The organism is Dickeya sp. NCPPB 3274, assembly GCF_000406205.1.
Lineage (GTDB): Bacteria > Pseudomonadota > Gammaproteobacteria > Enterobacterales > Enterobacteriaceae > Dickeya > Dickeya fangzhongdai.
Genome location: NZ_CM001979.1, coordinates 3,850,163 through 3,906,688 on the forward strand (window position 1 = coordinate 3,850,163; position 56,526 = coordinate 3,906,688).

Consider the following 56,526-nt stretch of genomic DNA (forward strand, 5'->3'; position numbering starts at 1 on the left):
CGTCAACACGTCACCGATGGTGCTCTGAACCAGCCCCTGATGAGAATAGGTATGTTCGCTTGCACCAGCAGAAGTCACAACCAGCAATTCCTTATCTTTTAGCGCAGTTCCTCCGGGCCCGAATGCCCAGCCATAAGCCCAGACTTCATTAAGATAGGCTTTCAGCATCGGAGTAAGGTTGAACCAGTGGATGGGATAAATAAAAACGACTCTGTCAACGCCATGATAGGATGCCTGCTCGCGGGGAATATCAAACCCGGAAATATTATCCCCATAGAGAGTTTCCAGATTTCTCACTTCAACATTATCCTGCGCCTCGGCCGCCTGTTGCAGCGCTTTAATAATAGTTGACCGCTCTTGATAAGGATGGGAAACAATAATTAACGTTTTCATTTTATTCCTTGCAGCGGGATAGCGAATAATATGATTCGCCATCCCTGATAGGGTGATATTAAATACCTTCGACTAACCAGGCTTGCGTTTTTGCAGCCGCGAGGCGGTAATCGATAATCGCCTGATATTCAGGAGAGCGGTGCCAGGCAAGGGCCTGTTCAGTATTGTCAAATTGCAGAATAATAATCCGCCCTTCTGGTGCAATACCTTCAACCGATACCGCATTGGCTACCTGGACAATCAATTTTCCGCCATAAGCCTTTACTGTCTCGCCCACCTTTTCCTGATAAGGTTTTAGCCCTTCCGAATTAGTGACGTTAACGCTAAAAATAAAATAAGCAGGTTTGCTGTTCTTCATCATGGTTTCTCAAATTATTTCAGTTCTCATCGACACAGGAGAACAACCGGGTAATTTTCAGAAAGCAAACGCAGTATAAGCGGCATCATTCATAACCAAAATGGCACCTATTGTTGAACTTCCTTCAACCTTAGGTTGATAATGACCGGGTTTGGCATTGGCCCATCCACCGTTTAAGGGACAGTTATGGAAGTGTCACGGCATGTACGATCCATCATGACATTCGTCGAAGCGGCAGATAATGGAAGCTTTGCGGCTACCGCCCGGCAGCTTGGCATCAGTGCGGCGGCAGTCAGCAAAAATATAGCCGGGCTGGAGCAGGTGTTGGGGGTGCGTCTGTTGAATCGCACGACGCGCCGGGTCACGCTGACGGAAGAAGGGGCCGCTTTTCTCGGTCAGGCTCGGGTCGCGCTGAACGCGCTGGAAAGCGCAGTAGACACCATCGCAGCGGGAAAACAGGAAACCAGCGGCCATGTGCGGATTTCAACCAGCGCCTCATTTGGGCGCGAACATGTTATTCCTACCCTGCCGGGCCTCATGGCGCGTTATCCCGCCCTGACTCTGGAAGTGGATTTCGACGACAGGATCACCGATCTGATTCACGACGGATATGACCTAACGATCCGAGGGGGGCGAATAGTTGATTCCTCGCTGATTTCCCGCCCGGTATGCCGCATGAATATGATACTGGTCGCCTCACCGGATTACCTCTCATCGCACGGCGAGCCCAAACATCCGGAAGCGCTGAAAAATCATAAACTGATAGCCAGACGTTTTCTGGGAGGACGGGTGTCCCCCTGGGGATTTCGGGACCACGACGGCAGTTTTTCAACCTTCGACCCCGAGCCTGCCGCGCTCACCTTGTCCGCCCCTGAAGCCCTGGTCGAGGCAGCCTGCATGGGAGTAGGGATTGCTCAGGTGGGGGTTCACACCGCGTTAAAAAAACTGATTTCGGGAGAACTGAAAATCGTCATGTTCGAACAGCACGATCCCGGAAATTACGAAATGGTGATCCAGTACCCCCACAGAGCATTAATCGCCCCGCGCGTGAGGGTTACCATCGAATATTTACTGGAGGCGTTCAGTAAGGATAGCGCCCTCACCTTTCCGTATGGCGATCTGGCCTCGTTCACATATTGAACCCTGCACCCGGCATTGCCAATTCCGGTAAAACACCGGGGTTTATCGCGGTTAACATCGTGTGACCGGGGTCATCAGATGTCGGTAAAGCCATCGCGGCGGGACAGCCTTTATTATCCACCGCTCCTGAAACAAAAAGACCCTGAATGAATGCATCCAGGGTCTTGAAAGCGCGAAAGCCATTCGCCGTTTAAGGATTAGCCGCGATTCTCTTCAATGTAACGAGCCAAATCCGCCGGGGTCTTCAGCACATTGGCGACTTCGGTCGGTGGGATCATGCAGCCGTAAACGTCTTGCACTTCCAGCACCAGATCTACCGCCAGAATAGAGTCGAGAATATCGGACTCAATCAGCTCATCGTTAAAGCCCACTTTGCGGGATAAGACCTTTTCAAACAGGGCGAGTATTTCTTGTTCCATCAGTTTTTCCTGGTGTAATCAGTTGGTGCGGGCATGGGTATCCAGCAGCTTACGGTCGATTTTGCCGTTAGGATTAAGCGGCAACGCATCTTTAATTATAATTTGAGAAGGCACCATATAGGGTGGAATCACCTTCGAAAGTGAAGTTTTAATCGCTTCAGGGGCTAAGTTCGTCACGCAGAACGCCGCAATACGCAGAACGCCGCCGCCCGATTTCATCAGCGGCAGCACCACCGCTTCACTGATATCGGACATCGCCAGCAGGCGATTTTCAATCTCGTTGATTTCGATGCGGTAGCCATTCAGTTTGATCTGGCTGTCATTTCGGCCCTGGCAGTACAGGATACCCTCATCCTCGTAGCCCAGATCGCCGGTTCTGTAGCCCCGGAACGCTTCACTCTCCCGATGCAGCAATTTCTCCGCGTTCTCCTTAGAGAGCCCGAGGTAGCCGCGCATCACGTTTTTACCCCAAATAATCAGCTCGCCTTCAGCGGTAATTTCCATTCTGGAGTCCGGCATCATCGCGCCGATCGGCAGCAGGTCGTTTTCGCTGTGCAGGATTTCATCGGTGATTTCGATGACGGTTGTCGCGATGGTTGCTTCCGTTGGGCCATAGGAGTTGAGAATTTTGGCGTGCGGGAAGCGGCGGCGTAACTGTTTTACCAGCGCTTTGTTTAACACTTCGCCGATGAACACGAAGACGCTGAGTTCGGGTAAATATTCACTGTTGAACTGCGCAGAGAGCAGTCTCTGGTAGGCAAAAGAAGGCGTTGAAACCCAGACGGAAACGCCGTTGCGTTTCAGCCGCTCAAGCCAGTTTTCTGCGGCGATATCCTCTTTCGCGTTCAGAACGATGTGCCCCCCGGTTGCCAGATTCGCCAGCAGCGGGATCAACGAGAGATCGAAGCTGAATACCGCATGGTTCATCAGCACCGGCACTTCAGGCAGTGAAAAGTCCTGGCGCACCCACTTCATGAAGTGCCACAGGCTTTCACGCCCGATCTGCACCCCTTTGGGCTTTCCGGTGCTTCCGGAGGTGAACATGATATAAGCGAGATCCTGCTCGGCCAGCACCTGACCCGCCTCACCGGTTGCAACGAACTGCTTTGTCGCCACATCGTAATAGTAAGGCGCACTCGCCAACTGGCAAATTTCTTTAAGCCGCTCCTGAGGATAGATGCAGTCCACCGGGATATACGGAATGTTATGCAATAGGCAGCTATAGATAGCCACGGCAAATTCAGCCTGCTGATGTCCGTATAAAACTACCGGTGTGCCGGCAGGCTGTCGGCACTGCTGATAGCGCTGCGACCAGTCGGTAACGGCTACGGATAGCTGTTGCCAGGTCATGGCGTCGTCGCTGCCGCTAATCGCCAGCTGATGTGGGTTCGCGGGCTCAAGTAATGCCGTACGCAAGAAATCTTGCAGTTCCTGAAGCTCGGAGTGAGGGTTCATAGAGGTGACATTCCGCTAAAGATGTAAAGGGAGACAGCGGCGCTTGCCAGCGTCAGAATTCGTCCCAAAAACACAATAACTGGATAATGTAACCAGTTGCTGAGCGTCGGACTGCGTTTGGCTGACCACTGCAACATGTTGTGAGCAACGGAAATGGCGCCAAACAGCGCGCCGCTGATGATATAGTGTCGCTCAAGTCCGTTCCACGCACCCATGCAAAACAGGGTGCAAAATATACCAATGTTTTGTGCCAGCGTTTTATTCTGTCGGAAAAAATCGATCTTCATCAGATTCATATAAATCGGCATAAAAACCACATCCCTTAGCCATTCAGACAAACTAATGTGGAAGCGGCGCCAAAAATCCTGTGGGTTCTTCGCCAGAATGGGCATATTGAAGTTCGCTGGGATATTCAGGCCAAATAAACGCCCGGCCCCAATCGCCATGTTACTGTAACCAGCAAAGTCAAAATAAAGATAAGCGCTATAGGCCAACGACATAACGACGCCGACGCTTAGCGTAAACGGGCGATGGCTCCATGACTGAATAACCAGGTTGTCGATAAGCATTGCTAATAAGAATTTCTGGATAATACCGACAAAAATTTGCTCCATGGCAGGTAAAAACTGCTCACGGGTGATAGTAAAAACCTGTTTATTAATATCATTAGTCCATGTCCGCCAGCGATACATCGGACCGGCCGTGATAATAAATGGCAGGAAAAGATAGCAAAAGTAATGCAGAAAGTTTTGACCATCTTTTTTGGTACGATAAAGCAAGACATCAATAGCGCGGAAAGTCATAAAGGACAAGCCGAGCATGCCCAGATGGTGGTTGAGGTGCAATTTCACCAAAAACAACGGGAGCAGAGTCAGGCAGACCGCCTGCCAGGTTTTTAACCAGCCTTTCTCTTTCAGCGTGACCAGAATATAAAATCCCAGGAAAACTGCCACGGGCACAATATAATCACCCTGGAAAATATATCCCCAGCCTAGTATTGTCAGCACCGAAAAAGCGGATAAATAAGTCAGTCGGTAATTAAATAGCCGATTAACCAACGCAAACAGCAATGCTGATAAAAACAGAAAGAAAAAAAATGTTCCGGAGCTATACATCATTCATCCTTCAGAACTTTTGATATTCAAAATGCACTTTTAAACTCATGCTGTCATCAACAGAGGTCCACGCGACGATGGTAACCGCCAGAAAGAGATAAAGAAAAAAAAGGCGAATAGCGTATTTCATCGTTTAAAACTCTCAGCAATAAAACGGTCCATCACAACCCATGCCGGGTCTGTCGGGTGCAGGCGATCCCAATTCCAGCCGTTCTGATAAGGTTGCGCGTACATATCCAGATAAGACACCTGATTCGCCTCCAGCACCGACCGGATCTGTTTATCAATAGACTGGAATTTCTCAGAGTTTTTAATCGCCCACGGATTAATCGCATCGACAATCACCACAAACTGGACGTGGCGCTCTTTCAGAAGTTTGATGGTCGCCTGGAAGGCTTCCATTTGTGTGGGATATAGCGGTGCGTCATCCCACACATCCGGCGTGGGATCATCATCGAATACAGACTTATCCATCCACAATGTCTCCGCGCTTTGCTGGCGAGACTTATTCAGTTCATGGGCATGAGCCAGTTCGTTATCCCAATCGGGAACGATTTCAGTCGCAGGCTGAGTGGGCCAAGGTTGTGAAGGCTGCGGGACAATTCCCAACATTGCCAGCCAGTCGTTCTTTACCATCTCGCAGAAGATCGCAAACTGATAACTTATTTCCTGCCAGATAATATTCAGGTTCCAGCCATAGATGCCCATTTGAGCAAAAGTTAAATGGCTGATCTCTTCTTCATTAATATGATGTTGCAAATAATCAACCAGAAAATTTCGTGCCTGAGCATCTTCCATCAGGGGATTAAAAACCGATGCCGGAAAATTGTCGGCAAAAACTGCCGGGGGGATACCATCGCCGTAAAAACTATCCGGCGCCAGTTGTAAAACAACCTTGCTGTTCGCATTCAGGTCATTTTTAAAACGTGAGAGCAGTAAAAAATGCGCGACGTTATCGATATAAGCATCACCATAGGCGACTAGCGGTCGCTTTAACTGATTATTAAAGTAATTATATACCGCGTAATGTTCATCTTCAGATGTGGATACTTCCGAAGCACCGATGAAAAAAATCGCATTTCCCTGCAATGCATAGGAGATCGTGGCCATTTTCTCCTTCAGTTCTTTTGACGTTCCTTCCAGGGTTTTAATCAGCGGCTGGAATGTTAGCGGCGGATCAAAGCTCGTCACCAGCGGGGGAACGCTCAGAAACAGGATGGCCAGGGTCGCCATCAGGATATGTAGGCAGATAGTATTTTTGATTTTTATCATAAAAGTAAAACTACATGGCATCAAATTGTTTAAAAATTGTTAACTTCTTATCTTCACAGTGAATCAACCACTGTTTTTTTCGACACTATATACCAAGCTAATATTCGATGATGAGTACTGCTGTGTAACGGTATGTACAGGGTTTAGCCCGCCTTAAGTATAAGCGACATACCCGGCACAGGGATGAGGGAAAAGGGGGAATGCAGGGGCTGATGTCATTGCCATCAGCGACCCCGTTATACACTTTCCGTGTGGTACGCCGGTTTCAGGGCCTGAAGGGGCTTTGGTGGATAAATCGAACTTTTGGCAGATTACAGGATCGGATCACGCATCATCCTGATAAAACCGGGTATGCCGAGGCAAAGCAGGCGTTCAACATCACCGACTGACGAGTCTACAACAAAGCGCTTATCACTCGTGGCTCTCTTCCTTCCTGGTTCGGTGAGTCAACCATCCAGACCCGGTTAGGATTGCCGGGAGACTGACATAATCCTGAACGGTTGAAAAGCGAAGTCGCGCAGGCATCATCACCCTGTGGTGTTAACCCACTCACTAGAGTTGCACTACGAGCCTCTCCGTTACCTAAAAATATTTATGGTACGCGGGTAATTTTCGTTGTTCCTTTTATGGTGGAAAGCTCGTGATACTGACCATTCGAGTAAATAAACATAACTCTAACCGTGCCGGCATAAGCACCAAATCCATTTTTAGCATTGACCGATACAGGGATAATCCAGCCAAACATTAACTGTTCTTTATCGGCTGGAACATTCATAACCCACGAATAACCTTTATAAGGTTCAAAAAATTTATAATGGGCACTGTAGGGATCTTTTAAACGATAATAAAAATGATTTTTAATACTTTGTTTATAGTCGCCGGGTAGCGTTCCATAATTAGCAAGTTGAACCTGTAACGGATCGGGTGCCTGTGATTTTGCTATACATCCTGTCAACAGGATTGTCATGGCAAAAAAAAGAATACATTTTCGCATGGATTGCATCTCAGCCTGAGTGAAGCCTTTCTTGTCGCAAGATACGCTAGCATCGCACGCTACGTGTGGTCTATATACCATTGATAAACGGATTGTTTATCAATGAGTGAACGGGTGGTGAGTGGCTCATCACCTTTTGGTTTCGCGTTATCGTTTCGTGTAACGACAGCCACAGCCGCTCTATCGGATTCAGCCACGGCGAATAGGTCGGCAAAAACAGCAGCCGGAACTTCCTGTTCTCCGACAGCCAGCGCTCCACTTTGCGGCTTTTATGGATGATGTCGTTATCAACCACCAACGTAATGGTTTTGGCTCGCCGGTATGTGCGTCGTAATGCTCGTCGGCGCGGCTCTGCGCCAGACCATACCCTCCTGTTTGAAGTATCGGTGCAAAGTGGAGCGGTGAAGTGTCACGTCAAAAAGCCGGTTGACGATACGGGTCAGTAACTCCGTGCTCCAGCATATTGATAGAGCCTGACTATGCTACGGCTACTCGTGAGTACGTGAGTCACAGCTAATTTGCCGCTGCACCGCCTTACGCTCGACATAACCACTAGCCGGCTTCCTTCACTCGCTGCGGAAATATTTCCAGCAGCCATTCGATAAACACGCGTAGCCGGTGTGTGACATGACGATTTTGCGGATAAACAACGTGGAAAGGATACGGGGCTGGACGCCATTCCTGAAGAATTTCTGTCAAAACGCCTTCCTCAATAGCCTTACCAGCAGAATAGCTGAATGTCTGAACAATACCGATCCCCGCCAGTGCAGCGGCCAGATGGGCATTGCTTTCGTTGATCCCGATACGGTGATCAATTTTAATTTCTTTTTTTTCCCCTTGACGTTCAAAGCGAAAAGGAGAGGCTTTGCCGTTCTGTGGCGAGATAAAGCTAACCAGACGATGCCCGTTTTTAAGCTCTTCTGGATAGGAAGGTGTCCCGTAGCATTTCAGGTAAGACGGCGTGGCGCAGGTTACAAACGTTGCCGAGCCAATATAGCGCGCAATAAGGGACGAATTTTCCAGCGGACCGCCGCGAATGACACAATCCACATTATCGCTTATCAGATCAACGGTACGGTCCGAGACACCTAAATCGATGTGGATATCGGGATAACGCGTCAGGAAATCAGGCAGCGCAGGGATCAGTACATCGCAGGCAGTGGAACCGCCGATATCAATGCGCAGTTGTCCACGCGGTTTGCTTCGCGCGGCGTTGAATGCGCCGTCAATATCTTCCAGATCGCGCAGTATCCGTGTGCTCTTTTCATAATATTCCCGACCTTCGGGAGTCACAGTAACGCGGCGAGTCGTGCGGTGCAATAAACGGACGCCGAGATGCGCTTCCAGCTCCTGAATCAGTTTACTCATTGTGGCATTGGGCATCGCCAGTGAGTCCGCCGCGCGGGTGAAATTACCCGCTTCCACTACCCGGGAAAACGCCCGCATTGCCATCAGTTGATCCATCCTAATCCTCCGTACAATAGCCCATCAAATTATACACATCAGTGAATAGTTATTTTCATTTTTCACTATTTCTCAATAAAAACGACAGCGCTACTGTAGCGCCATAGGCAGCACATCAAGCGTACCCATTAATCTGAATTTGATACTGAGGAGATGAAAATGAGCAAACAACTGAACGGAAAAATCGCCCTGATCACCGGGGGTACAAGTGGAATTGGTCTGGCAACGGCCAAAGAGCTGGCGGCACAGGGCGCACGCGTATTCATAACCGGTCGTCGTCAGGCAGAACTCGACTCGGCGGTCGCTGATATCGGCGGCAGTGCAACCGGTATTCGCGCCGATGCGTCAGTACTGGCGGATCTGGACAAGGTGTATGCGCAAATTGCGAAAAGTGCCGGACAACTGGATATTCTCTTCGCCAATGCCGGCGGTGGCGACATGTTGCCGCTGGGAGCGATTACCGAAGAACATTTTGACCGTATCTTCGGCACCAACGTTCGCGGGGTGTTATTCACCGTGCAAAAAGCACTGCCGCTACTGACCAATGGCGCATCCATCATCCTCACTGGCTCAACGACCTCGGTCCAGGGTACGGCCAGTTTTAGTGTTTACAGCGCCAGCAAAGCGGCGGTGCGTAACTTTGCGCGCTCATGGTTGCTGGATCTCAAAGAACGCGGCATTCGGGTTAATGTCGTCAGCCCCGGCCCAATACGTACGCCAGGCTTGGGCGGGCTGGTCGCCGACGAGCATCGTCAGGGATTATACGACGCGCTGGCAGCTCAGGTACCACTCGGACGTCTGGGGGAGGCGGAAGAAATTGGCAAAGCGGTAGCTTTTCTCGCTTCCGGTTCAGCCAGCTTTATTAACGGCATCGAACTGTTTGTCGATGGCGGTATGGCGCAGATTTAAGAGTCAAAACAATCGGGCTGCTGCTGATAGCGCTCTGCGCCCTGCCAGCAGCCCGGGCACAGGAGGAGCCCATAGCACCACAAGAACTTACCGGCGCGCAACAACTGAATCGCCCGCCATTTTTTCATCTGGAACAGCCCTACCTGGAACAACAGCAACGCTGGCGTACAAGCCATAATCCTTCATTGCCGAAATCAAGAATGGCGAGCGCAGGCTTGATGTGGTGGAGTTTATGCAACTGGCCCGTTGGCTGGCGCTGGACCCAGTCCACGAACTTAACAGCATTCCCTCCAGGCTCAAGCCACTAAATTACGCCCCACACACCGGCTGTGGATAAATACACGCTGCCCGCCGGCGCAATAGCGATTCGAGCCAATCAACAGCAGCCTGTAAACGGCTCAATGTACCGAGAACCGTAACCCCGGCGTAGCTCAGAGTAAAAACCAGCGCAGGAAATTCAGGTAATCGATTGATTTATATGGTTCGGTAATAGGAATAGAACATGTGTCTTATTTTATTGATAATATTAAAAAATAACTCACTCCATCTTTGTAGATACCCGAGTATAAGGAAAAAACCGCAGCGAAGGCGACGTGCAATACCCACCTCGCTTTCATCCGCGCGCTGTTGAATCTTGCCGTCACGTGGAAGTGGCTCGGCCAGGCACCAAAGATCTCCACACCGCGGATTAAAACGGACGGATACGCTGGCTGACAGAGGAAGAATCAAAGCGGTTATTTGCCAACATCGCGCCGCATTTCTTCCCACTGGTTGTGTTTGCAATTACAACCAGGCTGCGACGATCAAAAGTTACCGATCTCGAATGGTCGCAAGTGGACCTCGGAAAACGGATCGCCTAGATGCAGCCGAATGAAACCAAAGCAGGTAACACGATAGGCGTTCCGCTTAATGAGACCGCTCTGCAAATACTGAAGGCTCAGCAGGGCAGGCATTAGCAACTTCCGATGCCACGACTTAAGACACACATGGGCAAACTGGCTTGTCCAGTCGGGCGTGTCTCTGCTCGCATTAAAAGAACTGGGCGGGTGGGAAACGCTGGAAATGGTACAGCGGTACGCTCATTTGTCGGCGGGGCATCTGAGTGAACACGCCTGCAAAATCGATGCGATTTTAGAACGAAATGGCACAAATATGTCACAAGGAGGGAATGTGATTTATATGAAATCGGGATAATAGGAATGGAATATGAATGTTAATTAATTGATAATAATACAAAATAATACATTACATCTTTACTGATACCCCCAAATATACCCCCAGCGACTTTTGCGCCCCGGTCATTCGAGTGTTTTTTGAACAATTCAATACTTCATTCTGAATGCTTCGGCCATCATGCCTATCTTGTACATGTGGTTATTATTTCGCGCCATCTTATGCGCTTCGGGTTTCAGAATGATAATCAGCAGGTAGGCATCTGGATCACTGGCACCCGGCAGTACACCAAGTGAGCCTGATCGCGGGTTCGTTTGAACTGACGTAAAAACTTCGGGAAAGGGGCATCCGCATCAGCAAGATGAATGTGCGCTACCTGCTCTTCTTTCACCAGGGGATAGGTGCGGTCATCATCATAAGGGGCGTCACGGCCAAAGGTATCCGGCAACACGCCGTCTTTTTTATAGGACAGAAAATCCGCCACCAAATCATCCAGCTCTTGCGGGCTTAATTGCTGGCGGATCAGTGTTGATTTGAAAATCCTTATGCTCATTCCGTGAACTCGGTCAGATCCTTGTCAGAGGCGTTTTGCAGCAGTGTCTGCCCGTTCTGCGCAATCTCGCTTAACCGTTCAGCGCTTGGACGAAAACGCGCAGCGGTATGCACCCTACCCTGCTTCTCTTCCAACAGATCGATCAGTTCTTCAAAGACCTTTGCGCTGACCATGTAGCCAGCCGGGCGATTGTTGGATAGAACGGCAACCGGTTCATCAATAAAATATTTCGCTGGGTTTTTTCTTAACTCTGTGATGTTGATAGATTTTTCAGCAAGAATGCGTTCCATAAATCACCTGTAAAATGTCTGTTATAGTGATCATTTTAATGTACATCATAATAAACATCCAGTTACACGCTCAAAAAACAGACAACGCTAATACCACGGCCCGGTGTTTAACAGGCTGCTTTTCTGGCTTCCCACTCTGCCTTTTCTACCTTCCTAATCAGCCGTCCGGTCATTCTTGTCATTTTCGCATCTGACACCCGCCAATATGCGGCCTCGGTTTTTATCAGCCTGGCTAACTTTCTTTCAAAGGTTTCCCAGCGCATACGGGTTGGCTTTGCAAGCCACCGAGCGGGGTTAAACAGGTTGTCTGCGGGTGGGAAATCATCGCCCCAAATCGCCCGGAGCTGCTTGCGCACACTCAGCAATAAACGGTCATCCTCATCCACTAAGAGTTCCCGTGTTAGCCAATATCTTTGTCACTGTTGTTGCCGTCATACATCTCTACATTCTTATTCTCGAAATGTTTTCGTGGGATACGAAAATAGGTCGAAAAACATTTAATCTCAGTGCTGATTTTGCGCACGAGACCCGTACGTTGGCTGCGAATCAGGGACTGTATAACGGCTTTCTGGCGGCAGGTTTACTTTGGGGGGGTATAGCTGGGTGAAAACGGAATTCAGATCACTGACTTTTTTCTGGTCTGCGTGTTGATTGCCCTGCTGCTTCGCTAATTATTAAAGGTTTTTAGCTGATGACTCCCTTCACCATCCCTTCTCTCTAACAAAGGGATAAAGAGATCGGTGCAGTGAAGGGTTTAGCATGTGTAACCCGTTAATAAGTGACTTCCACATCGGTGAAAGTAAAGCGTTTCGTCTGATCTTTGTCCTGAAAACCGATGCGAACAAAGACTTTCAACGCTTCAAAATAAGCATAATCGCTACTGGCTTCTCTCCCGTCACCAAGATCTTCCTTACAGATAAATTCCAGATAACGTCCTGGAAATTTGGGATTGAGATCTGCGGCGCTACGCCATTCTCTACCGACAACGCAGCTTTGACTCAGCAATTTTTCTTTTCCTGGTTTATCTCTGTTTGCAATCTGGCTATGCGAGGTATATGCCTCTCCCTGGCGCAAAGGGAGTGCAATTGTATTATCCAGGGTTTTGCTGACCCACGGCGCGTCAGACATGGTTTCCCATTTCTTCACATCCACCAGATTAAATAAACGCTGGTATTGCGAATAGAACACAATATTGGCTATCGCCATCTTCACGATAGTTAGCGTCGTACCGTCCGGCTGGGCATCAATTCTGGCCATCAGCCCTACACCATCGCCTTGCGAACCACTTTGAGTATAACGGAGCGAACGGAAGGCTGGTCTTTGCTGAGAATCGGATAAAGTTTTATCAATGACGCTTGCCACCTCAGTTGGAAGCGTAAAGCGTTGCAACGCTGCCGGGGTATTGTGCTCAAGATCCGGCAGAGCGGGCATATCATCACTCATCTCTTTTTTACGCCACGTGAGCGTTCCATTACCAGTATAATGAGTGAAGTCTTTGATAGCGCAAAGCTCTTTTGCCACACTGGTCATGTTGGGCGACAGCGCTGCGAACGTAGCATCTTTCGCGGAAACGCTGTCAGAAACAACACCCTGATTATCCAGTGAGAAAGTGATTAATGCCATGCTTTCAGCTTTTTCACAGTTGAGTATGACATCCTGGATTTTTACTGAATAAGGAGCACCATATTTTTCGTCATGATGGATGCTGTCGTAATCCGTCGCCAGACGTGCTTTCAGCATTTCTCCTTTTCTCAGGCTATTGTTCACATCTACAAACAGCTTCTCACCGGGTTGCTCCCATGAAGAAAAGCCCCGCCACATCGATTCGGGAATATTCTGATTACAAAGGTTCAGCTCAGGCTTTGTCATCAGCAAGCTGTCTGCATCTGGTTCAAACGGTGTGCCCGGTGTATAGCGGTCAATAGAGTCCAGACTGTAAACACGTAGCCCTTTATCCAGTTGGGCGTTCATAAATAGTAGCGTTTTCTTCCCGCTATGGCAGTCGGTGTGAAGCCATATTTCATGCGTCTGGTTAGTCTGGGTGATGACGCGATATGCCGCGTTTATCCCTTGCCCAATTCTGACGGTACTATCGGGTAACCAGTCGATGCTTTTGATAGGGACAGGGGGAGGAATATCAATGGCAAGTACCGGAGCAGCAAGGATGAATCCCAAGTAAAGTGCGGCGATGCGTTTCATTTCTAGTCCATGGCTGGAAAACTGAAAATAAAGAGCGATTATAATATTGCAAAAAGCAAAGCATTATAATGCTGAACATGAAGGTTTTAAGGTATGGCCATATTCGTTTGCTAATCGCTGTCCCTGAGCCAAAGCCAGTGGCGCAGGCCACGAAAAACACGCACCTGGCCTTTATCAGGGCGTTGTTGCGAGCAGCCGAACATGATTGGAAGTTGCTGGAGCGAGCGCCGAACGTCAAGACGCCAACACCGAAAAACAAACGCATACGGTGGCTGGAGCCTCATGAAGCGCAGCGTTTAATCAATGAGTGTTCCGATCCGCTGAAATCAGTTGTTGAGTTCGCCCTCTCAACCGGGTTGCGCAGGTCGAACATTATCAATTTGGAGTGGTCGCAGATAGACATGCAGGGCGGGTTGCCTGGGTAAACCCGTAGGACTCAAAAAACGGCAGGGCTATCGGCGTTGCGCTGAATGATGTGGCGTGTCAGGTTCTACGCCGGCAAATAGGGCGCAGTAGCCAACATGTTTTTGTGTATGTCACTGCGTCAACCCGACCGGACGGGTCGGAAACGAAACGCATCAGGAAAATGCGGTACGATGCAAACACGGGGTGGAGGGCGGCGCTACGCCGGGCTGGTATAACAAATTTCCGGTTTCACGATCTGCGGCATACGTGGCCAGCTGGCTGGTACAGGCGGGAGTACCATTATCTGTACTGCAAGAAATGGGCGGCTGGGAGAGCATAGAAATGGTGCGCAGATATGCACATCTGGCACCAAATCACCTGGCCCAGCACGCCAGCCAGACAAGATTTTAAGGAGTGATGACACAAATACGGCACAGACCAGTAAGTTACGAGCGTGATAAATCGTATAACTTATTGATTTATATGGTGCCGATAATAGGAGTCGAACCTACGACCTTCGCATTACGAATGCGCTGCTCTACCAACTGAGCTATATCGGCGTGGGAATCGTCCTGCGAATGCGTGACGATGAACTACGGGGTGACAAACTAGTAAAATCGTTCTGGCAAGTCAAGACTTCAAGATACCGTCTGACGATTTTCTAAACGACTGGCCCGGCAGGCGTGAAAACACGGCCGCCGGGCATTGATGTAGATCAAGCACGCACCAAATCGTCGCCGTAACCGATCCATTTGTACGTGGTCAGCGCTTCCAGCCCCATCGGGCCGCGCGCGTGCAGTTTCTGGGTGCTGACCGCCACTTCCGCGCCTAAACCGAACTGACCGCCGTCGGTAAAACGGGTGGTGGCGTTGACGTACACCGCCGAGGAATCCACTTCGCGCACGAACTGCTCGGCACGGCTCAGAGAACGGGTCAGGATAGCATCGGAGTGCTGGGTGCCGTGCTCACGGATGTGATCGATAGCGTCGTCAATATCTGCGACCAGCTTCACGTTCAGATCCAGCGACAACCACTCGTCGTCATAATTCGCGGCTGCTACCGCGGTGACGTTCGCCGGGCCGTCGGCCAGCAACGGCAACGATGCCGGGCAGGCATGCAAACTGACGCCCACCTGTTTCATACGCTCGCTCAGCGCCGGCAGGAAAGCGTCGGCAATACCCTGGTGTACCAGCAGCGTTTCCACCGTGTTGCAGGTGCTGGGACGCTGGGTTTTAGCGTTGACAATCACCTTCAGCGCCGGTTCGAACTCCATCGACTCGTCGACATAGATATGGCACACGCCAATGCCGCCGGTGATTACCGGAATGGTGGACTGCTCGCGGCACAGCTTGTGCAAGCCGGCGCCGCCGCGAGGGATCAGCATGTCGACGTAGCGATCAAGTTTCAGCAGTTGGTTAACCAGTTCACGATCCGGGCTTTCAATCGCCTGAATCGCCGCGGCGGGCAGACCACACTCGGTCAGCGCCTGTTGGATGACCTTCACGGTAGCCGCGTTGGTGCGATACGTCTCTTTGCCGCCGCGCAGAATCACCGCATTGCCGGTTTTCAGGCACAGGCTAGCGACATCCACCGTGACATTCGGACGGGCCTCATAGATTACGCCGACCACGCCCAGCGGCACGCGGCGTCGTTCCAGTTTCAGACCGTTATCCAGAATGCGGCCGTCGATAATTTCGCCTACCGGATCGTTCAAACGGCAAACCTGACGCACATCATCGGCAATCGCCTTCAGGCGCGCCGGAGTCAGTTGCAGACGGTCCAGCAGCGCTTCGCTCATGCCGCTTGCTCTGGCTTGCGCCAGATCCTGCTCGTTAGCGGCCAGAATGACGTCATGCTGCGCTTCCAGCAGATCCGCTATCGTCATCAGCGCCTGATTTTTCTGGCTGGTGCTGAGCGCCGCCAGCTGATAAGAGGCTTTTTTGGCCGCTTTACCCATTTGCTCAAGCATCGCCTGCTCCTTAAATAATGATCATGTCGTCGCGGTGGACGGCCACCGGGCCGTATTCGTAACCCAGAATCTCCGCAATCTGCTGAGAGTGATGCCCGGCGATCATACGCAGCGCATCGCTGTTATAACGGGTGACGGCATGTGCCAGGTCACGCCCGTTCAGGCTGCGGATGCGAATCACCTCGCCGCGGGAGAAATTGCCCGCCACGTCGCGGATGCCTTTCGGCAGCAACGAACTGCCGCGTTCCAGCATGGCGGCCAGCGCGCCGTCGTCAACGGTGATTTCACCGGCGGGCGGCGCGCCAAAAATCCAGCGTTTACGGCTTTCCAGCGGGGTTTCCAGCGCGTGAAAACGGGTACCGACCGATATATCGTTAATCACATCGGCAATCACGCCGACTCGGTTGCCGGCGGCGATGATCACATCGATGCCGGAACGACAGGCGACATCCGCCGCCTGCAGTTTGGTGGACATCCCGCCCGTACCGAGGCCGGACACGCTGCCGCCGGCAATCTGGCGCAGTTCGTCGGTCACGCCCTGCACTTCACGAATCAGTTCTGCATCGGGATTGGAACGCGGGTCGGCGGTGAACAACCCGGCCTGATCGGTCAGCAGCAGCAGTTTGTCGGCATCCGCCAGCATAGCGGCCAGCGCCGACAGGTTATCGTTGTCGCCGACTTTGATTTCAGCGGTGGCAACCGCATCATTCTCGTTAATGACCGGTACGATATGGTTGTCGAGCAAGGCGCGCATGGTGTCGCGGGCGTTGAGGAAGCGTTCGCGGTCCTCCAGATCGGCGCGGGTCAGCAGCATCTGACCGACGTGAATACCGTAAATGGAAAACAGCTGTTCCCACAGTTGAATCAACCGGCTCTGCCCTACAGCGGCCAGCAACTGCTTGGTGGCGATGGTCGGTGGCAGTTCCGGGTACCCCAGATGCTCGCGGCCGGCGGCAATCGCCCCGGAAGTCACAATCACGATGCGATGCCCTGCGGCATGCTGCTGGGCGCACTGGCGCACCAGTTCGACAATATGGGCACGGTTAAGACGGCGCGAACCGCCGGTCAGCACGCTGGTGCCCAGTTTTACAACCAAGGTCTGGCTGCCACTCATAATTTTTCTGCCGTTGCGTTGAACAATAAACAATTAAGGATGAAAAAACGTTGTAACAGGAGAGACGCGCTATGCCAACCGGCACAACGCGAAAACCCCAGGCTCCGGCGCGATGCCGGACAGTATCACGGTCGTGCGGAGAGGGAAAAAGGTGGGTCGAGTTGTTCTACCAGCGCCTGCAGGCGGGTGTGGAAATCTTCACGGGTAGCCAGCACTTTCTCATGTACCTCAGTATCTTTGATGTTTTCTTCGCGCCAGTTGCCAGCCTTGTCAAACAGACCGATACGGTAGGCATAGAACAGAGTTTGCTCCTGCCACTCCAGATTAAGCCACCAGCCCCAAAACTCTCGCTTTTCCGGCGCAGGTTTTACATTGACACAAACCGCCAGGCAATCAAAGAAAAAACGGTTTTCTTCGCACTGACTTTCACGTAAATAAGGCCCTAACGAAGCAAAGCGCTTCATAAGCCTGCTTTTCACTGCCATGACACCCTCCTTAAATCAGAAGACTTCCAAGCATTCACAGCGATCGAAGATGGGTCAACCCTGCCGGACTTCCAACATGGGTTCAAGTTTTTTCGCATCCGACATTTCAGGGCGCGAGCCGTGTCACACCAATGCGCATCATATTGATAAGCAACGCTACTGATTCACCGTCGCATCTTCATCAAAGTAGCGTAAAACACGTTCGAAATCATGACGACGCTGACGCTGTTTATCCTGATACATCGCCTTGTCGGCCAGTTCGATCAGCATTTCCGGCGTCATCGACGGCAACGCCTGCGCTACGCCGATGCTGAGCGACATCACGACTTCCTGCCCGTCCGGCAGAATAACCGGCTCAAGCATGACCTGCCGGATCGCCTCCGCCCGTTGCTGCGCATCCTGCATGTCGTGTACCCCCACCAGAATCAACGCGAACTCGTCGCCCGCCAACCGGGCCGGTAAATCCTGGTTGCACGCGCAGTGCGTCAGCCGGTTTGCTACCGCCAGCAGCACCTGATCGCCCGCGCCATGCCCATAGGTATCATTAATTTTCTTGAAACGGTAGCCATCCATAAACAGCAGTGCGGTGTTGGTTTGGTATTGCGGATCCTGCAGAACGCCGGCAAGCGCGCTGAGAAAAGCGGTGCGATTCGCCAGCCCGGTCAGCGGGTCGCGCAGCGAATGTCTGAGCAGCGAATCGTTCTCATGCTGCATCTGGCGCTGCCAGCACTCAACCTCATCCAGCAAGCTGTTCAGGTCGCGTCCAAACCCATCCAGCTCAGCGAGTTTGACCGTCGGCACCCGGCGGGAAAAATGGCGGTTTTCGCGGATATCATGCACCACTTCGGCAATATGATGCAGCGACAGGATCAAGCCGCGGTGCAAGCGGCGGGAAATCACGATGGCGAGCAGCGACGCCAGCAACATGCATAAGGTCAACGACCCCAGCGAGAAGAACACGAAATTTCTGGCGGGCGTGTCCACACCGCTGATCTCCAGATATCCGATCCGCTGACCGCGGTGGATGATGGGCTGTATCACGCTGCCGGGAAACAGCCACTGTGACGTCAGATGACTGAGCCAATCCGGCGTCGCCGCGTCCCCCGCGCTCCATTGCGCCAGCGGCTTGCCTTTAGCATCCGTCAGCAGCGCGCTGCTGAACTGCCCCTGCAGCCCCAAACTACTCAGCGTTTCGTTTGCCGCCGTCACATCGCGAAACACCACCGCCGCTTCGACGTTGCGACTCAGGGTATAACTCAGCAGTTGCAGGTTTTTCTCAGCATATTGCTTGAAGCAGAACATGGAGGCGACGGTAATCAACAGCCATGAAAACACCATAGCGATCACCACCCCCAGCGTATTGATGCGGGTCAGCGCCTGCCTGAAGGTCTTCTGCCGATAAGCGATCGCCATCGGTTTAGTTCCGGACCCGGGCCAGCATTAACGCATCCGGATTCACCCTGACCCCGGTACGCGACAGCGCCTCCATGTTGATGGAGAACCCGACGGTCTTCCCGGCAAACACCAGGCAAAACGCGCTGCCTTCATGGCAGTCGGGCGACTGCTCGGCAATGGTCATCAGCGGATGGCCGACGGCGTAACCGGCGATATCCACCTGCTCAGAGACCGTTTCTTCACCGAAGTACACCGCGTCACAATCAGACGCAAACAGCTCCTGAGTATCTTTGACGGTCACCGTGTTAAAGAGCCGCTTTTCCTGCGAATCCGCCGGCATGGTCAACCCCGACAAAAAATGCGCGGAAGAGAACACGCACAGCGTGGGAAGCCGGGTCAGGCGCGGCCAGTGGGAGTAACTGATGATACCGGATACCGTGCGGCGCACATCGACATCCGAAACCTGCGTCAGGTCATCATGCGGCGCCTGCGCCCTTAACGAAGGGCAAATAAGCATGGATGCCAGCACCATCACGGCAAATAACGTCGCTTTTCCTACCATGTCAGTTCTGGTCGTCCGTTGAAACGAAATTGCCATACAGTAGCTGACACCGCGACGGCGAACCAGACGCCACAGCATAATTTTTTCACATGATGCGAGGGCTACCGCAACTGGCGGCGCAACCAGTCGGTCATCTGTTGCAGCGCCAGATGAAACGACTGATACACCGGCGAAAAATTCAGCGACAGCAATTTGCCCTGCTGCGACGAATTGACGATCAGCATCGACTCCTCTTTAGGGCTGATCAGGTCGTCTTTCCAGTAGCCGGAGAACATCGGCGTTGGGCAGCGTCGCCCCAGCAATCCCTGCGTTTTCAGGGAATAGCGCCCCACTTCCACCAGCAACGCGGCATCCGAGGAATAGGTCATGCCGAGGCGACTCGCCAGTACATCCATAAACATGTCCGGCACCTGCTGCTGACGCCGGGCGTCCGAGAGCAGATGATGGACGATCGGCCCCAGACAGGCGGCCGCCCGCAACCGGTTGGCCTCCAGATAAGCCAGCCGCACCGCGATATTGGCGCCGAAACGGAAACCGAAAGCGCCGACGCGGGTGTGATCAACCCACGGCACATCCGGCAAAGCCCGCAACACCTGCTGATGCAGAAAACTGGAATCCTGATCCAGTTTCCAGCGCGAAGAAAATCCCACCGACGGCATATCCACCGTCAGCATCGCGAACCCCGCCGGGGCCAGATAGTCCTGAAACAAGCGATGATAATCGCATTGCAGCGTATCCAGGCTGCCGCACATCAATACGGTCGGGAACGGCGCCTGCCCCTGAGCCGGCAGATGCAGAAACGCCGTCACCTGCCCCCCGCCTTCCACCGGCAGAGTCAGAATTTTCAGTTCGTAAGACAAGTGACCGGCGGCTTCTTCATAAGCGCGATTGGCCAGTGTTTGGGCCTGTTCCGCCAGTTCGTCGCCTTTGAGATGAGGATAGGCGGCGATACTGTACAGGTTAGCGGCGTTCAGCCAGCACTGCCCGGCCTGCTCGCCTTGCGGATACTGCCCAGCCTGCTGTTGCCAGCGCATGCCTTGCGACACCCATTCGTATATCCAGTTGCCGCCCCGGTAGCCAATGACCGTATCCAGTAATTGATCGTCGCTGCGTTCCGCCTCGCTGGCGGCAATCCGCGCCAATACTTCTTCAATCTCCCACGGATGCACGCCACGCCAAATCCATAACAACCGGTTGATCATCCGATACCAGTTGCGGGTGTTTTCCCCCTCCAGCGCCGACTGCATGGCAGCTACGCCGGCCGCATTGCGCGAGCGCTGGATCAGCGTAGAAGTTTCCTGATGTTTTACCGACGGTTTAAACAACGTTTCGGACAGGTTGGCCTTAATCACAGCAGCCTCCGTGGTCGAATCAAAACAAGAAAGATAATGGCATGTGGGAAAAGTGTACCGAACCGCGGCAGTGAAAAACAAATACGGCGCGCAATCCCGCTCACAGAAACAAACACGCCCGGCATAACCGGGCGCGTCAACAGCGATGTGGCGGGATTAGCGGCCGACCAAAGGCGGCACGAACACCACGCCCATGTCCCACGGCTGTTCAATCCACGTATCCTGCGGGATATCCACTTCGTAGTCATCTACCAGCGGTTTGCCGGCCGGTTTGGCGAAGATGGTGATAAAGTGGGCTTTCGGATACATGTCGCGGATAGCTTTGGCGGTGCCGCCGGTATCCACCAGGTCATCGATCACGATGTAGCCTTCACCATCGCCTTCAGCCCGTTTCAGCACTTTCAGCTCGCGCTGGTTGTCATGATCGTAGCTGGAGATGCATACGGTATCCACATTGCGAATACCCAGCTCGCGAGCCAGCAGGGCCCCCGGCACCAGACCACCACGGCTCACGGCAATAATGCCTTTCCACTGTTCGGCTGGCAGCAAACGCTGAGCCAGTTTACGGGCATGGATTTGCAACATATCCCAGGTGACGATGTACTTTTCACTCATAAAACATATCCCAGCCAACGGTGCAGTCGGCTTAATCAGAGTCGGAAGGGGAAAATAAGGTTGCGCGAGATTATAGATAGCTGATCGGACAAAAACCAGTATTTATACAATATGTGCGCCATACGTTGATCAAATGGTAACGCTACGTAATCAATGAAGTCGCCATAATGTAAAAAAGTTATTAGATTCGATGTTACCAATACGTTACAAGCAGATTGAATGACCCACAGCCAGGAGAACACTCATGACTATTTTCGACAGCTTCCTCCTTGCACAACTGGACGTGTTCATCCCCGTATCCGGCCTCGCGTTGATGATACTGTTTTGTTTTGAGCTGAGCATCAGCTTGCGTCTGTTAATGCGGCGACAGCCCGCCATGATCCCCGTCGAGATTCGCCGGGACGACCAGCCCTCCAGCGCACGCCGTCGCAACGGCTACGATTAAGGCCGAATCATGGGAAGAGAGCGCTTTCTCTTCCCCCGCCTCCCTCAGCCAGCCCCGTGACACTCGTTCATCGTTTATCTTCTCTTGCTATTCATAATCCTTATGCCGCGGACATTCTCCCCGATCGCGGGAAAGTGTTATTCTGTAGTAGGCTGTGTCCCGTAATTATGTGCGACAGCTGCTGGAGGTCATTTCACTGCGAGACCAGGCGCGAGCTGTAAGATTTGGTGAATCCAAATAAGCGACGAGTAACGCAGAATCGCAGTGAAATGCCCCCAGCCCTTCGGGGTGCGCCCCACCCTGCCACTTTCTGTATTGTCGGACTCGCACATAGACCCACTATCGTTCGTCGTTTCTCTTCTCCTTGCTATTGGCATAGTGGTTCTGCCGCAGCGACATTCTCCTCGATCGCGGGAAAGTGTTATTCTGCCTAACGAGCCTGCGTTTTCAGGCGATCAATAACGGTTTTTCGGCATCGCACGCCATCCGTCGCGTGGATGCTTAACTGGAGAGGTTAAATAGTGTCTGCCTTGTCTCAACTCTCCCCACAGCCGCTGTGGGACATTTTTGCCAAAATCTGTTCTATTCCGCACCCGTCTTATCATGAAGAAGCGCTGGCCGCTTACATTCTGTCCTGGGCGCAGGAGCGCGGCCTTCATACGGAGCGCGATCAGGTGGGCAATATTCTGCTGCGCAAACCGGCGACGCCCGGCATGGAAAACCGCAAACCGGTGGTGATTCAGGCGCATCTGGACATGGTGCCGCAAAAAAACAACGACACAGTACACGACTTCACCACAGACCCAATCCAACCTTATATCGATGGCGAATGGATCAAGGCCCGCGGTACTACGCTGGGCGCTGACAACGGCATCGGCATGGCCTCGGCGCTGGCAGTGCTGTCTGACGACAGCGTGGAGCACGGGCCGCTGGAAGTGCTGCTGACCATGACGGAAGAAGCCGGTATGGACGGCGCGTTCGGCTTGCAGCCCAACTGGCTGCAGGGCGACATCCTGATCAATACCGATTCCGAAGAGGAAGGCGAAATTTACATGGGTTGCGCCGGCGGTATTGATTTTCTGACCCGTCTGCCGCTGCAACGCGAGGCTGTTCCGGCTGGTTATCAGACGCTGAAACTGGTCATCAAAGGGCTGAAAGGCGGCCACTCCGGTTGCGACATCCACCTGGGGCTGGGCAACGTCAACAAACTGCTGGCTCGTTTTCTGGCCCAGCACGCCGCAGAACTGGGCCTGCGGGTCATCGACCTGCACGGCGGCACGCTGCGCAACGCCATTCCGCGTGAAGGCGCCGTCACTCTGGCGGTATCAGCCGACAAAGCGGACGCGCTGAACGCCGCGGCGCAAGCCTATCTGGCCGTGTTGAAGCACGAACTCGCAGCGGTGGAAAAGAACATCACCCTGCTGCTGGAAGCGACAGACAGCACGGCGGCAGCGCTGACCACCGCCAGCCGTGATCGTTTCATCGCCCTGCTGAACAGCACGCCGAACGGCGTGATCCGCATGAGCGACGACGTGAAAGGCGTGGTGGAAACCTCGCTGAACGTTGGCGTGGTCGGCATGACCGACACGCAGGCGGAAATTCACTGCCTGATTCGTTCGCTGGTCGACAGCGGTAAAGACTACGTGGTGAGCGTGCTCACTTCACTGGGTCAACTGGCGGGCGCCGACACCCGGGCCAAGGGTGGCTACCCTGGCTGGCAGCCGGATGCCCAGTCGCCGGTGATGCATCTGGTGCGTGAAACCTACCAGAAGCTGTTCGACAAAACGCCTAACATCATGGTGATCCACGCCGGGCTGGAGTGTGGTCTGTTCAAGAAACCGTATCCGGACATGGATATGGTTTCCATTGGGCCGACCATCACCGGTCCGCACTCGCCGGATGAACAGGTTCACATCGCCAGCGTCGGCCAGTACTGGAAACTGCTGACCGCACTGCTGAAAGCCATTCCGGAACGCGCGTAACCCGCGCCGGTGATGCCCGCGCCGTCGGGCATCACCGCCAAATGCCGATGCCCTCGCCGCAGGGCGTCAATCCCACTGGAATACCAGTTGCCGTTCAAGTTGCGGGTCGATCAACGAGACATGCAACCCTACCAGCCGCACGCCCCGCGCTTCACGCCGCTGTTCCCAACTCTCCCGCGCCAACCTTAACAAATCCGGTTTATTCAGCACCGGCCACACATGTTCCTGCGTCGTCTGGCGAAAATCGTCGAATTTCAGCTTTACGCCTTGTCGGGCAATAAGCAGGTCCGGGCGCACACGCCGCAGGCGTAGTTCCAGTTCGTCATACAATCGCTCAATCAACGCTTCGCAGGCGGTCCAGTCGTGAATATCCCGCGCCAGCGTTTTCTCCACGCCAACCGACTTACGCAAGCGATCCGGCGACACCTGACGCTCATCAATACCGTGACAACGCTCCCACAGTATCCGACCGAATTTACCGAATTCCCGCAACAGTTCGGTCAGCGCATAGCGGCGGACATCGGCGCAGGTGAGCAGCCCGCACTCCGCCAGTCGCTTGGCGGTCACTTTGCCGACGCCGGGAATTTTTTCCAGCGGCAGCGCCAGCAGGAATGTCTCCATTTGCGCCGGTGAAATCACATACTGCCCGTTGGGTTTGTTCTGTTCGGAGGCGACTTTGGCGAGAAACTTGATTGGCGCGACGCCGGCCGAAGCGGTCAGGTGCAGTTCGTCGAAAATCGTCTGGCGGATTTCCTGCGCCATCAGGGTGGCGGAACCGCCGCAGTGTAGGCTGTCGGTCACATCGAGATAAGCCTCATCCAGCGAAAGCGGCTCAATCAGCGAGGTGTAACGGGAAAAGATCTCCCGAATCTGGTAGGAGGCGGCTTTGTAAACCTCCATTCGACCGGGCAACAGCGTCAGATGAGGGCAAAGCCGCAGTGCGGTGGCGGTCGCCATAGCGCTGCGTACGCCATAACGTCGAGCCGGATAGTTGGCGGTGCAGATCACGCCGCGCCGATCGGCGCTACCGCCAATCGCCAGCGGAATATCACGCAGGCGCGGATTATCCCGCATCTCTATCGCGGCGTAAAAGCAATCCATATCGACATGAATGATTTTGCGCATCGCCCCTCCAAATTACTGTATAAATATACAGATTAATTTTACAACAGGCAACACCTTCGCTTACAAGGTTCCACTGCATCAACTGGGCGGCGGGCGCTATTGGCCGGAATAGTCCGATTTTTTATTCTTTTTTCCTTCCTGAATAAAACGGATACGGTGATAATGTGGTTGTGCGACTTGACATCAGGCTATCCCCCGCTATGGGGCATAGCCTAATGGCAGGACAAAGCCTGACAGATAAGGGAATACGGGGCGGCACCGCCACACACACCGTATCAGATATACCCAAAATCATTCGCGTTGCCGGACAACACGCCCGCGTGTTGAACAACGCACCGGCGACGTGAAGTATGACGGGTATAAAATAGCAGCTCCAATAATCAGGATTAACAATGCACAAAGTCGCGCTTTCGCTTGCGATGTTGTTTATTTTGCCTTCCGTCGCCATCAGCAACAGTTACGCCAATCAGGTGTCGCCGGCGGCGACAGAAATGAAACAGCAGGTGGCAGGATCACCGGTTTATATTCAGATCTTCAAGGAAGAACGGGTACTGGAGCTTTACACCAGAACAGGCGACGAGTACAAGCTGGTGCAGAGTTACCCGATCTGTAAATATTCCGGCGGCCTCGGCCCCAAAATGACCGAGGGCGATTTTAAAAGTCCGGAAGGGTTTTATCAGGTTGATCTGAAGCAACTGAAACCCGACAGCCATTATTATCGCGCCATCAACGTCGGCTTCCCGAACGAGTACGATCGCGCGCACGGCTATTCCGGCCGTTACCTGATGATCCACGGCGAGTGCGTGTCTATCGGTTGCTATGCCATGACCAACAAATATATCGAAGAGATTTACACTTACGTGGAAAAAGCGCTGCGCAACGGGCAGCAGAAAGTAGAGCTGGCGATTTACCCGTTCCGCATGAACGAGCAGAACATGAAGCGCCACAGCCGCTCCACCTACTACAAATTCTGGAGTCAGCTGCAGCCGGGTTACGCCTACTTCAACCGGACCCACCAGCCGCCGGCGGTATCGGTGCTCAACGGGCAGTACGTGGTTAACCAGTCCGCGCCCGTCGGTCAGCCTGAGTCAAATTACACGCTCGCCAAAACAAAATAACACGAACTCGCCTGGCGCAATCGGGTGCCAGGTTTCGTTGCCGGTCAACGGCTGAGTCGCCAGCACCGTGACCACATCGTTGGGTGTGGTCTGCTGCTGGAAGTCGATTTCCACATCATCATCCAGCAAGGTCGCCTTGCCAAACGGCGCCCGTCGGGTAATCCAGTGCAGCTTGGTCGAACTGAACCCCATCACGAACTGCCCATCCGACAGCAGCATATTGAACACGCCCTTTTTACGCAGTTGATCCGCCAGCGTGGCGATGTAACGGAATACCGCCGGCCAGTTGGACGGCGTGCGCGGATAGCGCAGCGACAGCTGATACAGCAGCCAGCAAAAGGCGTATTCGCTGTCGGTTTCTCCGACCGGACGAAAATGGCCGGTTTTCAGACGGCGATACCCTTTGAGCTGACCGTTATGGGCAAAGGTCCAGTTGCGGCCCCACAACTCGCGGGTAAACGGGTGAGTATTTTCCAGCGCCACCGCGCCGCGGTTGGCCTGACGGATGTGAGACACCACCGCGCAGGACTTGATGGGATAGTTCTGCACCAGTTCGGCAATCGGCGAGTTGAAGCTGGGCAGCGGGTCCTTGAAGGTACGGCAGCCGTTTCCTTCGTAGAAGGTAATTCCCCAACCATCGCGGTGCGGCCCGGTACGGCCGCCCCGCTGCATCAGGCCGGTAAAACTGAAACAGATATCCGTTGGGACGTTGGCGCTCATCCCAAGCAGTTCACACATGTCCGATTCCTTTAATTAACGGCGTCTGATCCCTTTAGCTGTTGCGTGCGATGACCGGCGATCAGTTGCCGGCCATTTCTTTTTCGATCAATTGAATCAGAATGTGGATCGCCTTGATGTGCACTTCCTGAATGCGGTCGGCGTAACCAAAGTGCGGCACGCGAATTTCCACATCCGCGGTGCCCGCCATCTTGCCGCCGTCTTTACCGGTCAGCGTAATCACTTTCATACGCTTGGCGCGCGCGGCGCTGATCGCTTTGATGATGTTGCCGGAATTGCCGGAGGTGGAGATGCCGAGCAGTACGTCCCCTTCGCGCCCCAGCGATTCCACATAGCGGGAGAACACGAAGTCATAGCCGAAATCGTTGCTGACGCAGGACAGGTGGCTCGGGTCGGAAATGGCGATAGCCGGATAACCGGGGCGGTTTTCGCGATAACGGCCGGTCAGTTCTTCCGCGAAATGCATGGCATCACAGTGAGAGCCGCCGTTGCCGCAGGAGATCACCTTTCCACCCGCCTTAAAGGCATCCGCCAGCAAAACGGCCGCATCCTGAATCGCCTGAATATTGGCATCATCACTTAAAAATGTGTTCAGCGTGGACGCCGCCTCTTTCAGCTCATTACGGATTAAGTCCTGGTACATGGAATCCTCTCATTCAATGACATCATGATATTTAGGCTGTGTCCCTTGATGATGCACGGGCCGCGGCAGGCGGTGTTGTCAGGCTACGCCGGCGATACCGGCATGAAGGGACATAGCCTGTGTTGCCGTGCAGTGTAGCGGATCGCCCAAACCACGAGAAGCAGACAATTGCCAAACGGCGGCATCGCGCATCAGCGGTGTCGTTCGGGTGTGACTTTGTGAGTCAAGTTGTAATTACGTTGTAAAAGAATTGATAAAAACATTTCACTGAACTAAAACCACATTATACCAACAGGTCAGACCACCAAGCGTGAACTGATTATACGGACTGGAGAATAAAACCATGGTTGCAGTCAGTGTCCTGATCGTTTTGATGCTTATCGGCGCCCTGTTCTACCACCGGCTGTCGCTGTGGCTGAGCAGTGCGTTGATTGTACTTTGGGTCGTCGCTATGGCGGCGCTGAATTTGTGGTCGGCCTGGCTGCTGATTCCGCTGGGCTTGTTGTTATTGCCGTTGCTGGCGACGCCACTGCGGCAACGGTTTCTCTCCGCACCGGCGTTGACGGCGTTCCGGCGCGTGATGCCGCCCATGTCCAAAACGGAAAAAGAAGCCATTGACGCCGGCACCACCTGGTGGGAAGGCGAGCTGTTTCGCGGCGCGCCCGACTGGCATACCCTGCACGCCTATCCCCGCCCGGCGCTGACGCCGGAAGAACAGGCATTTCTCGACGGGCCGGTGGAAGAGGCCTGCCGTCTGGCGAATGACTTTGAAATCACCCACGAACGCGCCGACCTGCCGCCGGTGCTATGGGATTTCCTGAAGCAGCATCGTTTCTTCGCTCTGATCATCAAAAAAGAGTACGGCGGACTGGAGTTCTCCGCTTACGCACAGGCGATGGTGCTGCAAAAACTGGCCGGCGTTTCCAGCATTCTGGCGATCACCGTCGGCGTGCCCAACTCGCTCGGCCCCGGTGAGTTGCTGCAACACTACGGCACCGACGAACAAAAGGATCACTACCTGCCGCGGCTGGCGCGCGGCGACGAAATTCCCTGTTTCGCGCTGACCAGCCCGGAAGCCGGGTCCGACGCCAGCGCCATCCCTGATTTGGGGGTGGTGTGCTACGGCCAGTGGCAAGGCCAGCAGGTGCTGGGGATGCGGCTGACCTGGAACAAACGCTACATTACGCTGGCTCCCGTCGCCACCGTGTTGGGTCTGGCGTTCCGTTTGTACGACCCGGACCATCTGCTGGGCGACCGGGACGATATCGGCATCACCTGCGCGCTGATCCCCACCCGTACCGAAGGCGTGAAAATCGGCCGCCGTCACTTTCCGATTAATATCCCGTTCCAGAACGGCCCGACGCAGGGCGAAAACATTTTTGTTCCGCTGGACTACATCATCGGCGGGCCGCAGATGGCGGGTCAGGGCTGGCGTATGCTGATGGAATGTCTGTCGGTCGGTCGCGGCATCACCCTGCCGTCCAACGCCACCGGCGGCCTGAAAAGCGTGGCGCTGGCGACCGGCGCTTACGCCCACATCCGCCGCCAGTTCAAACTGCCGATCGGCAAAATGGAAGGCATTGAAGAGCCGCTGGCCCGCATGGCCGGCAACGCTTACGTGATGGACGCCGCCGCTACGCTTATCACCAGCGGCATCATGCAGGGCGCACGGCCGTCGGTGCTGTCCGCCATCGTTAAGTATCACTGCACCCATCGCGGTCAGCGCGGCATCATCGACGCGATGGACATCACCGGCGGCAAAGGCATCTGCCTTGGTCCGTCCAACTTTGTCGCCCGCCACTATCAGGGCGCGCCGATCGCCATCACCGTCGAAGGCGCCAATATTCTGACCCGTAGCATGATCATCTTCGGGCAAGGCGCCATCCGCTGCCATCCGTACGTGCTGAAAGAGATGAGCGCGGCGCAGGACAACGACCTGAAAGCCTTCGACCAGGCGCTATTCGGCCACCTGGGACATATCGGCGGCAATACGATACGCAGCCTGTGGCTGGGTTTGACCAATGGGCGCACCAGCCGCGCGCCGGTCAGCGACGCCACCCGCCGTTACTATCAGCGCCTGAACCGGCTAAGCGCCAATCTGGCGCTGCTGGCGGATGTGTCGATGGGCGTGCTGGGCGGTAGCCTGAAGCGCCGCGAGCGCCTTTCCGCCCGACTGGGCGACGTCCTGAGTCAGCTGTATCTGGCGTCCGCCACGCTGAAACGCTACGACGAGGAGGGCCGCCAGCAGGCCGATTTGCCGCTGGTGCACTGGGGCGTGCAGGATTGCCTGCATCAGGCGGAACAAGCGATGACCGAGCTACTGCGTAACTTCCCCAACCGGCTGGTAGCCGGGCTGCTGCGGGCGGTCATCTTCCCGCTGGGCCGCACCAATCCGGCCCCCACCGACCAACTGGACCATCAACTGGCGCGGCTGTTGCAGGCGCCGTCGGCGACCCGTAGCCGACTGGGGCGCGGACTGTACCTGAAAGCAGGAGCTCATCACCCGGCCGCGCAGCTGGAGCAATCGTTGCAAGATATTCTGGCTGCCGAGCCGATCCATCAACGGCTGTCGCAATCAGCGGGTTACCCGTTGCCTTTCATGCAACTGGATAAACTGGCGGAACATGGGCTGGCGGAAGGAGTGATCACGCCGGAAGAAGCCGGCATACTGATGCAGGCGGAAGCCAGTCGGCTGCGTTCCATCAACGTTGACGACTTCGCACCGGACGCACTGAGCGCGCACAAGGAGGCGGCGGCAGAGCGACGACTGCCTGCCGATACGGCCGCCTGAAACAATAATGGCGCCTTTCCTGTCTGAACAGGGGCGCCATTTTTCTGCTATTGGCTATCCGAATCAGGCGCCGCTTTGACGCACTCGTGCCAGTAAAGCCTCTGGGCCGTCGATGTGTACGGCGGCCAGAATCAGCGTCTTGCCAAGCTGAATGGCATGACGCTGACAGGCTTGACGGGCGGCGTCATCGGCAATGGTATCGAGGTCAGCGACATGCGCCAGCCCGATGGTACGACGAATCAGTTCGGTGCCGCCGTAGCCCACCGCATCCTGCCACACCTGCTGCAGAAATCGTTCAACGTAGCCTTCCACCGCCAGCGCCGGGTCCCGGCTCTTCTCGCGGCCTAATGCCGCAAAGCGGCTGGCGAAGGTATGCCACAGCGTCACGATATCCTCCAGACGCCGTTCGCGTGCGGCGCTAGCCTCGCGCGGCGGCAGCAATCCCGGCAGACCGCAGTAGTTCAGCAGCAGGTTGCCCAGCGCCGTACCGATATCAAACCCCATCGGACCGTAGAAACCGAACTCGGCGTCGATCACTTTCAGGCGGTTTTCCGCCACGAAAATCGAGCCGCTGTGAATATCGCCGTGCAGCAGCGTTTCCGCTTTGCTCAGAAAGGCATGCTTGAGCGCGGCGACGGCGCATTTCAGCGGCAGGTCATCGCGTAACGCCAGCACATCAGGCAGCAGCGCCGGATCAAACTGGTTGCGTTCATGATCGATGTAGGGATCGGTGAAGAACAGATCTTCGGTGATCTGGCACAGTTCCGGGTTGGTAAAACGGCTCACCGCCGCCTTCTTATCATGGGGCGACTGGTAGAAATCCGAGTGGTGGAATAGCGCTTGCGCCAGGTATTTCCCCAGCTGCGCCGCCGCCTGCGGATAGTCACTCCCTTTCACCAGTTCGCGCCGCCAGATTTCATGGTCAGACAGATCTTCCTGCACCATCACCGCCAGCTCCGGATCATGATGCAGCACCGTTACCGTGTGCTGCGGGCAATACTGCGCGTGCGCCAGCAGCGTTTCCGCTTCGATGCGGGCGCGATCCAGCGTCAGCGGCCAGGATTCGCCGACGCACCGGACGTACGGCAACGCCTGCTTGACGATCACCCGGCTAACGCCCTGCGTATCACGAATCTTGAACACCAGATTCAGGTTACCGTCGCCGATCTCATCGGCGGTAACCAACGACTGCGGATCGGCAACCCCGCCATACTGACGGGCGTACTGCACGGCATCGTCCGCGTTAAAAGTACGGTAAAGCGACATGACCCACCTCATTGATGTGCGTTTGTGTTTGCTGTTATGCGCGCCCTACTTTTAGACATAAAAGCGTTTGGACGTCTATACTTCTGTATCGCATATTGGCAGAATAAGAATCCTGATGCAATAACGCAACACGGATTTAACCACCCATGCAGACCGTTAACACCACTAGCCTCAAAGTCGTTGATAATCAGCTCTGGATCCTTGATCAACAGGCGTTGCCGCAGGAAAAAATCTGGTGCCCTTGCCCGGATACCGATGCGTTGGTCGACCATATCCGCACCCTGCGGGTACGCGGCGCGCCGCTGATCGGGCTGTCCGCCAGCCTGCTGCTGGCGCTGCTGGCGGAGCAGGGTCTGTTGCGGCCGCAACTGGCGCAGGCGCTGGATACGTTGCGCGCTTCCCGCCCGACCGCCGTCAATCTGATGAACAATCTGGATCGCATGAAGCAGGCGCTGGCCGCCGATGATTTCATCAGCGCCATGACGCAGGAAGCGCTGCGGCTGATTGAGGAAGATAAAGCGCTGTGCGAGCGGATTGCCAACAACGGCGCCGCGCTGGTGAAACCGGGTAGCCGTCTGTTGACCCACTGCAACACCGGCGGGCTGGCGACGGCGGGCGTCGGCACCGCGATTGGCGTCATACTGCGCGCTCACCAGCACGGCAAGGTGGAAAACGTCTGGGTGGATGAAACCCGTCCGCTGTTGCAGGGCGGCCGCCTGACCGCCTGGGAACTGGGCGAACTGGGGATTCCCTATCATCTGATCTGCGACTCGATGGCCGCCTCGCTGATGGCGCAGGGCCGGGTCGACGCCATCTGGGTCGGCGCGGATCGCATCGCCGCCAACGGCGACGTCGCCAACAAGATCGGCACTTACAGCCTGGCGGTGCTGGCGCACTACCACGGTATTCCGTTTTACGTCGCCGCGCCGCATACCACCCACGATCCGCACTGCCCGGACGGCAACGCCATTCCGATCGAGCAACGCGCCGCCAGCGAAGTCACCGGCGTGGCCGGCAGTTTTGGTCAGTGTCAGTGGGCGCCGCACCACGCGCCGGTTTACAACCCGGCGTTCGATGTCACGCCGGCAGCGCTTGTCAGCGGCTGGATTCTGGATTGCGGCGTGATCACCCCGGAACACGTACGCCACGGCGTTTTTCAACGTTCACTGGCCGGATGAGAGTAAAGGGGTAGGAATAAAAAAACCGTGTCTGACACAGGCAGACACGGCTTAATGCGGGATTACGCCAGTTTCGGATAGGCATCGGCGATGGCATCGCCGGTGAAGTGGGCAATCCAACCATCCGGATTGTCGAACAGGCGAATGGCGGTGAAGTGCGGCTCGGATCCCATGTCGAACCAGTGCGGAATACCGGCGGGCACCGACAGCAGGTCATTCTTTTCGCACAGGATCTGGAAAATCCGGCCGTCTACGTGCAGGCAAAACAGCCCGGCGCCTTCGACAAAGAAACGCACTTCATCTTCGCCGTGGGTGTGTTCCGACAAAAACTTGGTGCGCAGCGCCGCTTTCTGCGGGTTGTCGGCACGCATGCTGATTACATCCCAGCTCTGGTAACCTTTTTCCGCCACCAGCTTGTCAATCTCGTGCTGATAGGCGGACAGCACCTCTTCGGCGGCAGGACTGGCGCTCAGTTCACGATCCGCCCGCCAACGTTCAAAACGCACATTGATGGCGTTCAGTTGCTGTTTGATCGCTTCCGCATCGCGGCTTTGCCAGACCGGCTGACGGGCATCCGTATCGCTGAAAATGGTTAAGGCACTCATGACGGGTTCTCCTGTTAGTTGGCCTGATAGGCATGCAGATCGATCTGATCAAAGCGGTTTACCTGACGATGATGGCTGTCGGCATCCGCGTCGTCACGGATCAACTGGCAGGTATGCCAGCCCGCCTGTTCGGCGGCGTCCAGTTCCTGACGAATATCGGACAGGAACAGCAACGCACCGGCGGGCAACCCGATAGCGCGGGCGATGTTCTGGTACGACGCCGTCTCGCGCTTGGCGCCGACGCGGGTGTCAAAATAGTCGCTGAACAGCGGCCGCAAATCGCCGGCGTCGCTATGACCAAACAACAGATGCTGTGCTTCCACCGAACCGGACGAGTAGACATACAGCGCGATGCCCTGCTCGCGCCAGCCACGCAGTTGCGGCGCTACGTCCTGATAAACATGGCCGCGAAAATCGCCGTTACGGTAGCCGCTGCGCCAGATGATGCCCTGTAACAGCTTCAGCGCCGGCGATTTGCGGTCTTCATCCATAAACTGGTTGAGTGCGGCCAACAGCTGCGCGGGCGAAGCGTCCGGCTGCTCCAGCTCCTGACGCGCTAACGTCAGCGCGGCGGCAATCTCCGGGTCACGGTCCGCCTGCGCCACCGCATCGGCCAGCCTTGCGCGGGCGTACGGGAACAGCACGTTGTGGACAAAGCGAATATCGCTGGTGGTGCCTTCAATATCGGTGACAATCGCTTTAATCATTTGGCCTCCAGTAAACGCCGTTGCAGTTCGCACTGGAACAGGAATTCCAGTCCTTCCAGATGGCGGCGAGCGTCTTTAACGTCATGGCCCCAGCAGTACAGGCCGTGCCCGCGCACCAGAAAGCCGTAGCGCAGCGGCGCCGCCTCATGACGGGCCGCCACCCGCCCCGCCAGCGCAGGAATATCCTGATCGTTGTCGAAAATCGGGATCGCCACCTGATCCAGATGGGTATGCTGACCGCTCAGCGATTTCTGCATTTCATACCCTTGCAGCACCAGCGCGTCGCTTTTTTCCACCCGCGACAATACTGTGGCGTTGACCGAATGGGTATGCAGCACCGCGCCTGTTGCCGGAAATAAGCGGTAGAGCAGCGTATGCAGCCCAGTCTCCGCCGATGGCGTACGACCGCTCGGCACATGATTGGTGGCAATATCGACCAGTAGAAAATCGTCTTCGCGCAGGCTGCCTTTATCCTTGCCGGATTCGGTAATCAGACACTGCCGTTCATCAAGGCGAACGGACATGTTGCCGCCCGTCGCCGGGCACCAGCCTTTCTCGCCGATCCAGTGGCAGGCCGCCACCAGCGCGGCCAATTGTGAAGTATCACTCATAAATCATCCTGTGCAGGTGAAGCTGTCATGCAATTGTCAAACCAATTAATTAGCCTGCTTATCATTTTTGGTTATGGCTTAGAGAATTATGGAATTTAGCCGTTTAAACGTCCAAGCGTCTTGATTGCCAAATACTAGCATCCTGTATATAGTGGCAGCAATACAGGCTTGCAGGAGTCCTTTTCAGCCATGAGCGCCGCACTGATCCCCGACAGTAAACTCCCTTCCCTCGGCACCACCATTTTTACCCAGATGAGCGCGTTGGCGCAGCAGCATCGGGCGATCAACCTGTCGCAAGGCTTCCCGGATTTTGACGGCCCGGACTACCTGAAACAGCGTCTGGCTTATCACGTCAGTCAGGGCGCCAATCAGTACGCGCCGATGACCGGCGTAGCGCCGCTGCGCCACGCGATTGCGGAAAAAACCGCTGCGCTCTATGGCTGGCAGCCGGACGCCGATAGCGAAGTCACGGTCACCGCCGGCGCCACCGAGGCGTTGTTCGCCGCCATCAGCGCGCTGGTGCGGCCGGGCGACGAAGTTGTCTGCTTCGATCCCAGCTACGACAGTTACGCCCCAGCGGTGCAACTGGCCGGCGGCGTACTGAAACGGATCGCCCTGCAGCCGCCGGCGTTTCGCGTCGACTGGGCCGCTTTCGGCGCCTTACTGAGCGATCGCACCCGGCTGGTGATCGTCAACACGCCGCACAATCCGTCCGCCACCGTCTGGCAGCAGGAAGATTTCCGCCAGCTCTGGCAGGCCATCGCCAGTCGTCACATCTATGTGCTGAGCGATGAAGTGTACGAGCACATTTGTTTCGCCGCCGATGGGCACGCCAGCGTGCTGGCGCATCCGGAACTACGCCAGCGGGCGATTGCCGTGTCCTCCTTCGGCAAAACCTACCATATGACCGGCTGGAAAGTGGGTTATTGCGTCGCGCCGGCGGCGCTCAGCGCCGAGGTGCGCAAGGTTCATCAGTACCTGACGTTTTCCGTCAATACGCCGGCGCAGTTGGCGATTGCCGATATGCTGCAACATCAGTCGCAGCACTGGCGCGAACTGCCCGACTTCTATCGCGCCAAACGCGACCGGTTCGTTAACGCGCTGGCCGCCAGTCGGCTGGATATTCTGCCCTGCGAAGGCACCTACTTCCTGCTGGCGGACTACCGCGCTATTTCCAGCCAGGATGACGTCAGTTTCTGCCGCTGGCTGACCGAGCACGTCGGCGTGGCGGCGATTCCGCTGTCCGTGTTCTGCGCAGCCCCCTTCCCTCATACGCTGATTCGGTTATGCTTTGCCAAACAGGAATCAACCCTGGATGCCGCTGCGGAGCGCTTATGTCAACTTTAAAGGTCACCCTGTTACAACAACCGCTGGTCTGGATGGACGGCCCCGCCAACCTTAGCCATTTCGACAGCCTGCTGGGCGAGATTACCGACCGCGATCTGATCGTGCTGCCGGAAATGTTCACCACCGGTTTCGCGATGGAAGCGGCCAAAAGCAGTCTGGAACAGTCGGTGGTGGAAGCCTGGCTGAAACAGTGGGCGCAGCGCAGCAATGCGCTGGTGGGCGGCAGCGTAGCGGTGCAGACCGGCAAAGGCGCGGTCAACCGCTTTCTGCTGGCCGACCCGCAGGGGCGGGTGTACCAGTACGACAAGCGTCACCTGTTCCGCATGGCGGGCGAGCACGAGTATTACCAGTCCGGCCAGACGCGGGAAATCGTGGAGTGGCGCGGCTGGCGCATTCTGCCGCTGATCTGCTACGACCTGCGTTTCCCGGTGTGGTCCCGCAACCGTCAGGATTACGATCTGGCGCTGTACGTCGCCAACTGGCCGGCGCCGCGCGCGCTGCACTGGAAAACGCTGCTGGCGGCGCGGGCGATTGAAAATCAGGCTTATGTGGCAGGCTGCAACCGCGTCGGCATCGACGGCAACGGCCACAGCTATCAGGGCGACAGCCTGATTATCGACGCACAGGGCGCGATTCTGGCTTGTGCGCCGGAGCATCAACCCGCGCGTCTTGACGCCGAACTGTCGCTGGAAACGCTGCAAAGCTACCGTGAAGCCTTCCCCGCCTGGCGCGATGCCGACAAGTTCGGTTTGTAAATAACCGCCATACGGCGCTTGCCGTATGGCGTTATCGATACTCAAGCGGCAGGGGCAATACGTATTTGTCACCCTGACAGACGGATTACTCATAACGCTCTGTGTGTCGCACTCCCCGTTCTGACGTCACCCTGATCGCTTGCAACGGATTATCGGTAATGACACTGGTGAAACCACTGGTTAATTGCAGACCGAGCGACTCACGATGGTCCACGCTTTCATTGCCGAAGTAACGGGTTCTGGTCAGGTAATCCGATAATCGGGCGCAACATGTCCCATTGCTACGAACATAATAAGCGCCATCCCCTCTCGACAGATTATATTCAGGCACCGGCGTAAACGCCCCAATAGGATGACGATAACGCTTCGCCTGTGCCACATAACTGGAGGTGGGATCGGGATAGTTGGGGTCCTTGTTACCAATTTCGACCCAGGAAGCGCCCTGATCGTATGCCACCTTTATCCACTCTTCCGCCCGACAATGATGTACCTCTACCGCAGCACTGCAAAAGACATTGGTGAAACTTACGGCGATATTATCAAGGTCACCAGCATAAACCGTCGGGACAAAATGCACCCCTTCATAAACTTCGCCAAGTCTTAACGGATTACTGGCATACAAGGATGCGCTGAATTTTAGCACTACCTGATTCGCCATCCCCAGGTCTTTAACCATTGAGGCACAACGTAAAGCCGCGTCCACCGTTTTTATATCCAGCACCACAAGCAAATGAGGTGCTTTGACTTTTATATAGCGTAATGCCTCCAGCACGTTTAGCGGATGAAACCGGGTGCCGCTAAAATTCTTATCACGCAGGTAACTGTGCGCCAGTTCATTATCGGTCATGGTACGAAAGTCAGGGTCCCATCCTCGCGGTGAATTAGGCCCCTGAAATATATCAAATGGAGGAAAATGATACAGTACTCTTCCCGCATTCTGATCATGAAACAACCAAGGCGTACCCTGAGCAGACTGTTTCACATCAAGCTCAATCGCTTCAATATTATTATTTTCTGTCGCATCAATAGAGCATTGTGAATTTTCAGGGCAACCATCAGAAACCAAACCACGATGTGCGATAACTCCCACGGTTGTTTGTCCATTCGCATAAGCATATTTAAAAGCTTCCAGAATATGCTCAGGATTCCAGTTCGTTTCGGCCTGTACATTACCAATAAAGAGAAAAAGACCTGTAATAATAAAAAACACAGCCCTCAGATAGATCATCATTATTTCCTCAAAAATAATAACATTCATGCCTAAAATAATTTCAACCTCATCCCACCAGCAGCCGCACACCTTCCCAGTCAATCTAAAACAGATAACCGAAAATGAGTAACAGAAGTCAGTACAGGAGCGACTTGAATATAATAAGCATGGCCATATCTAACAAATTACCGGTTATAACACGCAACAATGAACTATAAAAAAGAAAAACAGAACCCAACATGAATTACGCCAGGTAATATTAAAATCACAATGACGACAATTTCATTTCAGAAAAATAATGATTAAATGATATCAATCTCAATGATGTATTACAAAATGAATGGAAAAGCGAAATATTCGTGGCAAAAAAAAGCGAACAAAAGTCACTGCGTGATTTAGCTAAAATAATGAGTTGATACAAAATGACCGACAAACGCCCTTCACTAGCAAAATTTATTCATTGTTTAGAATAAAAAATTTTCTTAGCACCGCATTATTATGCATAAAAATAAGTCACGAATCTCAATAAACCTCTTCCCTCAAAAATTAAGAGAAGTACACGACTAACGATATACTTTTATACGACTTGATACATTTAGGTGCCGGTGGAGCAAGCTCTTGGTGTTACGCCAGCAGCTACAGCATTGCGACTTTACATCGTCACACTCAGAACCAGAGTGGAGAATGCCGACCTCCGCGTTGACCAACGCCACGCTCATAGCCACAGGCCACATCAATGTGGCCTACCTCCAGATACAACCGGTTGTCAACGATAGCCCAGCACCGTCAACAGCAGCGCCTGCACCGCCAGCGCTACATCGTCCGTCAGTACCGACTCGTCGGGATGGTGGCTGACGCCGCCCTTGCAGCGCATAAACAACATCCCCACCGGCCAGCGTTCGGCGATGGCGATGGCGTCATGGCCGGCGCCGCTCGGCAGATGCAGATTATCGCCCTGCACCTGCGTCACCGCAGCGGACAACCGCTGTTGCAGATCGTCGTCGCAACGGGTGGCGGCGATGCGGTAATACTCTTCGGCGCTGAAAGCGCAGCCGCGCTGCATGGCGATGTCGCGCGCCAGCGTCAGCAGCCGTTGCAACAGCGCATCCAGCGGTTTGTCGTCCGGGCCGCGGATATCCAACGTCAGCCTTACTTCACCGGGAATCACGTTGGCGGCACCCGGCAGGCACTGCAAGGTGCCGAAGGTCGCCACCAGATAGGGATCGCTGTCGCGCGTTACCTGCTCGGCCTGGGTCATCCACGCCGCCGCTGCCGCCAGCGCGTCCTGCCGCTGCGACATCGGCACCGTACCGGCATGGCCGGCATGACCGATAAAGGTGCAGTTCAGCCGCCGCGCGCCGTTGATCGCCGTCACCACGCCCAGCGCCAGCCCGGCCTGTTCCAGACACGGCCCCTGCTCGATGTGCAACTCCAGATAGGCCAGAATATCCGCTGCCGGACGAGCCGCCTGTGCGATGGCGTCCGGATCCAGCCCGGCCTGCGTCAGCGCCTGCGCGACGGTAATGCCGTTGGCGTCCGGACGCGACAGCCAGCCGTCGGGCCAGGTTCCGGTCAGTCCGCGACTACCGAGCAGCGTGACGTCAAAGCGGGTGCCTTCCTCGTCGCCAAAGCCGATCACCTCCAGCGCCACCGGCAAACGAACGCCACGCTGATTCAGAAATGACACCGTTTCAATCGCCGCCAGCACGCCCAGCATACCGTCGTAACGGCCGGCGTTGCGTACGGTGTCGAGGTGCGATCCCAGCAACAGCGCCGGCGCGCCCGGCGCACTGCCTTCATAGCGGCCGCAAATATTGCCGACGCTATCCTGCCACACGCGCATACCCGCTTCCCGCATCCACTCGCCCGCCTGCTGGTTGGCCTGCAGATGCTGCGGCGACAGATAAACCCGGGTAAGCTGGCCGGCGGTTTCACTGATGGCCGCCAGCCGATCGCAGCGCGCCATCACCCGCCGAGCGGCCTCCTGCGCGTTGAGGTCCGTCATTACGCTTTCCATCAGCACCTCGCTCATGCCGGCGCCCGAGCGGCGGCGTACACATCCCAGGCGGCCTGCAACGCCGCGCCCTGCGCGGAGCGGAAACCAAGGTGGTTCAACACCGCTTCCAGCGCGGTCAGCGTCTGCATCACGCAGTCTTTGCGGGCGTTGTAGCCCATGGTGCCGATGCGCCAGATCTTGCCCTGCAACGGCCCAAACGAGGTACCGATCTCGATGGCGAAATCCTCCAGCAGCAGCTTGCGCACCTGCTCGCCGTGGACGCCCTGCGGGATCACCACGCCCAGCACGTTGTTCATCTTGTTGGCGATATCGCCGTACGGCTGCAACCCCATGCCTTCGATGCCGGCCAGCAGCGCATTACCGTGCAACTGGTGGCGGGCGATACTGGCGTCCAGCCCCTCTTCCAGAATAACGCGGGCGCACTCGCGGGCGGCGAACAGCATACTAGTGGCCTCGGTATGGTGGTTCAGCCGCTCCGGCCCCCAGTAATCCATGATCATGCCGAGGTCGAAATAGTTGGAATAAATCATTTCGTCGTCGCCGTCCTGATGATCGACGGTGCGGATGCCCTGCTCCACGCATTTACGCTGACGAATCACCGCCTCCATACGCGGGCTGAGGGTCACCGGCGAACTGCCGGACGGCCCGCCCAGGCACTTCTGCAACCCGGCGGAGACCGCATCCAGCCCCCAGGCGTCGGTTTCCAGCGGGTTGCCGCCGAACGACGCGGTGGCATCGGTGTAGAACAGCACGTCATGGCGACGGCAGATAGCGCCCAGCTCCGCCAGCGGCTGCAACATGGTGGTGGAGGTATCGCCCTGTACGGTGAGCAGCAGACGCGGCTTCACCCGTTTAATGGCGTCTTCGATCTGGTCCGGCGTGAACACCTCGCCCCACGGCGCTTCAATGGTGTGCACATCGGCGCGGCAACGGCGGGCAATCTCGCACAGCAGATGGCCGAAGCGGCCGAACACCGGCACCAGCACCCGATCGCCGGGACGGATCGCCGAGACCAGAATCGCCTCGATACCGGCGCGGGACGTACCGTCCACCAGCATGGTCCAGCGGTTGTCGGTGCGGAACAGCTGGCGGTACAACGCCATCACCTGGTTCATGTACTCGGTCATCGCCGGGTCATACTGCCCGACCAGTTGGCTGGCCATCGCGCGCAGTACGCGCGGGTCGGCATTGATCGGGCCGGGCCCCATCAGCAGGCGATGGGGCGGATTGATCTGCGCAAACAGGTCGTTATGCATGTGATGAACTCCTGATGTCCTTGATAACATTAAAATCGTAATCGCTCATACGGCTCACGGCGTTACAGCCGCACCGAGGCGATAAACTGTTTCAGTTCAGCGGTCTGCGGGTTGGCGAACAGTTCATCGCCTTTGCCTTGCTCCCACACCTTGCCCTGATGCATGAACACCACCCGGTCACCGACCTCGCGGGCGAAATTCATTTCGTGGGTGACCAGAATCAGCGTCATGCCTTCGGCCGCCAGCTGTTCCAGCACTTTCAGCACTTCGCCGACCAGTTCCGGATCCAGCGCGGAGGTGATCTCGTCGCACAGCAGCACCTTCGGGTTCATCGCCAGCGCGCGGGCGATCGCCACGCGTTGTTGTTGGCCGCCGGACAGGCTGGACGGGTAGTAATCGATGCGCTCGCCCAGCCCGACTTTCTCCAGCATCTTCACACCCAGTTCACGGCACTCGGCGGCGCTTTTACCCAGCACCAGTTTGGGCGCCAGCATCACGTTTTCCAGCGCGGTCATATGCGGGAACAGGTTGAAATTCTGAAAAATCATGCCGACCGAACGGCTGATTTCCCGCGCCTGCGAGTCGCGGTCGGTAATGGTCATGCCGCCGAGCTTGATGCTGCCGTCCTGATAGCCTTCCAGCCCGTTGATGCACCGCAGCAGGGTGCTTTTGCCGGAGCCGCTACGGCCGATGATGGAGATCACCTCGCCCACGTCGATATCCAGATCCACCCCTTTCAGCACGTGGTTCTGGCCGTAATATTTATGGACCTGATTAATGGTGATGAGCGGCATTGAATTTCTTCTCCAGATAACGGCTGTAGTACGACAGCGGGTAACACAGCAGGAAATAGCCCAGCGCCACCAGCCCGAACACCTTGAACGGCTGGAAGGTGACGTTATTGAGCATGGTGCCGGCCTTGGTCAGTTCGACGAAACCGATGATCGACGCCAGCGCGGTGCCCTTGATCACCTGCACCGAAAAGCCGACCGTCGGCGCGATGGCGATACGCATTGCCTGGGGGGCAATCACCCGGGTCAACGTCTGCGTGAAGCTCAGCCCCAGACAGCGGCAGGCTTCCCACTGCCCTTTCGGCAGCGCCTGCACGCTGCCGTGCCAGATATCCAGCAGAAACGCGCTGGTAAACAGCGTCAGCGCCAGCGCAGCGGCGGTCCACGGGCTGACGTCGATGCCGAACAATCCCAGCCCGAAAAACGCCAGAAACAGCTGCATCAGCAGCGGCGTGCCCTGAAACACATCGGCGTACAGCCGGGTCAGACGCAGCGGCCACGGACGTTTGGTCAGGCTCAGCAGCAGCAACGGCAACGTCACCAGCCCACCGCCGAAAAACGCCGCCAGCGACAGCAGTACCGTCCAGCGCCCGGCCAGCAGCAGGTTGCGCACAATATCCCAGTCAGTAAACGTCATCATCAGCGCGGCGTCCCCAAAAAGCGTCGCCCGGCCAGCAACAGCAGCTGACGCATCAGCATCGACAGCGCCAGATAGCAGAGCGTGGTCACCAGATACACCTCGAAACTGAGGAAGGTCCGGGACTGAATTAAATTGGCGGCGAAGGTCAGTTCTTCGTACGACACCTGCGATACCACGGACGAACCGAGCATCACGATGATGCACTGGCTAACCAGCGCCGGATAAATCCGTTGCAGCGCGGGCGGCAGAATCACCCGCGTAAACGTCTGGGCGCGCGACAGCCCCAGCACCCGCGCGGCTTCCCACTGGCCTTTCGGCGTCACCTGGATGCCGGCGCGGATAATCTCCGTGCTGTAGGCCCCCAGATTAACCAGCATCGCCAGCAGGGCGGCCTGCCCGGCGGTGAGTTTGAGCCCCAGCCCCGGCAGACCGAACACGATGAAAAACAGTTGCACCACAAACGGCGTATTGCGGATCGCCTCGACGTACAGGCCCCACAGGCGGCTGACCACGGTCGGCTTACCGCTGCGCAATGCCGCGCCGCAGATGCCGATGGCGATCCCGCCGATCGTCGCCATCGTCGTCAGTTGCACGGTGACCCACAGGCCGGCCAATAACTCCGGCCAGTAAGGCCATAGCGCCGCGAAATGAAGCTGGTAGGTCATGGCTTATCCTTACGCGCCCAGATTGGCCGGCAGCGGCGCTTTCAGCCATTTCTCGGACAGGCCGTTGAGCGTGTTGTCCTTGACGGCTTTTTCAATCAGTTCGTTGATTTTCGCTTTCAGCGCCGGTTCGTCCTTCTTCAGGCCGATGTAACAGGGCGAGTCTTTCAGCATGAATTTCGCCACCGGCGCGTTGGCCGGGTTCTTCTCGGCAATCGCCGCCACGACCAGGTTGCCGGTGGCGATATACTGCACCTGACCGGACAGGTAGGCAGACAGCGTAGTGTTGTTGTCTTCGTAACGCTTGATGTCGGCGGCCTTGGGCGCGATTTCGGTCAGCACCATGTCTTCCACCGCGCCGCGGGTCACGCCGACGGTTTTGCCCTGCAACGCCTCCGGCGCGCCGACATTGGTGTCTTTCGGACCAAATACGCCGAGGAAGAACGGCGCATAGGCGCGGCTGAAATCGATCACTTTTTCACGTTCGGCGTTTTTACCCAGGCTGGAAATCACCAGATCCACCTTGTCGGTTTGCAGATAGGGCACGCGGTTGGCGCTGGTTACCGGCACCAGCTGCAACTTTAGTTTCATCTCACTGGCCAGATAGCGCGCCATGTCGATGTCATAGCCTTGCGGTTGCAAATCGGTGCCGACCGAGCCGAACGGCGGGAAATCCTGCGGCACGGCGACACGCAGCACGCCGCGCTTCTGGATATCCTGCAACTGATCCGCCATCGCCTGTCCGGCCTGAACCATCAACAGCGCTGCGCCAACTACCGCCAAAAAACGTTTTCCGATCTTCATTGCTGTGCCCCCGGTTAAGTTAGTTTGAAACCAAAGATTCTTCAATAAAAATATTGAAACCTTAGTTTCAGAAATAAAAGCAAGATGCATGCCAGATATCACATAGAGACATCACCACTAATAGCAAGGGCAGAGGCAGGTTGCTCCGCGCAAGAAAAGCCATCGTTCAGTGAGCGAATGCGTCCGGACCCGCAGTCCGCAACGCACAATGACAGGGCATAAAAACGGGAAAGAGTTGCACCAAAACAGAACAACCGCACCAGCGAGGCGCGCGTTTATCGCTGTTCCAGTTCGTCGAGTTGCAGGTAAAGGTCGGCAATATCGTGGATGCGCTGACGGCCCTCCGCCAGCATCTGATGCAGCAGCGCGTTGCTGATCAGGTTAACCAGACTCATGGCGCTGGCGTAGCTGTCAAAGGCCGATACGCTGTCCAGCGGCGCGGTCAACGCCCAGGAAGCCAGCGGCGGCAGCGTATGCGCCTGCGGTTCGCACAGCAGCAACACCGGAATCCGCCGGGCGCGCAATTGCTGCAACAGCGGCAGGATCAGGCGCGGACGGCGGCGGAACGCCACCACCGCCACCACATCCCGTTCATCCAGATCCGCCAGCTCTTCCGCCAGTGTCTGGCCGGGTTGCGCCAGCAGCGGCACCTGCGGGCGGATTTGCAGCAATTGTTGACGCAGGTGCAGCGCCACCGGGTAGCTGTTGCGCAGCCCGAGAACACAGACGCGCCGCGCCTGCTGCAACGCGGCGATCAGCGCGCCGAACTGCTGCGGATCGATCTGGTTGACCCACTGCGTCAGGTTAGCCATTTCCTGTTTGTAATGGCGCGCCAGCAGCGTGTTGCCCTGCACCGCGTCCCGGTTATCGGTCAGCGGCATACCGCTCTGGCGCAGGGTGCGCAGCTCATCGCGCATCTCCCGGTAGCTGGGGTAACCGAGGCGGCGGAACAGGCGGCTGACCGTGGCTTTGGACACGCCGCTCAGCCGCGCCAGCTCGGCGCTGTTATAGCTGATCAGGTCATCCAGATGATCGAAGATAAACTCCGCCACCCGCTGTTCCTGCGGCGATAACTCGCTGTACTGACTGCGCAGCCGTTCATCAATCTGTTTCATGCCTGTCTCTGCCATTTTTTGAATCCTGTAACTTTTGTTTCATCCTTTCGGCGCTATGCTGAACATAACATACAAACGTTGGTCGGCAGCAAGCAGAAAAGGTGGAACGGCTTTTGCTTAGCATCGACCACCCTACAGTCCAACAAGAGCCTTATCCCTTATGATGCAAAGCAATATCGCCCCGTCGGGCATGGCGGTCACGCCGCATCATCTTGCCAGCGCCAGCGCGCAGCGCATTTTGCGCGCCGGGGGCAACGCTATCGAAGCGATGGTCGCCGCCGCGGCGGCGATTGCGGTGGTTTACCCGCATATGAACAGCCTGGGCGGCGATGGTTTCTGGCTGATTGTGCCGCCGCAGGGCGCCCCGATTGCCATCGATGCCAGCGGCGCGGCCGGTTCGCTGGCGACCCGCGATCGGTACGCCGGCTCCAGCCGCATTCCACACCGCGGCCCAACGGCGGCGCTGACCGTGGCCGGCACCGTGGGCGGCTGGCAGGAAGCGCTGACGTATGCCGCCGAGCTGGATATTAGCCGCCCGTTGCCGCTCGCCAGCCTGCTGGAAGACGCTATCGGCTATGCCCGCAACGGTATTCCGGTCACCCAGTCGCAGGAAGACGCGCTGATCAGCCGTCATCACGAACTGAGCGATTTCGCCGAATTCTGCCGCGTCTTCATGCCGCAGGGCGTCATCCCGCGCACCGGCAGCCGTTTTACCCAGCCGGATCTGGCCGACACGCTGCAACAACTGGCGCAGGACGGGCTGGACAGCTTTTACCGCGGCGCGCTGGCGGCGCGCATGACGGCACAAATGGCGGAGCTGGGCATGCCGGTCACCGCTGACGATCTGGCGAACTACCGCGCCCGACGCGCCACGCCGCTGGTGCTGAAACACAGCAAAGGCGAGGTGTTCAATCTGGCGCCGCCGACGCAGGGGCTGGTGTCGCTGGCGATTCTGGGCATCACCGACCGACTGGGGATGGAAGACCTTAGCGACAGCCAGACCATACACCGCGTGGTGGAAGCCACCAAGCTGGCTTTCAGGCTGCGCGACAAATACATCACCGACCCGAAACGGATTACGCAGGATATTCAGGCGCTGCTATCCTCCAGCCATCTGGATACGTTGAGCAAGCACGTCGACACCCGCTCCGCCGCGCCCTGGGGGCAAGGCAAGGGTCCGGGCGACACCGTCTGGCTGGGCGTGTGCGATCGCCACGGCCTGTCGGTATCGTTTATCCAGAGCATCTATCACGAATTCGGCAGCGGCATGATATTGCCGGGCACCGGCGTGCTGTGGCAAAACCGCGGCGCCTCCTTCAGTCTGGACCCGGATCATCTGCTGGCGCTGGAACCGGGCAAGCAGCCGTTTCACACCCTTAATCCGGCGGCGGCGCGACTGTCTGACGGACGCACGATGGTGTACGGCTCGATGGGCGGCGACGGCCAGCCGCAGACGCAGGCGGCGTTGTTCATCCGCCACGTGATGCAGGGCGTACCGCTGCAACAGGCGATTACCGCGCCGCGCTGGTTGCTGGGCCGTACCTGGGGCCAGTCTTCCGACACGCTGAAACTGGAAGACCGCTTCACCCCGGCCACCGTCGAGGCGTTGCGCACGCTGGGCCACGACGTGGAACTGCTCACCGGATTTAGCGAAACCGTCGGCCATGCCGGCGCCGTCGTCCGTCATGCCAACGGCATGCTGGAAGGCGCCAGCGACCCGCGCAGCAACGGCAGCGCCGCCGGATTTTAATCTCGCTATCTGGCTAATCTCACACCCCGATAAGGTCTTCGCTCATGGAAAAAAAGGATATCGATCAGGACGCGCTGGCCGCGTACCTGCAACAGATGGAAACCCTGCTGCAACTGGAGCTGGATGATGCCCGTCGTCAGGAACTACAGGTGCAATTCACACGTATCGCCGCGATGGCGCAGCCGCTGATGGCGTTCCCGCTGGACGAGCGTCAGGAAGTGGCGGGAGTGTACCGGCCATGACCCCTGCTCAACTGTCTATCCGCGCGCTACGGGCTGAACTGACGGGCGGTCACCTTTCCGCCATCGACATCGCCCGCGACACGCTGGCGCAAATCGAACGGCGCAATCCGGCGGTCAACGCTTATACCGGCGTCACCGCGCAACGTATGCTGGCGGAAGCCGCCGACATCGACAGCAAACGTCATCAGGGGAAGGCGCTGCCCGCGCTGGCGGCGGTCCCCTACGCGGTAAAAAACCTGTTTGACGTCGCTGGCGAAACCACGCTGGCCGGCGCCAGACTGTTCAGCCAGCGCGCGCCGGCAACGCAGGACGCGTTTGCGGTGCGTCAGTTACAGTCCTGCGGCGCGCTGCTGTCCGGGCTGCTGAATATGGATGCCTACGCCTACGGTTTTACCACCGAAAACAGTCACTACGGCGCCACCCGCAATCCACACGATCTGACCCGTATCGCCGGCGGATCTTCCGGTGGATCGGCGGCGGCGGTGGCGGCTGGGTTGGTGAATTTCTCGCTCGGCAGCGATACCAACGGTTCGATCCGCGTTCCCGCTTCACTGTGTGGGATCTTCGGACTGAAGCCCACCTTCGGCCGGCTGTCGCGCCACGGCACCCAGCCGTTTGTCGGCAGCCTCGATCATATCGGCCCGCTGACGCGCGGCGCTGAAGATCTGGCGCTGGTGTATGACGAGCTGCAAGGATTCGATCCGGCGGATCGATTTCAGGCGATTCAACCGCTGCGCTCGACCGTACCGTCGCTGACGGACGAGACGCCGCTGCGCAGCCGGGTGCTGGGCGGTTACTTCGCGCAATGGTGCGATGAACAGGCCGCCGCCGCGGTACGACAGGTGGCGAATGCGTTAAACGCCGATGATGACGTGGCGCTGGATAATGCCGCTCTGGCGCGTACGGCGGCGTTTATTCTCTCCGCCAGCGAAGGCGGCAACCAGTATCTGCCCGCCCTGCGCGCCACGCCGGATCTGTTTGAACCGCTCTCCCGCGAACGGTTGCTGGCCGGGGCGATGATCCCGGCCGCCTGGTACGTACAGGCGCAGCGTTTCCGCGATCATTTCCGCCGCGACATGCTGGCGCTGTTCGCCGATACCGATCTGCTGATCGCGCCGGCCACGCCATGCCCGGCAACGCTCATCGGTCAGGAAACCATGCGCATCAATCACACCGATTTGCCGATCCGCGCCAGCATGGGGATGCTGACCCAGCCGATTTCGTTCGTCGGCCTGCCGGTGGTGACGGTACCGCTGGCAACCGCCGGCGGGCTGCCGATCGGCGTGCAGTTGATCGCCGCGCCGTGGCGGGAAGATGTCGCGTTGCGCGCCGCCTGGCGTCTGGAACAACAAGGCATTGCCCGGGTTTTACCGCCCGCGTCCCTTCATTCACAAGGAGCTTCCGTATGACACCCGAGATCAATCTGCCTGACGTTCTGGCCGAGATCACTACCGCGTTTTATCGTTATGAAAAGGCGCTTACCGGCAACGACATCGAGGTACTGGACGAGCTGTTCTGGCACGATGAACGCACCGTGCGCTACGGCGCGTCGGAAAACCTGTACGGCATCGAACAGATCCGCGAGTTTCGCGCCGCGCGCCCGTCGGCCGGGCTGGATCGCCGGTTGCAAAACACGGTGATCACCAGCTACGGCCGCGATATGGCGGTCGCCAGCACCGAATTTCGTCGTGAAGGCAGTGAGAAAATCGGCCGCCAGATGCAAACCTGGCTGCGTACCGAACAAGGCTGGCGTATTGTCGCCGCCCACGTCAGCCTGATGGCATAACCCGATACGGCTTATCAGACCGACAGATTGCCGTATCAGGGGTGATGCCTCATCACCCCTGATACGGATGTGCCCGATACCAGTGTTCGGCGATATCCTGACGGCGGCAAACCCACACCCGCTCGTGTCGCTGGATATAATCGAGGAAACGCTGCAACGCCCGGAAACGTCCCGGCCGCCCCAGCAGGCGACAGTGCATGCCGATGGACATCATCTTCGGCGCCTCATCCCCTTCGGCATACAACACGTCAAAGCTATCCTTCAGATAGCTGAAAAACTGCTCGCCGCTGTTGAAACCCTGCGGTGAGGCGAAGCGCATGTCGTTGGCGTCCAGCGTATAGGGAACAATCAGATGCGGCTGTACCCCGCAGTCCGCCCGCCGCACCGGCAGCCAGAATGGCAGATCATCGCCGTAGTAGTCGCTGTCGTACAGGAAACCGCCCTGCTCCAGCACCAGTTGCCGGGTGTGGGGGCTGTCGCGCCCGGTGTACCAGCCAAGCGGCGGCTGGCCGAACAATTCCGTGTGCACCGCGACCGCCTGTTGTAAATGCGCGCGCTCGGCGTCGATATCCATATTCTGGTAGTGAATCCAGCGCCAGCCGTGGCTGACCACGTCATAGTCCGCCGCCCTGATGGCCTCAACCACCGCCGGGTTGCGCGCCAGCGCCATCGCTACGCCGAATACCGTCAGCGGCAGGCCGCGGCGCTGAAATTCCTGATGAATACGCCAGAAACCGGCGCGGGAACCGTACTCATAGAGCGAATCCATCGACATATGCCGCGCCGGGTAGCTGGCCGCGCCGATGATATCGGACAGGAACTGCTCGGAACCGGCGTCGCCGTGCAGCACATGGTTTTCCGCCCCTTCTTCGTAATTGAGCACAAACTGCACCGCGATGCGCGCCTGTCCGGGCCAGCGGGCGTGCGGCGGTTTACCGGCATAGCCGATCAGATCGCGCGGGTAGTCAGGGTCTGAGCCCCATTGCTGAGAGAGTGTCATGGTTTCTTTCCTTATTGTGATGACCGCAACTTGTGGTGACCGCAACGTCGCAATTGTGACGACCGAAACGTCGTACGGCGCCGATTAACGCAAAGCCCCGAAGGCGCCGGTCAACGGCTTGTCCAGCGGATAGTCAAGATCGCCGTGTTTACTGGTGGTTAGCCCCAGCCCGATCAACGACTCCACCATTTTCACCGCCGCGCCCACGCCGTCGATCACCGGAATCCCCAGTTCCTGCGTCAGCGCCTGCGCCAGATCGGCCATGCCGCCGCAGCCAAGCACAATGGCGCCGGATCCATCCTGCCGCTTAGCCTGTATACACATTTCCCGCACCTTGTGCTGCGCCAGCCCCTGACCGTCTTCCAGCGCCAGCACCGGCAGGTCGATGGCGTGCAGCGCGGCGCAGTGATGCTCGAAACCGTAGCGCTGCAACAGATGACGGGCGATGATCAGCGTGCGCGGCAACGTGGTGACGATGGAAAAGCGCGTCGCCACCAGCGTCGCCAGGTGCATCGCCGCTTCGGCGATGCCCACCACCGGCGCACGCGCCAGTTCCCGCGCCGCCAGCAGGCCGGGGTCGCCAAAACAGGCGATGACATGGCCGCTGACGCCCTGCTCGCGGCCCAGCCGAATTTGCTCCAGCACCCCGAGCGTCGCCACCGCTTCGTCGAAATGTCCTTCTATCGACGGCACGCCCTGCGACGGGCATACCGCCAGAATGTCGGTGCCGGGCGCCGCCGCTCGCCGCGCCGCCTCACCGATGGTTTCGGTCATCGCCAGGCTGGTGTTGGGGTTGATCACCTGAATCACGCATTGGCTCATTCGGCTTGCTCCTCTTTACTCCGACCGAACGGCTTCAGATGGCTGAACAACCGCGAGAAATCCGGCGTGGTCGCGCCGTCGCCGTCAAAACGCAGGCTGGCGACGATATCGTCGAAATGTTGCTGCATGGCGCTGGTCAGCGTCGCCAGATCCCGGTTACGCAACAACGCCAGCAGATCGTGATGATCGTGACAGCGACACCCCTGCTGCCAGGGCGCGCCGTAGGCGGCGATCACCAGCGACGATCGCAGCGTCAGTTGCGACACCATGCTGGTCAGCACGCTGTTGCCGGAAATCGCCTGCAACTGGATGTGAAACGCCGCCGACAGACGGATCGCCTCCGGCCCGTTGCGATCCTGATGCGCCTTCTCTTCCGCCGCCATCAGTTTCTCCAGCGCCGCCAGATGCGGCGGCCGGCAGTGCGCGATCACCGCGGGCAGGTTGGCGCACTCCATCAGGCTACGGGTCTGAAAGATCTCACGCGCTTCTTCTACCGTCGGCGTCGCCACCTGTGCACCACGTTTGGGCAACAGCGTGATCATTTGCACCGTCGCCAAACGCTGCAGCACTTTGCGGATCCCGGTACGGCTGACGCCGAACACCTCCGCCAGCGCCTCCTCCGGCAGGCGGGCGCCGGGCAACAATTGATGCTCAACGATCGCGTTTAACAGCGCCTGATAGATAACTTCATCTTTTTGCTCGAAAAATGTCTCTTGTCCAAGACCGTAAATATCGCTCATCGGTTTCTTCCGTCATCACGTTCATCGCCAAATCGTACACACAAAATAAATTTATTGTATACAAAATTCACTGATCTGGCCCAAATCCTGCAACACCCCATTGCCTGATTTTTTCACCTTTATTGTTATCGTCACCAAAAGGAGCAGATTCCATGCCAGAAAACATGACGTCCGCCGGAAACACCCCGGCGCATTACAGTCCGAGACTGTGCAATGAAGATTTGGCCCCGACGCGTGTACAAAGCTGGTCCTGGTACAACATCTTTTCATTCTGGATGTCGGATGTACACAGCATGGGCGGCTACGTGGTGGCGGCCAGCTTCTTTACGCTGGGTCTGGCCAGCTGGCAGGTGCTGTTGTGCCTGCTGGCGGGTATCTGCATCGTGCAACTGTGCGCCAATCTGGTGGCCAAACCCAGCCAGCTCAGCGGCGTACCCTATGCGGTGATTTGCCGTCAGTCCTTCGGCGTGTTCGGCGCCAACATTCCGGCGGTGATCCGCGGGCTGATCGCTTTCGCCTGGTACGGCATCCAGACTTATCTGGCCGCCAACGCGCTGATGCTGGTGCTGTTGAAATTCGTGCCGTCGCTGACGCCGTTGACCACCAGCCACTGGCTCGGTCTGTCGACGCTGGGCTGGTTGTGTTTCGGCGTGATGTGGCTGTTGCAGGCGATGGTGTTCTGGCACGGCATGAGCGCCATTAAGCGCTTTATTGATATCGCCGGCCCGGCGGTCTACGTGGTGATGCTGGCGCTGGCCGGATGGATTGTATACAAAACCGGGTTGGAGAATATCTCTTTCACGCTGGGCAGCAAATCCCTCAGCAGCGGCGAGCAGGTCTGGCAGATGATCACCGCCACGGCGTTGGTGGTGTCCTATTTCTCCGGTCCGTTGCTCAACTTCGGCGATTTCTCCCGTTACGGTAAAAGCATGCAGGAAATCCGTCGCGGCAACCGCTGGGGTTTGCCGTTCAACTTCCTGCTGTTCTCCATCGTGACGGTGGTGATCGTCTCCGGCACCCAGTCGCTGTTCGGCCAGATGATCACCGACCCGATAGAAACCGTCAGCCGCGTCGGCAACAGCGTGGCGGTGGCATTGGGTCTGCTGACCATGATCGTCGCCACCATCGGCATCAACATCGTCGCCAACTTCGTCTCTCCGGCGTTCGACTTTTCCAACTGTGCGCCGCAGCGCATCAGTTTCCGTACCGGCGGGATGATCGCCGCGGTCGGCTCGGTGCTGCTGACTCCCTGGAACCTGTTCAACTCGCCGGAACTGATCCACTACACGCTCGACGTGCTGGGCGCGTTTATCGGCCCGCTGTTCGGCATCCTGCTGGCGGATTTCTACCTGATCAAAGGCGGCAAGATCGACGTAGACGCGCTGTTCAACGACACCCCCAGCGGGCGTTACTGGTATCGCAACGGCATCAACCCGAACGCGGTGCTGGCGCTGTTGCCCTCGGTGGCTATCGGGCTGGTGATAAGCTTTGTGCCGGCCTGGCATGAGGTCGCCAATTTCAGTTGGTTTATCGGCGTGGCGCTGGGCGCCGGCAGCTACCGTTATCTGGCGCGCCGCGAAAAGGCCGTCACGCCGGCCGCCAGCAACATGTCTGGTTTCGTGTTGGGTAAAGAATAAATCACACCGGGATCGCGGCACGGCGTCGCGATCCGTCTTTGCTTCTTTCCATATGCCCGTATGCCCTGTTTTCGAGCCCGCACCGGATTCGGCTGTGCCATCGCGGTGCGTTCTTCGCCTGCCAGAGCGGGCACGCCTGACCATAAAACAAGCCAAAACAGCACATTAGAAAACTGGCATAAGGTTTGAATGTTGCATTCCATCTTGTATACCAACTGGAATGCATTTCATGACATCGCAGACTGTTTATACCGGCTTCACGTTGCCTCAGTGGCAGCGCCACCACCAGCAGCACCCGGACCATCTGACTGAACCCCTGTTGACCGTCTGGAGATCGCTGCGCGCTGACGACCCGGCGTGGATTTATCTGCCCGACGAAGCCCGGCTGCATGAGCAAATCGCCCACCTGCTCAGCCTGCCAGACGCCCAACGCCTGCCGCTTTACGGCATTCCGTTTGCGGTCAAAGACAATATTGATGTCGCCGGCTGGCCCACCAGCGCCGCCTGTCCGGCGTTTACTTACACCGCGGCACAAGACGCCACGGTGGTCGCACGACTGAAAGCCGCCGGCGCCATCGTGCTCGGCAAAACCAATCTTGACCAGTTCGCCACCGGGTTGGTGGGCACCCGCTCACCGTTTGGCGCGGTTCCCAACAGCGTTAATCCGCAGTACGTCAGCGGCGGCTCCAGCTCCGGTTCCGCCTCGGTAGTCGCACGCGGGCTGGTGCCGTTCGCGTTGGGCACCGACACGGCTGGCTCCGGCCGCGTTCCGGCCGGATTCAACAATATCGTCGGTCTGAAACCCAGCAAAGGCTGGCTGTCGACGCAGGGAGTCGTGCCCGCCTGCCGTCTGAACGATTGCGTGTCGGTGTTCGCACTGACGGTGCCCGATGCCTGGCTCGTCGCTACGCAGGCCGGCGGCTATGACGAAGGCGACGCCTATTCGCGTCATCATCCCCGCACCACGCCGGCGGCGATGTCGGCCCGGTTACGGCTAGCGGTGCCGCATCCGCTGGAATTCTTTGGCGATCGGCAGGCGGAGCAGGCGTTTCAGCAGGCACTGTCGCACTTGCGGTCAATGGGCGCGACGCTGGAACCGCTGGATTTCAGTCCGTTCGAACAGCTGGCGCGTCAATTATATGAAGGGCCGTGGGTAGCGGAACGCACCGTCGCGGTCGGCGACCTGCTGCACCAACAGCCGGAAGCGATGGACCCGACCGTACGCGGCATCATCGCCAAAGGCGCCGATTACAGCGCCTGCGAGGTGTTTGAAGCGGAATACCTGCGAGCGGAACTGGCCCGACAAATTGCCGCCCGGTTAAGCGGGTTTGACGCGCTGGTGGTGCCCACCGCGCCAACCATTCATACGCTGGAAGAGATGAAACAACAGCCGGTGGCCTACAACTCGCAATTCGGCTTCTACACCAACTTCACCAATCTGGCGGATTTGTGCGGACTGGCGCTGCCGGCGCCGTTTCGCGATGATGGCCTGCCCGCCGGCATCACGCTGATTGCGCCGGCCTGGCACGACGCCGCGCTGGCGGCGTTCGGTCAACGTTGGCAGTCAGTCTCGGCGCTGCCGCTGGGCGCTACCGGCAATACTCTGCCGCCGATTCCGCCGCAGGACACAGCCTCTCCCCATCATGTGCGACTCGCCGTAGTAGGCGCTCACTTAAGCGGTATGCCGCTCAATTTTCAGTTGCTGACCCGCAACGCCGTCAAAGTGGAAGAAACCGTCACATCAGCCGACTACCGCCTGTACGCGCTGGCGAACACTCAGCCGCCCAAGCCAGGACTGGTCAAAACCGGTCAGGGACAGCCGATTACGGTGGAGCTGTGGGATGTCCCGCTGGCGCGCTTCGGCGAGTTGGTGGCGGAAGTCCCGGCGCCGCTCGGCATCGGCACGCTGGCGCTGGCGGATGGCCGTCAGGTCAAAGGTTTTATCTGTGAACCGGCGGCGCTTAACGGCGCGCGGGACATTACCGAATTCGGCGGTTGGCGCGCCTTTGTAACCCAACGTTCGCCAGCCTGACAACGGGAGGAAACAGGATGCAATTCTCTGCGCCCGACGACCGGAACGCACGTCATAAAAGCAAACCACCGGTCCTGGCGGAACAGGTTTACCAACGGCTCAAGCAGGATATTTTCGATTTTCGGTTGCTGCCGGGAGATCGCTTTACCGAAAACGAACTGGCGGAACGCCTGTCGGTCAGCCGCACGCCGATCCGTCAGGCGCTGTTCCGGCTGGAAACCGAAGGGTTTGTGAGCGTGTACTATCGCAGCGGCTGGCAGGTCAAACCGTTCGATTTCGCTTACTTCGAGGAACTGTATGACCTGCGCATCGTACTGGAGCGGGAAGCGGTGCAGCGGCTGTGCCTGCTGTCGCCTGACGCCTGCGCCGCGCTGCTCCAGCCGTTGCATCAGTACTGGATAGACGACCCGCGGCAGGATGACGGCCAGCAGGTTTCCCGGCAGGATGAAGCCTTTCACCTGGCGCTGGTCGCGGCCGCCGGCAATCGGGAAATGGCGCGCGTGCACCGGGACGTCACCGAAAAAATCCGCATTATCCGTCGGCTGGATTTCACCCGTCAGGATCGCATTCAGGCCACTTATCAGGAACACGCCGCCATCCTGCAAGCCATCCTTGCCCAGAATAGCGAGCAAGCCTGCCGGTTGCTTGCCGAACATATCGCCGGCAGCAAAGCCGAGGTTCGCAACATTACTCTGCATCTGTTGCAACAAGCCAGAAATCAGGCCAACGATTGACATCGATACTGCCGGCCGAACCCGGCAGTATTTTCAGGTTGCATTCGCCATGATTCGCGCCGCTGGCGCGTTGTCAGCCCCTGTTCATCCCCGTCGCTGACCGACGTAAGCCACCGGGGATTCACTCGGTTGCCGCCGTTGTGTCCGCCTCCATTATTTCGGGGATAAACACTCGGAATCATCCGATTATTTCATCGAGATATTGCGGCATATCACACCGCATTATCCACGCCAAAAACCCCGCTCAATCCAGACTATTTACCAGCGTCATAACTCATTTCAATACGACCAATCAAGCCATAGGTTTTCCATTTCAACCACCGACACAATCCGTTCAATCAATATG

At 56.7% G+C, this 56,526-nt stretch carries 53 protein-coding genes, 1 tRNA gene and 5 pseudogenes (1 of these 59 running past the window's edge); 19 read left to right on the forward strand and 40 right to left on the reverse strand.

Annotation, left to right across the window (positions count from 1 at the left end; translation table 11 throughout):
* Positions 1-393 carry the 5' portion of an NAD(P)H-dependent oxidoreductase gene (locus tag DXX3274_RS17210; RefSeq protein WP_042860811.1) on the reverse strand. It extends 132 nt beyond the left edge of the window, so the window shows 393 of its 525 coding nt (coding positions 1-393); its start codon is at positions 391-393; its stop codon lies beyond the left edge, outside the window.
* Between the two features lie 58 nt (positions 394-451).
* Positions 452-754 carry a DUF1330 domain-containing protein gene (locus DXX3274_RS17215; RefSeq protein WP_238556054.1) on the reverse strand — a complete coding sequence of 101 codons (303 nt, stop codon included), beginning with the start codon at positions 752-754 and terminating at the stop codon, positions 452-454.
* Between the two features lie 183 nt (positions 755-937).
* Here DXX3274_RS17215 and DXX3274_RS17220 point away from each other — a divergent pair, with 183 nt between their 5' ends.
* The gene (locus DXX3274_RS17220) at positions 938-1,891 is read left to right on the forward strand and encodes a LysR family transcriptional regulator (RefSeq protein WP_042860813.1); all 954 of its coding nucleotides are present in this window, start codon (positions 938-940) and stop codon (positions 1,889-1,891) included.
* Between the two features lie 197 nt (positions 1,892-2,088).
* Here the strand turns inward: DXX3274_RS17220 and DXX3274_RS17225 are convergent, their stop codons facing one another.
* From DXX3274_RS17225 to DXX3274_RS17250, 7 genes and pseudogenes are all read right to left on the reverse strand, one after another.
* Positions 2,089-2,310 carry an acyl carrier protein gene (locus DXX3274_RS17225; RefSeq protein WP_033570547.1) on the reverse strand — a complete coding sequence of 74 codons (222 nt, stop codon included), beginning with the start codon at positions 2,308-2,310 and terminating at the stop codon, positions 2,089-2,091.
* 18 nt (positions 2,311-2,328) lie between these two features.
* Entirely contained in the window at positions 2,329-3,765 is a 1,437-nt protein-coding gene (locus DXX3274_RS17230) for an AMP-binding protein (protein WP_042860814.1), read from the reverse strand.
* Positions 3,762-4,880 carry a cytochrome c552 gene (locus tag DXX3274_RS17235; protein WP_042860816.1) on the reverse strand — a complete coding sequence of 373 codons (1,119 nt, stop codon included), beginning with the start codon at positions 4,878-4,880 and terminating at the stop codon, positions 3,762-3,764. Before DXX3274_RS17235 ends, DXX3274_RS17230 begins: the two co-directional genes overlap by 4 nt.
* A gap of 126 nt (positions 4,881-5,006) precedes the next feature.
* Entirely contained in the window at positions 5,007-6,152 is a 1,146-nt protein-coding gene (locus DXX3274_RS17240; protein ID WP_193747043.1) for a D-alanyl-lipoteichoic acid biosynthesis protein DltD, read from the reverse strand.
* A 592-nt stretch (positions 6,153-6,744) separates the two neighbouring features.
* Complete coding sequence (locus DXX3274_RS23040; RefSeq protein WP_071604035.1) at positions 6,745-7,146, reverse strand: hypothetical protein; 402 nt, start codon at positions 7,144-7,146, stop codon at positions 6,745-6,747.
* A gap of 133 nt (positions 7,147-7,279) precedes the next feature.
* A pseudogene (locus DXX3274_RS24555) lies at positions 7,280-7,604 on the reverse strand (transposase); the annotation flags it as partial.
* 94 nt (positions 7,605-7,698) lie between these two features.
* Positions 7,699-8,610 carry a LysR family transcriptional regulator gene (locus tag DXX3274_RS17250; protein ID WP_042860818.1) on the reverse strand — a complete coding sequence of 304 codons (912 nt, stop codon included), beginning with the start codon at positions 8,608-8,610 and terminating at the stop codon, positions 7,699-7,701.
* Positions 8,611-8,769: 159 nt separating this feature from the next.
* On the opposite strand from DXX3274_RS17250, the gene DXX3274_RS17255 reads away from it, so the two are divergent.
* Positions 8,770-9,519 carry an SDR family oxidoreductase gene (locus DXX3274_RS17255; RefSeq protein WP_042860819.1) on the forward strand — a complete coding sequence of 250 codons (750 nt, stop codon included), beginning with the start codon at positions 8,770-8,772 and terminating at the stop codon, positions 9,517-9,519.
* On the opposite strand, the gene DXX3274_RS24040 is transcribed toward DXX3274_RS17255, so the two are convergent.
* Positions 9,516-9,695, reverse strand: coding sequence for a hypothetical protein (locus DXX3274_RS24040; protein ID WP_042860820.1), 180 nt, complete (start codon positions 9,693-9,695; stop codon positions 9,516-9,518). The two genes, DXX3274_RS17255 and DXX3274_RS24040, sit on opposite strands and share 4 nt — an antisense overlap.
* A 379-nt stretch (positions 9,696-10,074) precedes the next feature.
* On the opposite strand from DXX3274_RS24040, the pseudogene DXX3274_RS24560 reads away from it, so the two are divergent.
* A pseudogene (locus DXX3274_RS24560) lies at positions 10,075-10,713 on the forward strand (site-specific integrase); the annotation flags it as partial.
* A 128-nt stretch (positions 10,714-10,841) separates the two neighbouring features.
* On the opposite strand, the pseudogene DXX3274_RS17265 reads toward DXX3274_RS24560, so the two are convergent.
* From DXX3274_RS17265 to DXX3274_RS17275, 3 genes and pseudogenes are all read right to left on the reverse strand, one after another.
* A pseudogene (locus DXX3274_RS17265) lies at positions 10,842-11,245 on the reverse strand (type II toxin-antitoxin system YafO family toxin).
* Complete coding sequence (gene yafN / locus DXX3274_RS17270) at positions 11,242-11,535, reverse strand: type I toxin-antitoxin system antitoxin YafN (RefSeq protein WP_033570551.1); 294 nt, start codon at positions 11,533-11,535, stop codon at positions 11,242-11,244. Before yafN ends, DXX3274_RS17265 begins: the two are co-directional and overlap by 4 nt.
* Positions 11,536-11,642: 107 nt before the next feature.
* On the reverse strand, positions 11,643-11,921 hold the full coding sequence (locus DXX3274_RS17275) for a hypothetical protein (protein WP_050569897.1): 279 nt from the start codon (positions 11,919-11,921) through the stop codon (positions 11,643-11,645).
* An 11-nt stretch (positions 11,922-11,932) separates the two neighbouring features.
* Here DXX3274_RS17275 and DXX3274_RS23065 point away from each other — a divergent pair.
* A pseudogene (locus tag DXX3274_RS23065) lies at positions 11,933-12,191 on the forward strand (DUF1304 domain-containing protein); the annotation flags it as partial.
* Between the two features lie 115 nt (positions 12,192-12,306).
* On the opposite strand, the gene DXX3274_RS17280 reads toward DXX3274_RS23065, so the two are convergent.
* Positions 12,307-13,734, reverse strand: coding sequence for a hypothetical protein (locus tag DXX3274_RS17280; RefSeq protein ID WP_042860821.1), 1,428 nt, complete (start codon positions 13,732-13,734; stop codon positions 12,307-12,309).
* 119 nt (positions 13,735-13,853) lie between these two features.
* Between DXX3274_RS17280 and DXX3274_RS17285 the strand changes: the two are divergent.
* A pseudogene (locus DXX3274_RS17285) lies at positions 13,854-14,538 on the forward strand (site-specific integrase); the annotation flags it as partial.
* 85 nt (positions 14,539-14,623) lie between these two features.
* On the opposite strand, the gene DXX3274_RS17290 reads toward DXX3274_RS17285, so the two are convergent.
* The 8 genes from DXX3274_RS17290 to gpt form a co-directional block, all read right to left on the reverse strand.
* A tRNA-Thr gene (locus DXX3274_RS17290) sits at positions 14,624-14,699 on the reverse strand.
* Between the two features lie 155 nt (positions 14,700-14,854).
* On the reverse strand, positions 14,855-16,108 hold the full coding sequence (gene proA / locus DXX3274_RS17295; RefSeq protein WP_042860822.1) for a glutamate-5-semialdehyde dehydrogenase: 1,254 nt from the start codon (positions 16,106-16,108) through the stop codon (positions 14,855-14,857).
* 10 nt (positions 16,109-16,118) lie between these two features.
* On the reverse strand, positions 16,119-17,222 hold the full coding sequence (gene proB / locus DXX3274_RS17300) for a glutamate 5-kinase (protein WP_042860823.1): 1,104 nt from the start codon (positions 17,220-17,222) through the stop codon (positions 16,119-16,121).
* 125 nt (positions 17,223-17,347) lie between these two features.
* A complete protein-coding gene (gene crl, locus DXX3274_RS17305; RefSeq protein ID WP_042860824.1) occupies positions 17,348-17,707 on the reverse strand; it encodes a sigma factor-binding protein Crl in 360 nt (119 codons plus the stop codon).
* A 156-nt stretch (positions 17,708-17,863) separates the two neighbouring features.
* The gene (locus DXX3274_RS17310) at positions 17,864-19,120 is read right to left on the reverse strand and encodes a diguanylate cyclase domain-containing protein (protein WP_042860825.1); all 1,257 of its coding nucleotides are present in this window, start codon (positions 19,118-19,120) and stop codon (positions 17,864-17,866) included.
* 4 nt (positions 19,121-19,124) lie between these two features.
* The gene (locus DXX3274_RS17315) at positions 19,125-19,664 is read right to left on the reverse strand and encodes a YfiR family protein (protein WP_193747044.1); all 540 of its coding nucleotides are present in this window, start codon (positions 19,662-19,664) and stop codon (positions 19,125-19,127) included.
* 101 nt (positions 19,665-19,765) lie between these two features.
* Entirely contained in the window at positions 19,766-21,016 is a 1,251-nt protein-coding gene (gene frsA, locus DXX3274_RS17320) for an esterase FrsA (protein WP_042860827.1), read from the reverse strand.
* A gap of 156 nt (positions 21,017-21,172) precedes the next feature.
* A complete protein-coding gene (gene gpt / locus DXX3274_RS17325) occupies positions 21,173-21,631 on the reverse strand; it encodes a xanthine phosphoribosyltransferase (protein WP_013319164.1) in 459 nt (152 codons plus the stop codon).
* Between the two features lie 244 nt (positions 21,632-21,875).
* Here gpt and DXX3274_RS17330 point away from each other — a divergent pair, with 244 nt between their 5' ends.
* Both DXX3274_RS17330 and pepD read left to right on the forward strand, forming a co-directional pair.
* Positions 21,876-22,076 (forward strand): hypothetical protein, encoded by a 201-nt coding sequence (locus tag DXX3274_RS17330; protein ID WP_042860828.1) that lies wholly within the window; start codon positions 21,876-21,878, stop codon positions 22,074-22,076.
* 521 nt (positions 22,077-22,597) lie between these two features.
* A complete protein-coding gene (gene pepD, locus DXX3274_RS17335; RefSeq protein ID WP_042860829.1) occupies positions 22,598-24,058 on the forward strand; it encodes a beta-Ala-His dipeptidase in 1,461 nt (486 codons plus the stop codon).
* Between the two features lie 66 nt (positions 24,059-24,124).
* Here pepD and dinB read toward each other — a convergent pair whose 3' ends face one another.
* Entirely contained in the window at positions 24,125-25,183 is a 1,059-nt protein-coding gene (gene dinB, locus DXX3274_RS17340) for a DNA polymerase IV (protein WP_042860830.1), read from the reverse strand.
* 392 nt (positions 25,184-25,575) lie between these two features.
* Between dinB and dpaA the strand changes: the two genes are divergently transcribed.
* Positions 25,576-26,301, forward strand: a complete 726-nt coding sequence (dpaA, locus tag DXX3274_RS17345; protein ID WP_042860831.1) for a peptidoglycan meso-diaminopimelic acid protein amidase — start codon at positions 25,576-25,578, stop codon at positions 26,299-26,301.
* Here dpaA and DXX3274_RS17350 read toward each other — a convergent pair.
* Both DXX3274_RS17350 and lpcA read right to left on the reverse strand, forming a co-directional pair.
* The gene (locus DXX3274_RS17350; RefSeq protein ID WP_038666330.1) at positions 26,272-27,039 is read right to left on the reverse strand and encodes a class II glutamine amidotransferase; all 768 of its coding nucleotides are present in this window, start codon (positions 27,037-27,039) and stop codon (positions 26,272-26,274) included. The genes dpaA and DXX3274_RS17350 overlap by 30 nt on opposite strands.
* 61 nt (positions 27,040-27,100) lie before the next feature.
* Positions 27,101-27,682, reverse strand: coding sequence for a D-sedoheptulose 7-phosphate isomerase (gene lpcA / locus DXX3274_RS17355; protein ID WP_022634611.1), 582 nt, complete (start codon positions 27,680-27,682; stop codon positions 27,101-27,103).
* A 343-nt stretch (positions 27,683-28,025) separates the two neighbouring features.
* Between lpcA and fadE the strand changes: the two genes are divergently transcribed.
* Positions 28,026-30,473 (forward strand): acyl-CoA dehydrogenase FadE, encoded by a 2,448-nt coding sequence (gene fadE / locus DXX3274_RS17360; protein WP_042860832.1) that lies wholly within the window; start codon positions 28,026-28,028, stop codon positions 30,471-30,473.
* 63 nt (positions 30,474-30,536) lie between these two features.
* Here fadE and mtnK read toward each other — a convergent pair whose 3' ends face one another.
* A complete protein-coding gene (gene mtnK / locus DXX3274_RS17365; RefSeq protein WP_042860833.1) occupies positions 30,537-31,739 on the reverse strand; it encodes an S-methyl-5-thioribose kinase in 1,203 nt (400 codons plus the stop codon).
* A 146-nt stretch (positions 31,740-31,885) separates the two neighbouring features.
* On the opposite strand from mtnK, the gene mtnA reads away from it, so the two are divergent.
* Positions 31,886-32,917: an S-methyl-5-thioribose-1-phosphate isomerase gene (mtnA, locus tag DXX3274_RS17370; protein ID WP_042860835.1), complete on the forward strand. Its 1,032-nt coding sequence runs from the start codon at positions 31,886-31,888 to the stop codon at positions 32,915-32,917.
* Positions 32,918-32,979: 62 nt separating this feature from the next.
* On the opposite strand, the gene DXX3274_RS17375 is transcribed toward mtnA, so the two are convergent.
* The 3 genes from DXX3274_RS17375 to DXX3274_RS17385 are packed head-to-tail and all read right to left on the reverse strand — an operon-like array spanning position 32,980 to position 34,840.
* Positions 32,980-33,522, reverse strand: a complete 543-nt coding sequence (locus DXX3274_RS17375) for an acireductone dioxygenase (protein ID WP_042860836.1) — start codon at positions 33,520-33,522, stop codon at positions 32,980-32,982.
* Between the two features lie 14 nt (positions 33,523-33,536).
* Positions 33,537-34,229: an acireductone synthase gene (gene mtnC, locus DXX3274_RS17380; protein ID WP_042860837.1), complete on the reverse strand. Its 693-nt coding sequence runs from the start codon at positions 34,227-34,229 to the stop codon at positions 33,537-33,539.
* On the reverse strand, positions 34,226-34,840 hold the full coding sequence (locus DXX3274_RS17385; protein ID WP_042860838.1) for a methylthioribulose 1-phosphate dehydratase: 615 nt from the start codon (positions 34,838-34,840) through the stop codon (positions 34,226-34,228). Before DXX3274_RS17385 ends, mtnC begins: the two co-directional genes overlap by 4 nt.
* A gap of 189 nt (positions 34,841-35,029) precedes the next feature.
* Here DXX3274_RS17385 and DXX3274_RS17390 point away from each other — a divergent pair, with 189 nt between their 5' ends.
* A complete protein-coding gene (locus tag DXX3274_RS17390) occupies positions 35,030-36,187 on the forward strand; it encodes a pyridoxal phosphate-dependent aminotransferase (protein WP_042860840.1) in 1,158 nt (385 codons plus the stop codon).
* Positions 36,175-36,942, forward strand: a complete 768-nt coding sequence (locus tag DXX3274_RS17395; RefSeq protein WP_042860841.1) for an amidohydrolase — start codon at positions 36,175-36,177, stop codon at positions 36,940-36,942. The genes DXX3274_RS17390 and DXX3274_RS17395 overlap by 13 nt, the downstream gene beginning before the upstream one ends.
* 85 nt (positions 36,943-37,027) lie before the next feature.
* Here the strand turns inward: DXX3274_RS17395 and DXX3274_RS17400 are convergent, their stop codons facing one another.
* From DXX3274_RS17400 to DXX3274_RS17435, 8 genes are all read right to left on the reverse strand, one after another.
* Positions 37,028-38,200 carry a hypothetical protein gene (locus tag DXX3274_RS17400; RefSeq protein ID WP_042860842.1) on the reverse strand — a complete coding sequence of 391 codons (1,173 nt, stop codon included), beginning with the start codon at positions 38,198-38,200 and terminating at the stop codon, positions 37,028-37,030.
* A 718-nt stretch (positions 38,201-38,918) separates the two neighbouring features.
* Complete coding sequence (gene hpxK / locus DXX3274_RS17405; RefSeq protein ID WP_042860843.1) at positions 38,919-40,184, reverse strand: allantoate amidohydrolase; 1,266 nt, start codon at positions 40,182-40,184, stop codon at positions 38,919-38,921.
* Complete coding sequence (locus DXX3274_RS17410; protein WP_042860844.1) at positions 40,181-41,425, reverse strand: alanine--glyoxylate aminotransferase family protein; 1,245 nt, start codon at positions 41,423-41,425, stop codon at positions 40,181-40,183. The genes hpxK and DXX3274_RS17410 overlap by 4 nt, the downstream gene beginning before the upstream one ends.
* Before the next feature lie 62 nt (positions 41,426-41,487).
* Complete coding sequence (locus DXX3274_RS17415; RefSeq protein WP_033570587.1) at positions 41,488-42,219, reverse strand: amino acid ABC transporter ATP-binding protein; 732 nt, start codon at positions 42,217-42,219, stop codon at positions 41,488-41,490.
* Entirely contained in the window at positions 42,200-42,856 is a 657-nt protein-coding gene (locus DXX3274_RS17420) for an amino acid ABC transporter permease (protein WP_042860845.1), read from the reverse strand. The genes DXX3274_RS17415 and DXX3274_RS17420 overlap by 20 nt, the downstream gene beginning before the upstream one ends.
* Positions 42,856-43,521, reverse strand: coding sequence for an amino acid ABC transporter permease (locus tag DXX3274_RS17425; protein ID WP_038666293.1), 666 nt, complete (start codon positions 43,519-43,521; stop codon positions 42,856-42,858). The genes DXX3274_RS17420 and DXX3274_RS17425 overlap by 1 nt, the downstream gene beginning before the upstream one ends.
* Positions 43,522-43,530: 9 nt before the next feature.
* Positions 43,531-44,322 (reverse strand): transporter substrate-binding domain-containing protein, encoded by a 792-nt coding sequence (locus DXX3274_RS17430; protein ID WP_084478823.1) that lies wholly within the window; start codon positions 44,320-44,322, stop codon positions 43,531-43,533.
* Positions 44,323-44,597: 275 nt separating this feature from the next.
* Positions 44,598-45,437: a MurR/RpiR family transcriptional regulator gene (locus DXX3274_RS17435; RefSeq protein ID WP_042860846.1), complete on the reverse strand. Its 840-nt coding sequence runs from the start codon at positions 45,435-45,437 to the stop codon at positions 44,598-44,600.
* A 160-nt stretch (positions 45,438-45,597) separates the two neighbouring features.
* Here DXX3274_RS17435 and DXX3274_RS17440 point away from each other — a divergent pair, with 160 nt between their 5' ends.
* From DXX3274_RS17440 to hpxZ, 4 genes are read left to right on the forward strand one after another with little or no spacing between them, the layout of a single operon-like run.
* Complete coding sequence (locus tag DXX3274_RS17440) at positions 45,598-47,187, forward strand: gamma-glutamyltransferase family protein (protein ID WP_042860847.1); 1,590 nt, start codon at positions 45,598-45,600, stop codon at positions 47,185-47,187.
* A gap of 44 nt (positions 47,188-47,231) precedes the next feature.
* Positions 47,232-47,429 carry an oxalurate catabolism protein HpxX gene (gene hpxX / locus DXX3274_RS17445; protein WP_038666285.1) on the forward strand — a complete coding sequence of 66 codons (198 nt, stop codon included), beginning with the start codon at positions 47,232-47,234 and terminating at the stop codon, positions 47,427-47,429.
* A complete protein-coding gene (locus DXX3274_RS17450; protein WP_042860848.1) occupies positions 47,426-48,838 on the forward strand; it encodes an AtzE family amidohydrolase in 1,413 nt (470 codons plus the stop codon). Before hpxX ends, DXX3274_RS17450 begins: the two co-directional genes overlap by 4 nt.
* Positions 48,835-49,215 carry an oxalurate catabolism protein HpxZ gene (hpxZ, locus tag DXX3274_RS17455; RefSeq protein WP_042860849.1) on the forward strand — a complete coding sequence of 127 codons (381 nt, stop codon included), beginning with the start codon at positions 48,835-48,837 and terminating at the stop codon, positions 49,213-49,215. The genes DXX3274_RS17450 and hpxZ overlap by 4 nt, the downstream gene beginning before the upstream one ends.
* A 52-nt stretch (positions 49,216-49,267) precedes the next feature.
* Here the strand turns inward: hpxZ and puuE are convergent, their stop codons facing one another.
* From puuE to DXX3274_RS17470, 3 genes are all read right to left on the reverse strand, one after another.
* Positions 49,268-50,215 (reverse strand): allantoinase PuuE, encoded by a 948-nt coding sequence (gene puuE / locus DXX3274_RS17460; RefSeq protein ID WP_042860850.1) that lies wholly within the window; start codon positions 50,213-50,215, stop codon positions 49,268-49,270.
* Positions 50,216-50,299: 84 nt separating this feature from the next.
* Positions 50,300-51,037 (reverse strand): allantoin racemase, encoded by a 738-nt coding sequence (gene hpxA / locus DXX3274_RS17465; protein WP_042860851.1) that lies wholly within the window; start codon positions 51,035-51,037, stop codon positions 50,300-50,302.
* On the reverse strand, positions 51,034-51,777 hold the full coding sequence (locus DXX3274_RS17470; protein ID WP_042860852.1) for a GntR family transcriptional regulator: 744 nt from the start codon (positions 51,775-51,777) through the stop codon (positions 51,034-51,036). Before DXX3274_RS17470 ends, hpxA begins: the two co-directional genes overlap by 4 nt.
* Before the next feature lie 152 nt (positions 51,778-51,929).
* Between DXX3274_RS17470 and DXX3274_RS17475 the strand changes: the two genes are divergently transcribed.
* The 3 genes from DXX3274_RS17475 to DXX3274_RS17485 all read left to right on the forward strand — a co-directional run bounded on the left by DXX3274_RS17475 (position 51,930) and on the right by DXX3274_RS17485 (position 56,180).
* Positions 51,930-53,414: an NCS1 family nucleobase:cation symporter-1 gene (locus tag DXX3274_RS17475; protein ID WP_042860853.1), complete on the forward strand. Its 1,485-nt coding sequence runs from the start codon at positions 51,930-51,932 to the stop codon at positions 53,412-53,414.
* Between the two features lie 229 nt (positions 53,415-53,643).
* A complete protein-coding gene (gene atzF, locus DXX3274_RS17480) occupies positions 53,644-55,446 on the forward strand; it encodes an allophanate hydrolase (RefSeq protein WP_042860854.1) in 1,803 nt (600 codons plus the stop codon).
* Between the two features lie 17 nt (positions 55,447-55,463).
* Positions 55,464-56,180 (forward strand): GntR family transcriptional regulator, encoded by a 717-nt coding sequence (locus DXX3274_RS17485; RefSeq protein ID WP_042860855.1) that lies wholly within the window; start codon positions 55,464-55,466, stop codon positions 56,178-56,180.
* The last annotated feature ends 346 nt before the right edge of the window (positions 56,181-56,526 follow it).

What these genes read in the sequence shown, in the direction of transcription:
- DXX3274_RS17215 (WP_238556054.1), bottom strand. Translation starts at nt 754, where the DNA reads ATGATGAAGAACAGCAAACCTGCTTATTTTATTTTTAGCGTTAACGTC.
- DXX3274_RS17220 (WP_042860813.1), top strand. Translation starts at nt 938, where the DNA reads ATGGAAGTGTCACGGCATGTACGATCCATCATGACATTCGTCGAAGCG.
- DXX3274_RS17225 (WP_033570547.1), bottom strand. Translation starts at nt 2,310, where the DNA reads ATGGAACAAGAAATACTCGCCCTGTTTGAAAAGGTCTTATCCCGCAAA.
- DXX3274_RS17230 (WP_042860814.1), bottom strand. Translation starts at nt 3,765, where the DNA reads ATGAACCCTCACTCCGAGCTTCAGGAACTGCAAGATTTCTTGCGTACG.
- DXX3274_RS17235 (WP_042860816.1), bottom strand. Translation starts at nt 4,880, where the DNA reads ATGTATAGCTCCGGAACATTTTTTTTCTTTCTGTTTTTATCAGCATTG.
- DXX3274_RS17240 (WP_193747043.1), bottom strand. Translation starts at nt 6,152, where the DNA reads ATGATAAAAATCAAAAATACTATCTGCCTACATATCCTGATGGCGACC.
- DXX3274_RS23040 (WP_071604035.1), bottom strand. Translation starts at nt 7,146, where the DNA reads ATGCGAAAATGTATTCTTTTTTTTGCCATGACAATCCTGTTGACAGGA.
- DXX3274_RS17250 (WP_042860818.1), bottom strand. Translation starts at nt 8,610, where the DNA reads ATGGATCAACTGATGGCAATGCGGGCGTTTTCCCGGGTAGTGGAAGCG.
- DXX3274_RS17255 (WP_042860819.1), top strand. Translation starts at nt 8,770, where the DNA reads ATGAGCAAACAACTGAACGGAAAAATCGCCCTGATCACCGGGGGTACA.
- DXX3274_RS24040 (WP_042860820.1), bottom strand. Translation starts at nt 9,695, where the DNA reads ATGGCTTGTACGCCAGCGTTGCTGTTGTTCCAGGTAGGGCTGTTCCAG.
- yafN (WP_033570551.1), bottom strand. Translation starts at nt 11,535, where the DNA reads ATGGAACGCATTCTTGCTGAAAAATCTATCAACATCACAGAGTTAAGA.
- DXX3274_RS17280 (WP_042860821.1), bottom strand. Translation starts at nt 13,734, where the DNA reads ATGAAACGCATCGCCGCACTTTACTTGGGATTCATCCTTGCTGCTCCG.
- proA (WP_042860822.1), bottom strand. Translation starts at nt 16,108, where the DNA reads ATGCTTGAGCAAATGGGTAAAGCGGCCAAAAAAGCCTCTTATCAGCTG.
- proB (WP_042860823.1), bottom strand. Translation starts at nt 17,222, where the DNA reads ATGAGTGGCAGCCAGACCTTGGTTGTAAAACTGGGCACCAGCGTGCTG.
- crl (WP_042860824.1), bottom strand. Translation starts at nt 17,707, where the DNA reads ATGGCAGTGAAAAGCAGGCTTATGAAGCGCTTTGCTTCGTTAGGGCCT.
- DXX3274_RS17310 (WP_042860825.1), bottom strand. Translation starts at nt 19,120, where the DNA reads ATGGCGATCGCTTATCGGCAGAAGACCTTCAGGCAGGCGCTGACCCGC.
- DXX3274_RS17315 (WP_193747044.1), bottom strand. Translation starts at nt 19,664, where the DNA reads ATGGTAGGAAAAGCGACGTTATTTGCCGTGATGGTGCTGGCATCCATG.
- gpt (WP_013319164.1), bottom strand. Translation starts at nt 21,631, where the DNA reads ATGAGTGAAAAGTACATCGTCACCTGGGATATGTTGCAAATCCATGCC.
- DXX3274_RS17330 (WP_042860828.1), top strand. Translation starts at nt 21,876, where the DNA reads ATGACTATTTTCGACAGCTTCCTCCTTGCACAACTGGACGTGTTCATC.
- dinB (WP_042860830.1), bottom strand. Translation starts at nt 25,183, where the DNA reads ATGCGCAAAATCATTCATGTCGATATGGATTGCTTTTACGCCGCGATA.
- dpaA (WP_042860831.1), top strand. Translation starts at nt 25,576, where the DNA reads ATGCACAAAGTCGCGCTTTCGCTTGCGATGTTGTTTATTTTGCCTTCC.
- DXX3274_RS17350 (WP_038666330.1), bottom strand. Translation starts at nt 27,039, where the DNA reads ATGTGTGAACTGCTTGGGATGAGCGCCAACGTCCCAACGGATATCTGT.
- lpcA (WP_022634611.1), bottom strand. Translation starts at nt 27,682, where the DNA reads ATGTACCAGGACTTAATCCGTAATGAGCTGAAAGAGGCGGCGTCCACG.
- fadE (WP_042860832.1), top strand. Translation starts at nt 28,026, where the DNA reads ATGGTTGCAGTCAGTGTCCTGATCGTTTTGATGCTTATCGGCGCCCTG.
- mtnK (WP_042860833.1), bottom strand. Translation starts at nt 31,739, where the DNA reads ATGTCGCTTTACCGTACTTTTAACGCGGACGATGCCGTGCAGTACGCC.
- mtnA (WP_042860835.1), top strand. Translation starts at nt 31,886, where the DNA reads ATGCAGACCGTTAACACCACTAGCCTCAAAGTCGTTGATAATCAGCTC.
- DXX3274_RS17375 (WP_042860836.1), bottom strand. Translation starts at nt 33,522, where the DNA reads ATGAGTGCCTTAACCATTTTCAGCGATACGGATGCCCGTCAGCCGGTC.
- mtnC (WP_042860837.1), bottom strand. Translation starts at nt 34,229, where the DNA reads ATGATTAAAGCGATTGTCACCGATATTGAAGGCACCACCAGCGATATT.
- DXX3274_RS17385 (WP_042860838.1), bottom strand. Translation starts at nt 34,840, where the DNA reads ATGAGTGATACTTCACAATTGGCCGCGCTGGTGGCGGCCTGCCACTGG.
- DXX3274_RS17390 (WP_042860840.1), top strand. Translation starts at nt 35,030, where the DNA reads ATGAGCGCCGCACTGATCCCCGACAGTAAACTCCCTTCCCTCGGCACC.
- DXX3274_RS17395 (WP_042860841.1), top strand. Translation starts at nt 36,175, where the DNA reads ATGTCAACTTTAAAGGTCACCCTGTTACAACAACCGCTGGTCTGGATG.
- DXX3274_RS17400 (WP_042860842.1), bottom strand. Translation starts at nt 38,200, where the DNA reads ATGAATGTTATTATTTTTGAGGAAATAATGATGATCTATCTGAGGGCT.
- hpxK (WP_042860843.1), bottom strand. Translation starts at nt 40,184, where the DNA reads ATGAGCGAGGTGCTGATGGAAAGCGTAATGACGGACCTCAACGCGCAG.
- DXX3274_RS17410 (WP_042860844.1), bottom strand. Translation starts at nt 41,425, where the DNA reads ATGCATAACGACCTGTTTGCGCAGATCAATCCGCCCCATCGCCTGCTG.
- DXX3274_RS17415 (WP_033570587.1), bottom strand. Translation starts at nt 42,219, where the DNA reads ATGCCGCTCATCACCATTAATCAGGTCCATAAATATTACGGCCAGAAC.
- DXX3274_RS17420 (WP_042860845.1), bottom strand. Translation starts at nt 42,856, where the DNA reads ATGATGACGTTTACTGACTGGGATATTGTGCGCAACCTGCTGCTGGCC.
- DXX3274_RS17425 (WP_038666293.1), bottom strand. Translation starts at nt 43,521, where the DNA reads ATGACCTACCAGCTTCATTTCGCGGCGCTATGGCCTTACTGGCCGGAG.
- DXX3274_RS17430 (WP_084478823.1), bottom strand. Translation starts at nt 44,322, where the DNA reads ATGAAGATCGGAAAACGTTTTTTGGCGGTAGTTGGCGCAGCGCTGTTG.
- DXX3274_RS17435 (WP_042860846.1), bottom strand. Translation starts at nt 45,437, where the DNA reads ATGAAACAGATTGATGAACGGCTGCGCAGTCAGTACAGCGAGTTATCG.
- DXX3274_RS17440 (WP_042860847.1), top strand. Translation starts at nt 45,598, where the DNA reads ATGATGCAAAGCAATATCGCCCCGTCGGGCATGGCGGTCACGCCGCAT.
- hpxX (WP_038666285.1), top strand. Translation starts at nt 47,232, where the DNA reads ATGGAAAAAAAGGATATCGATCAGGACGCGCTGGCCGCGTACCTGCAA.
- DXX3274_RS17450 (WP_042860848.1), top strand. Translation starts at nt 47,426, where the DNA reads ATGACCCCTGCTCAACTGTCTATCCGCGCGCTACGGGCTGAACTGACG.
- hpxZ (WP_042860849.1), top strand. Translation starts at nt 48,835, where the DNA reads ATGACACCCGAGATCAATCTGCCTGACGTTCTGGCCGAGATCACTACC.
- puuE (WP_042860850.1), bottom strand. Translation starts at nt 50,215, where the DNA reads ATGACACTCTCTCAGCAATGGGGCTCAGACCCTGACTACCCGCGCGAT.
- hpxA (WP_042860851.1), bottom strand. Translation starts at nt 51,037, where the DNA reads ATGAGCCAATGCGTGATTCAGGTGATCAACCCCAACACCAGCCTGGCG.
- DXX3274_RS17470 (WP_042860852.1), bottom strand. Translation starts at nt 51,777, where the DNA reads ATGAGCGATATTTACGGTCTTGGACAAGAGACATTTTTCGAGCAAAAA.
- DXX3274_RS17475 (WP_042860853.1), top strand. Translation starts at nt 51,930, where the DNA reads ATGCCAGAAAACATGACGTCCGCCGGAAACACCCCGGCGCATTACAGT.
- atzF (WP_042860854.1), top strand. Translation starts at nt 53,644, where the DNA reads ATGACATCGCAGACTGTTTATACCGGCTTCACGTTGCCTCAGTGGCAG.
- DXX3274_RS17485 (WP_042860855.1), top strand. Translation starts at nt 55,464, where the DNA reads ATGCAATTCTCTGCGCCCGACGACCGGAACGCACGTCATAAAAGCAAA.